General features: G+C 69.2%; 56 protein-coding genes, 1 tRNA gene and 1 riboswitch (1 of these 58 cut by a window edge). Of the genes, 30 read left to right on the top strand and 27 right to left on the bottom strand.

What is annotated here, in order from left to right:
- Window positions 1-43: 43 nt before the first annotated feature.
- The gene (locus LGR69_RS17500; protein WP_007559981.1) at window positions 44-670 is read left to right on the top strand and encodes a MarR family winged helix-turn-helix transcriptional regulator; all 627 of its coding nucleotides are present in this window, start codon (window positions 44-46) and stop codon (window positions 668-670) included.
- Between the two features lie 9 nt (window positions 671-679).
- On the opposite strand, the gene zigA is transcribed toward LGR69_RS17500, so the two are convergent.
- Window positions 680-1,897 (bottom strand): zinc metallochaperone GTPase ZigA, encoded by a 1,218-nt coding sequence (gene zigA, locus LGR69_RS17495; protein ID WP_230366817.1) that lies wholly within the window; start codon window positions 1,895-1,897, stop codon window positions 680-682.
- Window positions 1,898-2,081: 184 nt separating this feature from the next.
- Between zigA and LGR69_RS17490 the strand changes: the two genes are divergently transcribed.
- Window positions 2,082-4,223 (top strand): TonB-dependent receptor, encoded by a 2,142-nt coding sequence (locus LGR69_RS17490; protein ID WP_208601084.1) that lies wholly within the window; start codon window positions 2,082-2,084, stop codon window positions 4,221-4,223.
- 284 nt (window positions 4,224-4,507) lie between these two features.
- Window positions 4,508-5,611: an oxidoreductase gene (locus LGR69_RS17485; protein ID WP_230366816.1), complete on the top strand. Its 1,104-nt coding sequence runs from the start codon at window positions 4,508-4,510 to the stop codon at window positions 5,609-5,611.
- A gap of 540 nt (window positions 5,612-6,151) precedes the next feature.
- Here the strand turns inward: LGR69_RS17485 and glmS are convergent.
- Both glmS and panS read right to left on the bottom strand, forming a co-directional pair.
- Window positions 6,152-7,978, bottom strand: coding sequence for a glutamine--fructose-6-phosphate transaminase (isomerizing) (gene glmS / locus LGR69_RS17480; RefSeq protein WP_230366815.1), 1,827 nt, complete (start codon window positions 7,976-7,978; stop codon window positions 6,152-6,154).
- Between the two features lie 168 nt (window positions 7,979-8,146).
- On the bottom strand, window positions 8,147-9,079 hold the full coding sequence (gene panS / locus LGR69_RS17475) for a ketopantoate/pantoate/pantothenate transporter PanS (RefSeq protein ID WP_230366814.1): 933 nt from the start codon (window positions 9,077-9,079) through the stop codon (window positions 8,147-8,149).
- A gap of 450 nt (window positions 9,080-9,529) precedes the next feature.
- On the opposite strand from panS, the gene msrA reads away from it, so the two are divergent.
- A complete protein-coding gene (gene msrA / locus LGR69_RS17470) occupies window positions 9,530-10,048 on the top strand; it encodes a peptide-methionine (S)-S-oxide reductase MsrA (protein WP_230366813.1) in 519 nt (172 codons plus the stop codon).
- Window positions 10,049-10,105: 57 nt separating this feature from the next.
- Here the strand turns inward: msrA and LGR69_RS17465 are convergent, their stop codons facing one another.
- The 4 genes from LGR69_RS17465 to LGR69_RS17450 all read right to left on the bottom strand — a co-directional run bounded on the left by LGR69_RS17465 (window position 10,106) and on the right by LGR69_RS17450 (window position 11,513).
- Window positions 10,106-10,315, bottom strand: coding sequence for a hypothetical protein (locus tag LGR69_RS17465; protein WP_007557779.1), 210 nt, complete (start codon window positions 10,313-10,315; stop codon window positions 10,106-10,108).
- Window positions 10,316-10,549: 234 nt separating this feature from the next.
- The gene (locus tag LGR69_RS32220) at window positions 10,550-10,810 is read right to left on the bottom strand and encodes a hypothetical protein (RefSeq protein ID WP_370881385.1); all 261 of its coding nucleotides are present in this window, start codon (window positions 10,808-10,810) and stop codon (window positions 10,550-10,552) included.
- Window positions 10,807-11,049: a hypothetical protein gene (locus tag LGR69_RS17455; protein ID WP_230366812.1), complete on the bottom strand. Its 243-nt coding sequence runs from the start codon at window positions 11,047-11,049 to the stop codon at window positions 10,807-10,809. Before LGR69_RS17455 ends, LGR69_RS32220 begins: the two co-directional genes overlap by 4 nt.
- Window positions 11,050-11,114: 65 nt before the next feature.
- Window positions 11,115-11,513: a hypothetical protein gene (locus LGR69_RS17450; RefSeq protein WP_230366811.1), complete on the bottom strand. Its 399-nt coding sequence runs from the start codon at window positions 11,511-11,513 to the stop codon at window positions 11,115-11,117.
- Window positions 11,514-11,666: 153 nt separating this feature from the next.
- On the opposite strand from LGR69_RS17450, the gene LGR69_RS17445 reads away from it, so the two are divergent.
- Window positions 11,667-12,197, top strand: coding sequence for a DUF2721 domain-containing protein (locus tag LGR69_RS17445; protein WP_128754886.1), 531 nt, complete (start codon window positions 11,667-11,669; stop codon window positions 12,195-12,197).
- 264 nt (window positions 12,198-12,461) lie between these two features.
- Here the strand turns inward: LGR69_RS17445 and LGR69_RS17440 are convergent, their stop codons facing one another.
- The gene (locus LGR69_RS17440) at window positions 12,462-12,713 is read right to left on the bottom strand and encodes a DUF6894 family protein (protein ID WP_122161160.1); all 252 of its coding nucleotides are present in this window, start codon (window positions 12,711-12,713) and stop codon (window positions 12,462-12,464) included.
- Between the two features lie 491 nt (window positions 12,714-13,204).
- Between LGR69_RS17440 and LGR69_RS17435 the strand changes: the two genes are divergently transcribed.
- Both LGR69_RS17435 and LGR69_RS17430 read left to right on the top strand, forming a co-directional pair.
- Window positions 13,205-13,969 (top strand): Crp/Fnr family transcriptional regulator, encoded by a 765-nt coding sequence (locus LGR69_RS17435; protein ID WP_230366810.1) that lies wholly within the window; start codon window positions 13,205-13,207, stop codon window positions 13,967-13,969.
- Window positions 13,970-13,971: 2 nt separating this feature from the next.
- Window positions 13,972-14,235 (top strand): hypothetical protein, encoded by a 264-nt coding sequence (locus LGR69_RS17430; protein WP_230366809.1) that lies wholly within the window; start codon window positions 13,972-13,974, stop codon window positions 14,233-14,235.
- 277 nt (window positions 14,236-14,512) lie between these two features.
- Here LGR69_RS17430 and LGR69_RS17425 read toward each other — a convergent pair whose 3' ends face one another.
- A complete protein-coding gene (locus LGR69_RS17425; protein ID WP_230366808.1) occupies window positions 14,513-15,487 on the bottom strand; it encodes an alpha/beta fold hydrolase in 975 nt (324 codons plus the stop codon).
- A gap of 118 nt (window positions 15,488-15,605) precedes the next feature.
- Complete coding sequence (locus tag LGR69_RS17420; protein ID WP_230366807.1) at window positions 15,606-15,968, bottom strand: hypothetical protein; 363 nt, start codon at window positions 15,966-15,968, stop codon at window positions 15,606-15,608.
- 267 nt (window positions 15,969-16,235) lie between these two features.
- Here LGR69_RS17420 and LGR69_RS17415 point away from each other — a divergent pair, with 267 nt between their 5' ends.
- Both LGR69_RS17415 and LGR69_RS17410 read left to right on the top strand, forming a co-directional pair.
- Complete coding sequence (locus LGR69_RS17415; RefSeq protein ID WP_007557768.1) at window positions 16,236-17,414, top strand: zinc-dependent alcohol dehydrogenase; 1,179 nt, start codon at window positions 16,236-16,238, stop codon at window positions 17,412-17,414.
- A 372-nt stretch (window positions 17,415-17,786) separates the two neighbouring features.
- Window positions 17,787-17,931, top strand: a riboswitch (FMN riboswitch).
- 77 nt (window positions 17,932-18,008) lie between these two features.
- The gene (locus tag LGR69_RS17410) at window positions 18,009-18,443 is read left to right on the top strand and encodes a 6,7-dimethyl-8-ribityllumazine synthase (RefSeq protein WP_230366806.1); all 435 of its coding nucleotides are present in this window, start codon (window positions 18,009-18,011) and stop codon (window positions 18,441-18,443) included.
- 187 nt (window positions 18,444-18,630) lie between these two features.
- Here LGR69_RS17410 and glmU read toward each other — a convergent pair whose 3' ends face one another.
- From glmU to LGR69_RS17395, 3 genes are all read right to left on the bottom strand, one after another.
- Window positions 18,631-20,007, bottom strand: coding sequence for a bifunctional UDP-N-acetylglucosamine diphosphorylase/glucosamine-1-phosphate N-acetyltransferase GlmU (gene glmU / locus LGR69_RS17405; RefSeq protein WP_230366805.1), 1,377 nt, complete (start codon window positions 20,005-20,007; stop codon window positions 18,631-18,633).
- Window positions 20,008-20,085: 78 nt separating this feature from the next.
- Window positions 20,086-21,663: an RNA polymerase factor sigma-54 gene (rpoN, locus tag LGR69_RS17400; RefSeq protein WP_230366804.1), complete on the bottom strand. Its 1,578-nt coding sequence runs from the start codon at window positions 21,661-21,663 to the stop codon at window positions 20,086-20,088.
- A 399-nt stretch (window positions 21,664-22,062) separates the two neighbouring features.
- On the bottom strand, window positions 22,063-22,773 hold the full coding sequence (locus LGR69_RS17395; protein ID WP_091857971.1) for a Crp/Fnr family transcriptional regulator: 711 nt from the start codon (window positions 22,771-22,773) through the stop codon (window positions 22,063-22,065).
- A 355-nt stretch (window positions 22,774-23,128) separates the two neighbouring features.
- Here LGR69_RS17395 and LGR69_RS17390 point away from each other — a divergent pair, with 355 nt between their 5' ends.
- The gene (locus tag LGR69_RS17390; protein ID WP_122159268.1) at window positions 23,129-23,407 is read left to right on the top strand and encodes a DUF6894 family protein; all 279 of its coding nucleotides are present in this window, start codon (window positions 23,129-23,131) and stop codon (window positions 23,405-23,407) included.
- A 9-nt stretch (window positions 23,408-23,416) separates the two neighbouring features.
- On the opposite strand, the gene LGR69_RS17385 is transcribed toward LGR69_RS17390, so the two are convergent.
- The 4 genes from LGR69_RS17385 to LGR69_RS17370 all read right to left on the bottom strand — a co-directional run bounded on the left by LGR69_RS17385 (window position 23,417) and on the right by LGR69_RS17370 (window position 26,481).
- Complete coding sequence (locus LGR69_RS17385; RefSeq protein ID WP_230366803.1) at window positions 23,417-23,797, bottom strand: hypothetical protein; 381 nt, start codon at window positions 23,795-23,797, stop codon at window positions 23,417-23,419.
- 4 nt (window positions 23,798-23,801) lie between these two features.
- Window positions 23,802-24,032, bottom strand: coding sequence for a hypothetical protein (locus LGR69_RS17380; RefSeq protein WP_007559959.1), 231 nt, complete (start codon window positions 24,030-24,032; stop codon window positions 23,802-23,804).
- A 99-nt stretch (window positions 24,033-24,131) separates the two neighbouring features.
- Window positions 24,132-25,721 (bottom strand): OpgD/OpgG family glucan biosynthesis protein, encoded by a 1,590-nt coding sequence (locus tag LGR69_RS17375; protein ID WP_230366802.1) that lies wholly within the window; start codon window positions 25,719-25,721, stop codon window positions 24,132-24,134.
- A 94-nt stretch (window positions 25,722-25,815) separates the two neighbouring features.
- Window positions 25,816-26,481 carry an SCO family protein gene (locus LGR69_RS17370; protein WP_007559955.1) on the bottom strand — a complete coding sequence of 222 codons (666 nt, stop codon included), beginning with the start codon at window positions 26,479-26,481 and terminating at the stop codon, window positions 25,816-25,818.
- A 255-nt stretch (window positions 26,482-26,736) separates the two neighbouring features.
- Between LGR69_RS17370 and LGR69_RS17365 the strand changes: the two genes are divergently transcribed.
- Window positions 26,737-27,639 (top strand): MBL fold metallo-hydrolase, encoded by a 903-nt coding sequence (locus tag LGR69_RS17365; RefSeq protein ID WP_230366801.1) that lies wholly within the window; start codon window positions 26,737-26,739, stop codon window positions 27,637-27,639.
- A gap of 98 nt (window positions 27,640-27,737) precedes the next feature.
- Here LGR69_RS17365 and LGR69_RS17360 read toward each other — a convergent pair.
- A tRNA-Pro gene (locus LGR69_RS17360) sits at window positions 27,738-27,814 on the bottom strand.
- Window positions 27,815-27,971: 157 nt separating this feature from the next.
- Here LGR69_RS17360 and LGR69_RS17355 point away from each other — a divergent pair.
- The 9 genes from LGR69_RS17355 to LGR69_RS17315 all read left to right on the top strand — a co-directional run bounded on the left by LGR69_RS17355 (window position 27,972) and on the right by LGR69_RS17315 (window position 38,319).
- Complete coding sequence (locus LGR69_RS17355) at window positions 27,972-29,252, top strand: glycosyltransferase family 4 protein (protein ID WP_230366800.1); 1,281 nt, start codon at window positions 27,972-27,974, stop codon at window positions 29,250-29,252.
- A 107-nt stretch (window positions 29,253-29,359) separates the two neighbouring features.
- Entirely contained in the window at window positions 29,360-29,680 is a 321-nt protein-coding gene (locus LGR69_RS17350) for a rhodanese-like domain-containing protein (protein WP_230366799.1), read from the top strand.
- A 146-nt stretch (window positions 29,681-29,826) separates the two neighbouring features.
- Entirely contained in the window at window positions 29,827-30,984 is a 1,158-nt protein-coding gene (locus LGR69_RS17345) for an efflux RND transporter periplasmic adaptor subunit (RefSeq protein WP_007559945.1), read from the top strand.
- A gap of 107 nt (window positions 30,985-31,091) precedes the next feature.
- Window positions 31,092-34,289, top strand: a complete 3,198-nt coding sequence (locus LGR69_RS17340; protein ID WP_007559943.1) for an efflux RND transporter permease subunit — start codon at window positions 31,092-31,094, stop codon at window positions 34,287-34,289.
- A gap of 122 nt (window positions 34,290-34,411) precedes the next feature.
- On the top strand, window positions 34,412-34,930 hold the full coding sequence (locus LGR69_RS17335) for a hypothetical protein (protein ID WP_230366798.1): 519 nt from the start codon (window positions 34,412-34,414) through the stop codon (window positions 34,928-34,930).
- Window positions 34,931-35,015: 85 nt separating this feature from the next.
- Window positions 35,016-35,795 carry a lysophospholipid acyltransferase family protein gene (locus tag LGR69_RS17330; RefSeq protein WP_230366797.1) on the top strand — a complete coding sequence of 260 codons (780 nt, stop codon included), beginning with the start codon at window positions 35,016-35,018 and terminating at the stop codon, window positions 35,793-35,795.
- A gap of 150 nt (window positions 35,796-35,945) precedes the next feature.
- Complete coding sequence (locus tag LGR69_RS17325; RefSeq protein WP_230366796.1) at window positions 35,946-36,392, top strand: hypothetical protein; 447 nt, start codon at window positions 35,946-35,948, stop codon at window positions 36,390-36,392.
- A 142-nt stretch (window positions 36,393-36,534) separates the two neighbouring features.
- Window positions 36,535-37,641 (top strand): DUF2125 domain-containing protein, encoded by a 1,107-nt coding sequence (locus LGR69_RS17320; RefSeq protein WP_230366795.1) that lies wholly within the window; start codon window positions 36,535-36,537, stop codon window positions 37,639-37,641.
- An 18-nt stretch (window positions 37,642-37,659) separates the two neighbouring features.
- Window positions 37,660-38,319: a phosphoribosylanthranilate isomerase gene (locus tag LGR69_RS17315; RefSeq protein ID WP_230366794.1), complete on the top strand. Its 660-nt coding sequence runs from the start codon at window positions 37,660-37,662 to the stop codon at window positions 38,317-38,319.
- A 10-nt stretch (window positions 38,320-38,329) separates the two neighbouring features.
- On the opposite strand, the gene LGR69_RS17310 is transcribed toward LGR69_RS17315, so the two are convergent.
- From LGR69_RS17310 to rpsA, 5 genes are all read right to left on the bottom strand, one after another.
- Entirely contained in the window at window positions 38,330-38,698 is a 369-nt protein-coding gene (locus tag LGR69_RS17310) for a LapA family protein (protein WP_091857949.1), read from the bottom strand.
- Between the two features lie 19 nt (window positions 38,699-38,717).
- Complete coding sequence (locus tag LGR69_RS17305) at window positions 38,718-39,029, bottom strand: integration host factor subunit beta (RefSeq protein WP_007559930.1); 312 nt, start codon at window positions 39,027-39,029, stop codon at window positions 38,718-38,720.
- A 62-nt stretch (window positions 39,030-39,091) separates the two neighbouring features.
- Complete coding sequence (sppA, locus tag LGR69_RS17300) at window positions 39,092-40,054, bottom strand: signal peptide peptidase SppA (protein WP_230366793.1); 963 nt, start codon at window positions 40,052-40,054, stop codon at window positions 39,092-39,094.
- A gap of 305 nt (window positions 40,055-40,359) precedes the next feature.
- A complete protein-coding gene (locus LGR69_RS17295) occupies window positions 40,360-41,499 on the bottom strand; it encodes an FAD-dependent oxidoreductase (RefSeq protein WP_230366792.1) in 1,140 nt (379 codons plus the stop codon).
- 365 nt (window positions 41,500-41,864) lie between these two features.
- Window positions 41,865-43,577 (bottom strand): 30S ribosomal protein S1, encoded by a 1,713-nt coding sequence (rpsA, locus tag LGR69_RS17290; RefSeq protein WP_007559924.1) that lies wholly within the window; start codon window positions 43,575-43,577, stop codon window positions 41,865-41,867.
- Window positions 43,578-44,123: 546 nt separating this feature from the next.
- Between rpsA and serA the strand changes: the two genes are divergently transcribed.
- Both serA and LGR69_RS17280 read left to right on the top strand, forming a co-directional pair.
- Entirely contained in the window at window positions 44,124-45,374 is a 1,251-nt protein-coding gene (serA, locus tag LGR69_RS17285) for a phosphoglycerate dehydrogenase (RefSeq protein ID WP_039902311.1), read from the top strand.
- 136 nt (window positions 45,375-45,510) lie between these two features.
- Window positions 45,511-45,987, top strand: coding sequence for a hypothetical protein (locus LGR69_RS17280; protein WP_230366791.1), 477 nt, complete (start codon window positions 45,511-45,513; stop codon window positions 45,985-45,987).
- A 24-nt stretch (window positions 45,988-46,011) separates the two neighbouring features.
- Here the strand turns inward: LGR69_RS17280 and LGR69_RS17275 are convergent, their stop codons facing one another.
- On the bottom strand, window positions 46,012-46,293 hold the full coding sequence (locus LGR69_RS17275; protein WP_230366790.1) for a hypothetical protein: 282 nt from the start codon (window positions 46,291-46,293) through the stop codon (window positions 46,012-46,014).
- A 194-nt stretch (window positions 46,294-46,487) separates the two neighbouring features.
- Between LGR69_RS17275 and LGR69_RS17270 the strand changes: the two genes are divergently transcribed.
- The gene (locus LGR69_RS17270; protein ID WP_007559916.1) at window positions 46,488-46,703 is read left to right on the top strand and encodes a hypothetical protein; all 216 of its coding nucleotides are present in this window, start codon (window positions 46,488-46,490) and stop codon (window positions 46,701-46,703) included.
- A gap of 35 nt (window positions 46,704-46,738) precedes the next feature.
- Here the strand turns inward: LGR69_RS17270 and LGR69_RS17265 are convergent, their stop codons facing one another.
- From LGR69_RS17265 to LGR69_RS17255, 3 genes are all read right to left on the bottom strand, one after another.
- Window positions 46,739-47,071 (bottom strand): hypothetical protein, encoded by a 333-nt coding sequence (locus tag LGR69_RS17265; protein WP_230366789.1) that lies wholly within the window; start codon window positions 47,069-47,071, stop codon window positions 46,739-46,741.
- 429 nt (window positions 47,072-47,500) lie between these two features.
- The gene (locus LGR69_RS17260) at window positions 47,501-48,079 is read right to left on the bottom strand and encodes an NADPH-dependent FMN reductase (protein ID WP_230366788.1); all 579 of its coding nucleotides are present in this window, start codon (window positions 48,077-48,079) and stop codon (window positions 47,501-47,503) included.
- 167 nt (window positions 48,080-48,246) lie between these two features.
- Window positions 48,247-48,453, bottom strand: coding sequence for a hypothetical protein (locus LGR69_RS17255; protein ID WP_230366787.1), 207 nt, complete (start codon window positions 48,451-48,453; stop codon window positions 48,247-48,249).
- Window positions 48,454-48,568: 115 nt separating this feature from the next.
- Here LGR69_RS17255 and LGR69_RS17250 point away from each other — a divergent pair, with 115 nt between their 5' ends.
- The 7 genes from LGR69_RS17250 to LGR69_RS17220 all read left to right on the top strand — a co-directional run.
- Entirely contained in the window at window positions 48,569-48,922 is a 354-nt protein-coding gene (locus LGR69_RS17250) for a hypothetical protein (RefSeq protein WP_230366786.1), read from the top strand.
- 568 nt (window positions 48,923-49,490) lie between these two features.
- On the top strand, window positions 49,491-49,580 hold the full coding sequence (locus tag LGR69_RS17245) for a K(+)-transporting ATPase subunit F (protein ID WP_007559906.1): 90 nt from the start codon (window positions 49,491-49,493) through the stop codon (window positions 49,578-49,580).
- Between the two features lie 19 nt (window positions 49,581-49,599).
- Window positions 49,600-51,315: a potassium-transporting ATPase subunit KdpA gene (gene kdpA, locus LGR69_RS17240; RefSeq protein ID WP_230366785.1), complete on the top strand. Its 1,716-nt coding sequence runs from the start codon at window positions 49,600-49,602 to the stop codon at window positions 51,313-51,315.
- 1 nt (window position 51,316) lies between these two features.
- The gene (locus tag LGR69_RS17235) at window positions 51,317-51,508 is read left to right on the top strand and encodes a hypothetical protein (RefSeq protein WP_230366784.1); all 192 of its coding nucleotides are present in this window, start codon (window positions 51,317-51,319) and stop codon (window positions 51,506-51,508) included.
- Between the two features lie 50 nt (window positions 51,509-51,558).
- Entirely contained in the window at window positions 51,559-53,649 is a 2,091-nt protein-coding gene (gene kdpB, locus LGR69_RS17230; protein WP_230366783.1) for a potassium-transporting ATPase subunit KdpB, read from the top strand.
- A gap of 23 nt (window positions 53,650-53,672) precedes the next feature.
- Window positions 53,673-54,278, top strand: a complete 606-nt coding sequence (locus tag LGR69_RS17225; RefSeq protein ID WP_230366782.1) for a K(+)-transporting ATPase subunit C — start codon at window positions 53,673-53,675, stop codon at window positions 54,276-54,278.
- 9 nt (window positions 54,279-54,287) lie between these two features.
- Window positions 54,288-55,058 carry the 5' end (the start) of a sensor histidine kinase gene (locus tag LGR69_RS17220; protein WP_230366781.1) on the top strand. It continues 1,947 nt past the right edge of the window, so 771 of the gene's 2,718 nt are visible here — the first part of the coding sequence; the start codon lies at window positions 54,288-54,290; its stop codon lies beyond the right edge, outside the window.

Below are 55,058 nucleotides of genomic sequence, written 5' to 3'. Positions count from 1 at the left end.
CCGCGCCACAGGATCCCGGGCGGCCGTGTGATGGGGGTGGATCGTGCAGCTTCAGGATGGTCCGGCGGCCGCCGGCATAGATGCGGGCGCTCCGGTGGGCGACAAGCAGAAACGCGATCGTGAGATCAAGGATGCGGGCGCCTCGGAAGGGTCGTCCAAGAAGATGCGGCCGCCCGGCGTGCGCAGCGTCGGCTGGGCCCTGGTCCAGGCCGCGCGCCTGCACCGGGCCCGCACCGGCGACCGGCTGGCGAAGCTCGGCCTGTTCGCCGGGCAGGAACAGGTGGTGCAGGCGCTCGCCGCGGCCGGCACCATGACGATGGGCGACCTCGCCGCCCTCCTGCGGGTACGCCCGCCCACCGCCTCCAAGACGGTCACCCGGTTGGCGGCTCTGGGCATCGTCGAGCGCCGGGCCGAATCGGGCGACGGGCGCGTGGTCCGGGTTCAGCTCACCGAGGCCGGCCTGGCCAAGGCCGAGGCGATCGAGCGGATCCAGGAGGAGGTCGAGGCCGAGTTGCTCGACCATCTCGACAAGACCGACCGGCGTCGCCTGCGCAAGCTCCTGCGCAAGGCCGCCCGCGGCCTCGCCGAGGCGGCCGGCGCTTCCGGCCAGATCACCGAGGTCGATGCCGAGATCGAGGCCGAGGACGAGGCCGAGGCGATCGCGGTCTGAGGCGACGCGTCAGGCCGCGCGCCGCCAGGCCGGGAACGGGTCCGGCAGGTGGCGATAGGCTTCGGGGTCGAAGGCCGCATCCTCGCCGGTCTCGACCAGGCAGGCATCCAGGGCGGCGGTAAGGGCCTCCTTGTCCATGCCGGTGCCGATGAACACCAGTTCCTGGCGGCGGTCGCCCCAGACCTCGCTCCAGACCGTGTCGAGGCGCTGCCGGAACTCGGGCGCCTCCGGCCAGCGCCGACGCGGCACGGCCGACCACCAGAACCCCATCGCGGAGACCCGCGCCACGGCGCCCGCCAGCGAGAAATCCCCCACCCAGTCCGGTCGCGTCGCCAGCCAGAAATGGCCCTTGGCCCGAATCAGGCCCGGCCAGGTCGCGTTGACGAAGGCGTTGAACCGCTCCGGATCGAACGGCCGCCGGGCGCGGTAGACGAAGGACGAGATCCCGTATTCCTCCGTCTCCGGCACGTGCTCGTGGGCGCCGTAGAGCTCCTTGAACCAGAGCGGGTGGGCCTGCGCCTTCTCTTCGTCGAACAGCCCGGTATCGAGGATCGCGTCCAGCGGCGCGCGCCCGTGATCGGTCTCCAAGATGCGGGCATCGGCGTTCAGGCCGCGCACCACCGAGCGGACCAGGGCGAGGTGCTCGGCCGAGACGTCCCGGGCCTTGTTGATCACCACCACGTCGGCGAACTCGATCTGCTCCACAAGCAGGTCGACCAGGGTGCGGGTATCCTCGGCCCCGGCGGTCTCGCCGCGCTCGCGCAGGAAGGCGGCCGAGCCGTAATCCTTCAACAAGTTCATGGCGTCGACCACGGTGACCATCGTGTCGAGGCGAGCGACGTCCGAGAGCGAGCGGCCGGCCTCGTCCCGGAACGCGAAGGTCGAGGCGATCGGCAGCGGCTCGGCGATGCCGGTGCCCTCGATCAGCAGGTAGTCGAATCGCCCCGCCTCGGACAGGCGGCGGACCTCGTCGAGCAGGTCGTCCCGCAGGGTGCAGCAGATGCAGCCGTTGGTCATCTCGACCAGCGTCTCGTCGGTCCGGGACAAATCCGCGCCGCCGGCCCGCACGAGGTCGGCGTCGATGTTCACCTCGCTCATGTCGTTGACGATCACGGCGACCCGGCGGCCGTCGCGGTTGTTCAGGACATGATTGAGCAGGGTCGTCTTGCCGGCCCCGAGGAAGCCGGAGAGGACGGTGACGGGAAGGCGAAGGTCAGGCTGTGTCATGCCCCGAGAAAAACGTTATAACGTTACAAAGTCAACGTTGCGGCGAGCGACGCGCGGGCGGCGCTCAGACCGAGTGTTGTAACAATGTAACGTTTCCGGGCGAACGCGACGGCGTGCGTGATCGGCGCTTGCTTCCGTTCCTCGCGGAGCGTGAATGAAACGATATAACACTGTGTGAGTCTCGATGACCCCGACCTTCCGCCACGCCGTCCTGGCCGGCACGATCCTGTCGGCGCCCCTCTCCGCCGGCCTGTTCGCCGCTCCGGCGCAGGCGCAGAAGGCCGTCGCCCTCGACGAGATCAGCGTCACCAGCCCCAGCCCGATCCAGGCCACCAAGCCCGTCGCGGCGCCCGCGGCACCGCTGCAGACCGGCATCCTGCCGGTGGCGACAAACACGTTCTCGCCCGTCACCGTGGTGACGCAGGACCAGATCGCCCGCGACCAGCCCCGGACCCTGGGCGACGCCCTGTTCGACCGGCCGGGCATCTCGTCCACCACCTACGCGCCAGGCGCGGCCTCGCGGCCAATCATCCGCGGCCTCGACAATGCCCGGGTGCGCATCCAGGAGAACGGCATCGTCAACGGCGGCGTCTCGGATCTCGGCGAGGACCACGCCGTCCCGGTGAACCCGCTGGTCGCCGACCGGATCGAGGTGATCCGCGGCCCCGCGACCCTGCGCTACGGCTCCGGCGCCATCGGCGGCGTGGTCTCGGCCGACAACAACCGCGTGCCGACCTTCATCCCGGCGAACGGCGTGCAGGGGCAGGTCACCACCGGCTTCTCCAGCGTCGATAACGGCCGGCTCGGCGCCGCGACCGTGGATGCCGGCGGCGACGGCATCGCGGTCCATGCCGACGGGTTCAGGACCGCCAACGACAGCTACGCGATCCCCGGGGGGATCCAGCGCAACTCCTACAACGAGTCGCAGGGCGGCGCGGTCGGCATCTCGGCGATCGGCGACCGCGGCTTCGTCGGCATCTCGTTCAGCCATTACGACGCGATCTACGCGATCCCGGGCGGCACCGCCGAGCAGGACCGCACCCGCCTCACACCGAACCAGGACCGGGTCCTGTCGCGGGGCGAGTACCGGCCGCTCGACGGACCGTTCGAGGTGATCCGCTACTGGGCGGGCTACTCGGTCTACCGCCACAACGAGGTCGGGATCGGCGAGGACGGGATCGAGGGCGTCCAGGCGATCTTCAAGAACCGCGAGGCGGAGGGGCGCCTGGAGCTCCAGCACGTCCCGGTCGAGACCCCGTTCGGCGTGCTGACCGGCGCGCTCGGCTTCCAGTCGGACCGAAGGGTGATCAACACCCAGCTCGAATCGTTCCTGCCCAAGACCGAGTCCCGGGCCAACGCGGTCTACCTGTTCGAGGAGCTGGAGCTGCGCCCCGGCACGCGGCTTCAGGCGGCCGGGCGCTACGAGGTCGACCGGCTGTCCAGCACGGCGGCGCAATTCCCGACGGATTTCACCCCGGTCGACGGGCTCGACCCGCTCCAATACGCCCGGACCCGGCGCTTCGCCCCGAAGAGCGCCAGCATCGGCGCCCTCCAGGACCTGCCCTTCGGCTTCGTGGCGAGCCTCAACGGCTCCTATGTCGAGCGCGGACCCACCGGCTACGAGCTGTTCTCGCAGGGGCCGCACGACGCCACCGCGACCTTCGAGATCGGCAATCCGGACCTCAAGAAGGAGCGCGCCCGCACGGTGGAGGCCAGCATCCGCCGGGCCGAGGGCCCGCTGCGCCTCGACGCCACCGGCTACTACACGCGCTATACCGGCTTCATCTACCGCAACTTCACCGGGCTGGCCTGCGACGACGATTTCGCCTCCTGCGGCAGCGGCACCGAGAACCGGCAGGTCGTCTACCAGCAGCAGAACGCCACCTTCTACGGCGCCGAGATCATCGGCCAGTACGACGTCCTGCCGGTGGGCAACGGCTTTGCCGGCATCGAGGCGCAGTTCGACTTCGTGCGCGCCCAGTTCGACAACGGCACCAACGTGCCGCGCATCCCGCCCTACCGGCTCGGCGGCGGCGTCTACCTGCGGGCGGACGGTTGGTTCGCCCGGGTGAACCTGCTCCACGCCTTCGACCACCAGGCGACCGCCCTGTTCGAGACGCCCACCCCGGGCTACGACGACCTGCGCGCCGAGCTGAGCTACACGAAGCTGGTCGATCCGACGGTCTACGGGGCGAGCGCGATCACCCTCGGGGTGCAGGGCCGCAACCTGCTCGACGCCGACATCCGCAACTCGACCTCGTTCAAGAAGGACGAGATCCTGTTGCCGGGACGGAACGTGCGGTTGTTCCTGACGGCGCGGTTCTAGGGACGGGCCTGGGCAGCGGGCGCACCGGACACCCGTCTCACGCGACGGCCGGTGCGCCGCTCCGTCATTGCGAGCGCGGCGAAGCAACCCAGGGCAGCGCGCGATCCCCGAAGGTGGCGCATCACTGGGTCACTTCGCTGCGCTCGTGATGACGGTGGGGCATGAGCTGGTGGCGGCCTCCGATTGAACGGCCGGACGATGCTCCATGCTTCGGAGGCGGTGAACCCGGGCGGTCGCGCGGCTATCATCGCGCCGTCCCGATGGCCGGGCCGGACGAGACCTGAATGGCGAGCGCACCTGCACCGATCCGAGTCGGCCTGATCGGCTACGGCTATGCCGGCAAAACCTTTCACGCCCCCCTGATCCGGGCTGTTCCGGCGCTCGACCTCCGGGTGGTCGGCTCGCGCGACCCGGCCAAGGTCCGGGCCGACCTGCCCGGTATGACCGTCATCGCCGAGCCCGCCGCGGTCGCGGCGTCGGACGACGTCGACCTCGTGGTGATCGCATCGCCGAACGACACCCACGCGCCCCTGGCCCGGCTGGCGCTGCAAGCCGGCAAGCACGTGGTCGTCGACAAGCCCTTCACCCTCGACCTCGCCGAGGCGCGGGACCTGGTTGCGCTGGCACGGCACCGGGACCGGATGCTGTCCGTGTTCCACAACCGGCGCTGGGACAGCGACTATCTCACCGTCCGGGCGGCCATCGCGGAGGGTCGCGTCGGCAAGGTCCGGCACATCGAGTCGCATTTCGACCGGTTCCGCCCGCTGGTCCGCGACCGCTGGCGGGAAGGGGCCGGCCCTGGCGGCGGCATCTGGTACGATCTCGGGCCCCATGTCGTGGATCAGGCGCTCCAGCTGTTCGGCCTGCCCGACCGGATCACCGCGAACCTGGCGCGGCTGCGCCAGGGCGCCTTGTCCGACGACTGGGCCCATGTCGTGCTCGACTATCCGGACCTGCGCGTTGTCCTGCAGGCCAGCATGCTGGTCGCCGGCGGATCGCCCCGCTTCCTCGTCCACGGCGAGGCCGGCAGCCTCGTCAAGCAGCGCCTCGACATCCAGGAGCAGCAACTCCTGGCCGGCCTCGCTCCGGGGGCGCCGGGTTGGGGGGAGGATCCGGACGGGATCGCCATCCATGACGGCACCGGCGCCGTGACGCACGCGCCTGCCGTTGCCGGGGATCAGCGGCACTACTACGCGGGCGTCGCCCGGCAAGTCGCGCAAGGCGCCATCGACCACACCGTCGCCCTCGAGGCGCTTCAGGTGATGGCCTGCATCGAGGCGGCGCTGATCTCGGCGCGGACGGGAACGTCCGTGGTGCCGCCGCTCACGCCGGAGGAGCGGGATCTGTCGGGGCTCGCGGAAGACGGCGCGGCTTCGCCCCACGCGTGAAATCGACGGGCGCAGCCAACCTTAAGACGATAGCTTCATCCGACCCAATGAGCCGCGCCGGGTCGGTGCCGCTGGCCCCTATCGTCGATCCACGATGTCGGGCTGTCAGCGGCCCGCACGCCTACGGCGCGGTAGCGGTCTTCACGCTGTCGTGCCGGTTTGCCTCGGTCAGGCGGAGGCCGTCGGTTCGGCAAGCCCACTCTGACGGGCGGACCGCTGGCAGTGGTCATGACGGACGCAGAAGTCGCGCGATCTGCGTCTCAAGATCATCTGAACCGAGCGGCCGGGCCATACCGACCCATCCGTACCCGCTCTGTCAGATACGCTCGCTCCCGCGGGCAGTGATAGCCTCGATTGTCACGCGTCCATGTCTAGCCGTATCGGCCATGCCATGACGCCTCGGTGAACCGCCGAATGCGCCACGGCACCGCGCTCGTTGGAAGCCCGAAGCGCGGTGCCTGCTGGATCCTCTCACCCGGCCGTCTTGTTCCGCGCGTCGTTCATCTGCCGGGGCGACGGATTCCCTGATCGCCCGTGCGGCTACTCCACGGTGACCGACTTGGCGAGGTTCCGGGGCTGGTCGACGTCTTTCCCCATGAACACCGCGGTGTGGTAGGCCACCAGCTGGATCGGCACCGCGTACACGATCGGTGCCACCGTGGCGTCGAGGTCCGGCATGGTCACCGTGGCCATGGTGTCGAGGCCGTGCTCGGCCGCGCCCTTGGCGTCGCCGATCAGCACGATGCGCCCGCCGCGCGCGGCGACCTCCTGCATGTTCGAGACCGTCTTCTCGAACACCGCGTCGTGGGGCGCGATCACGATCACCGGCACGCTCTCGTCGATCAGCGCGATCGGCCCGTGCTTCAGCTCGCCCGCGGCGTAGCCCTCGGCGTGGATGTAGCTGATCTCCTTCAGCTTCAGCGCGCCCTCCAGCGCCATCGGGTAGCTGGTGCCGCGGCCGAGATAGAGCACGTCGCGCGCCTTCGCGACGTCCCGGGCGAGAAGCTCGATCTCCGGTTCGCGGGTCAGCGCCTCCGCCATCAGGCCCGGGGCCTTGATCAGCGCGTCGACCAGCCGGCGCTCGCCGGCGGCGTCGAGGGTGCCGCGGGCGCGGCCGGCCGCGATGGCCAGGCACAGCAGCACGGTGAGCTGGCACGAGAACGCCTTGGTCGAGGCTACGCCGATCTCGGGGCCGGCGAGCGTCGGCATCACCACGGAGGATTCCCGCGCGATGGTCGAGGTCGGCACGTTGACCACGCACAGCGTGTGCTGACCCTGAGACTTGGCGTAGCGGAGCGAGGCCAGGGTGTCGGCGGTCTCGCCCGATTGCGAGATCACCAGCGTCAGCCCGTCCCTCTCCAGCGGCGCCTCCCGGTAGCGGGCCTCGGAGGCGACGTCGATCTCCACCGGCAGGCGCGCGACCTGCTCGAACCAGTAGCGGGCCACCAGCCCGGCATAGAAGGCCGTGCCGCAGGCGGTGATGTAGACGCGGCTGAGCTTGGCGAAGTCGAAGGGCAAAGCCTCCGGAAGCATCACCCGGCCGTTGGCCATGTCGACGTAATGGGCGAGCGTGCGGCCCACCACCTCGGGCTGCTCGTGGATCTCCTTCGCCATGAAGTGGCGGTACTCGCCCTTGTCGATCCGGTAGGCCTGCGTGGCGATCTTCTGGCGCGGGCGCTCGACCCGGGCGCCGGATTGGTCGCGGATCTCGGCGCCGTCGCGGGTCAGGATCGCCCAGTCGCCCTCGTCGAGATAGGTGATCGCGTCGGTGAAGGGCGCGAGCGCCAGGGCGTCTGAGCCGAGATAGGTCTCGCCCTGGCCGAACCCGACCGCGAGCGGCGCGCCGTGGCGGGCGCCGATCAGCAGGTTCTCCTCGCCGGAGAAGATGAAGCCCAGCGCGAAGGCGCCGCGCAGCCGCGGCAGGGCGGCGGCGACCGCATCGACCGGGCTCATCTGCCGGTCCATGTTGCGGCTGACCAGCTGGGCGACGACCTCGGTGTCGGTCTCGGTCTCGAAGACGACGCCGTCGGCCTCGAGCTCGTGCTTCAATTCGCGAAAATTCTCGATGATGCCGTTATGGACGACGGCGAGCCGCTTGGTGGCGTGCGGGTGGGCGTTGGTCTCGTTGGGCCGGCCATGGGTCGCCCAGCGGGTGTGGCCGATGCCGATCGTGCCGGTGAGCGGCTCGCGCTCCAGCCTCTCCTCGAGGTTGACCAGCTTGCCCGAGGCGCGGCGGCGCGCCAGCTGCCCATGCTCCAGGGTGGCGATGCCGGCGGAATCGTAGCCGCGGTATTCGAGCCGCCGCAGGGCCTCGATCACCTGCCCCGCCACCGCGTCGCGCCCGACGATGCCGACGATGCCGCACATGGAAGTGTCTCTCGTTTTGACGCCCGGGTGGCCGCGCGCGGACCGGCCGCGCAAGGTCCGGGCCGTTCGCTCACCGCCGAGCCAAGCGGGACGTGTACCGGATCAGGGCCGCACAGGGCCAGCCCCGGCGACAGGGCTGTGGCCGCGGGGGGCGCCGCCGCGGTTGCCCTATCGCGGCGCGGTCCCGCGCGCGGCGACGGCCCGGTTCCGGCCCGACCAGTGGCCGGCCAGGATTGAGCCCGATAGGTTGTGCCATACGGAGAAGACCGCCCCCGGCAGGGCGGCCAGCGGTGAGAAATAGAGCTTGCCCAGCGCCGCCGCGAGGCCGGAATTCTGCATGCCGACTTCCAGCGCCAGGGTCCGGCAGGTGCTCTCATCGAAGCCGAGCAGGCGCCCGCTCCAGTAGCCGCAGACCAGGCCGGCGCCGTTGTGCAGCGCTACCGCCAGCAGCACGAGGGGCCCGACCGCGGCGATGCTCGCCCGGCTTCCGGCCACCACGGCGCCGATGATCAGCAGGATGGCGGCCATCGACACGATGGGCAGCGCGCGCTCGAAGCGCCCGACCAGACGCGGCGCGAGCCGGTTGAGCGCCAGCCCCACGGCCACGGGCGCGGCCACGATCTCCACAAGGCTGGCCAGGAGCCCCGCCACATCCACCGGCACGGCGGCGTCGACGTAGAAGCGCACCAGGAGCGGTGTCGCCACGAGGCCCACCAGCGTCGAGGCGACGGCGACCGTCACCGACAGGGCGACATCGCCGCCGGCGATGTAGACCATCAGGGTGGAGCTCGTGCCGCTGGCGACGCTGCCGACCAGCACCATGCCGGTCGTGAGCTCCGTGCCCATACCGAGGGCGTGGGCGATGGCCCAGGCGGCGGCGGGCATCACGAGGTAATGGACCACGACGCCGGTCGCGACCGGCGCGGGCCGGGCCAGGATCCGGCCGAAATCCGCGGGCGTCAGCGTCACCCCGAGGGCGAACATGATCACGGCCAGCAGCACGGCGACGTGCGGGAGTATCGGGAGGAACATGTCCGGCGCGACGTAGGCGGTGGCCGCGGCCAGGACGGCGCAGACGGGAAACACGCGGTTGAGCAGCATCGTGCGGGTCGATGTCCGGAAAGGCGGCCGTGTCCCAGCTGCGTGGAGGCGCGTCAAGCGTGGGCTTGCCCGCGGGCGTCGCTATCGGATCTGAGCTGCCGCGGTGGTTTTCGTGGTGCAATAAAATCCACGGCATGCTTGCGGTACACGCGGGCGACTGTTCGCGTCGCGGCCATAGGACGGACGCTGACAGTCAGCTTTGGGTGGATGTCCGCCGGTCGGTTTTGCGGCGGCAATGCGTGGAAGCGGACGATGTCTTTGACCCCCCTCACGGCCCACAGCGGACGCCTATCAGCCATTCAAGGGTGGAGGCCCGGCTACAAGGGTATCGATCAGACCGGTGAGTAAGGAGGTCCGGACGCGGGCTTCACGGGGGCGGGGTACAGGGTCGCGGGGCAAGTGCCCACGGAATCCCTATCTAGGAGCATGGCGGAGCCTACGGAGGACAACATGGCGAGCGAGAGAGCGGTGCTGGCAGGCGGCTGTTTCTGGGGCATGCAGGACCTGATCCGGCGTCAGGACGGTGTCCTGTCGACCCGTGTCGGCTACACCGGTGGCGATGTGCCGAACGCCACCTACCGCAACCACGGCACCCATGCTGAAGCGATCGAGATCGTCTACGACCCGGCCAGGACGAGCTTCCGGCGCATGCTGGAATTCTTCTTTCAGATCCACGACCCGACGACGCCGAACCGTCAAGGCAACGACCGCGGGCCGAGCTACCGTTCGGCGATCTACTACATCGACGACGACCAGCGTCGGGTTGCGGAGGATACCATCGCCGACGTCGACGCGTCCGGCCTGTGGCCCGGGAAGGTCGTGACCGAGGTGGCGCCCGCCGGACCGTTCTGGGAGGCCGAGCCCGAGCACCAGGATTACCTGGAGCGGCGGCCAGACGGGTACACCTGCCACTTCGTCAGACCGAACTGGATCCTTCCCGTACGGTCTGCGGCCACGCAGAACGCCTGATCGCGGCTAGAGGCGTTGGTGCTCCCGAGCGCCAACGCCTCGCCGATGGGGCCGCGATTATCGTAAAGTGGCGGATTCCCCGTCCTTCAGGCGTCGTTCCTCACCATCGGGGCCGCCCTGCGCGACATGGTCGTTCAGGCGGCCCAAGTGCTCGAAGACGTGTTCGAAGGCTGCGACGGCAGCCGTCTCGAAGGCGCCATCGCCCTTGCCTTGGGCGTCCTTGAGGGCGCCCAGCAGGGCGCGGTGCTTCTCAGTATCGGTAGACATGCGCTTCTCCCGGCCGGCGACCGTACCGACTCGGTGAGCCAAGCTCCTTCATCGGTGCCGGTTCCTGCGGAGCGCCTCACGCTCCGACCGCAGGGCGCCGTTCACCACCGGTCATGCCAAGAGCGGGTCCTGACCGAACAGCCCGTGCCGACAACGCTCGACCCCGGCATCAAGCCTTTGATCGTCGCGACATAACCTCTGGCGGCAAGACCGCGTCCCTCCACCCCGGCAAACCTAGGCGGAGCCGTTGCCGCCCGTCGCGCCGTGGACCTCGCCGGTGACGTAGCGCACCTCTCGGCTTGCCAGGAAAACGTAGACCGGGGCGAGCCCCAGCGGCTGGCCAAAGCGGCCAAGCGACACTTCAGCCTTTAGCGTGTCGACCGCGGCCTGAATCTGACTGCCGAAGTGGCAGGCGGCCGATGCCGACCTCGTCGATGCGTCGAACGCCTCAAGCAGGTCCGACGACGCCCGACGATCAGTATTCCGCTCCGTCAAAGAGCGCGCAGGCCTCGCGCCGCGACGTCTGTTGACGCGCCGCGGCGTTTAGGGCGGCTGGATCGCACTGGGCGCTGCGCGGAGTTCTGTATTGCGCTTCCGATTCCTTGCACTTCCTGTCGCCGACTTGCCGTCCAGGCGTAGTTCATCGCCACCGTCAGCAGCATGGCATTCTGGGCGATCCTTGCGTTCAACCGAAACGCCTCCTCGGCCAGCCGAGCGACCTCGTCGTAGAGCATTTTGGTCTCCGATCTGGGTTAGGCACCGCAGGCTGCCCCGAAATCCAATCGGCTCACAGGTGTGCCTAGGAGAACGCACAATCCTGCGGCCCGACCGCCGTTCGGTCACCGAGGACACTGCGGCCAGACGCGATGATTTGTACGGTCTGCCGGCGATCACAGGCGGTCCGCGCCAGGACCTCTAAATCGCGCAGGTAGGAGATCAGCAATTCGTGCGGAATTTCATCTGTGTTAAGGGCGTCACCAACCTTGGATGACACGGTGCGCTCAAGCTCAGTCCAGAAAGTGGGGGAAAGTTCCGCTTGGTGATTCATGGCTGCCGCTCGATCCGAATGTGCCGAACTCCTTTTGGACTCTCCTGGCCCGGCAACTCCATCCAATGTTAGATTTTGTTCGTTTTGAAGAATGATTTTACTGCTCGCCAGCGCGCCGAGTTCACCGCCGGGATCAAGACCGGCCGCCATAGGCCAGGTTCTGCAGCGTGCGGATACGGAGATTCACGTGGGGTTCTGATCGAACATTACCCCGTGTCCGCGATTGAACTCAGATAGTTTGGAGAGCGCCCCACGCTTTCCGCGGTCTCAGGCCGCCGCAAGGCATGGGAGCAGCTGAACCCTATGAACTTGGATCTCGCAAATGTGCTGAAGGTGATTGGGCCGGCAGCGTCGCTCATTTTCGCGGCCTGGATTTTCGTAGGCTTCCTTCAAACCAGATACGATGCCGCCGTAGAACGCTACCGAGACATAATCGAAACATATAGAACGTCCGATCTATCTGGGAGCAGAAAATCCAACATGATAGATCAGATCGTGCACTATAAGCGTCGCTGCGAGCTGATGAGCAGGGCAACAGGATGTGGATTGGTGTCCGCAATTCTACTGATATTTACCTTGATATCCGGCGGTATCGCTTTATCTTTCCCGGAGGTGGAATCCCTGAAATTTTTAAGTGCCGGATCCGCATTGCTCGGCTTGCTGCTCGTTATTGCGGGCACCATCATCGTGATGTTCGAAGGAAGGATAATTTATCGGCAGATACATACCGAGTTGCTCGACCTACCGGACCTTGCAGAGAGCATAGGAGAGGAAGCCGGCGCCGTAACCGATCCGAAGAGGCACGCGCATAATACGGAGCGAGGTCGGTCGTGAGGCCGCTGCTCTGGCACTCACGAGCTTTGGGAGCGGCCCGCCAGTCGGGTTAATGGGGGCTCGAGCATGCTGGAAGTCATCCCCGGCCCCCGTTTGTGCCGCCGCGCCTCTGATGGGGGTGGGCCGCAGGCTTGCTCGGCACGAGGTCCAGGACCGGCGCAGGTACGGGAACGAGGCACCGCTACGCCCGACCCCGCCATCTGATCGCATTCCGGGGCGTGGGGTTAGCCGGGCTGAGGCCGTCGTCCGGCCCTCAAGAGGGCGCTACGTACCCGCACGCGGAATGTGCCACGTGCCCATTAAGTCGAGCGAGGCGGAGTAAACCACCGCTCCGCCCTCGTTCCGGACACGCACTGCGAAGGTATGACGATCGCGGTCTGGGATCTTGTTGCGTGCCATATCCGGAAGGGCATCAAGTGCCTCAATACGGGCTGCGTCAACGCTCGGTAATTCGAAACCTTCCTCATCCTGAAAGCGGAAATCCCCGTCATCGGTATCGAAGAAAAAATGCGGCATTGTATGTCCAGTCTTCACGCAGGCGGGAGCATTCGCATCTCTCTGCCGTTAACGCCCAGATATTCGTCGACGGTATATTCTTTTACGCTAACGCACAGAACGGAAAACTATCATACGTCATTCATAAGTTCGAATGACGGATAGAACAATGTCAAACGACGGCGAAATCTTAAATATCAAACTTATCAGAGATGTTTTGCATTCCGGCCCTAAAGTTAAGTATGGCCTGATCAGATCACATGCGCACTGATCGAGGGCCGCATCACGCCTTCACCCGTCGAACCTCGTCGTACGAGCCGATCCGCCTTCATTCAAATGCTGAAGCTCCATCCGGCGGATGCTCTGCATCTGCGCTTCGCTCCGTCCGAAAGCGAACAGTTGTAAAGCCGCGGTCACCTGCCTGCTGCAGACCGCGAATATCCATCATATGACAAAGTTTTTATCGAAAGCTGGACGTAAGGACGCAGGCCCCCCTTCGCTGCCGTGGTCCGATGCAAGATGCGCTGATCCGCAAGCTTGAGAGCTTCGAGGAACTGACGAGCGCCGACCGGGAGGCGTTGCGCGGGTTCGCTTCGCGGGTTCGGCAGGTGGGGGCTCGAACGGACCTGATCCGAGAGAACGACGTCCCCGGCAATGTCCATCTCATCCTCAGCGGCTATGCCTGTCGCTACAAGGTCCTGGCGGACGGCCAGCGCCAGATCATGGCCTACTTCGTGCCCGGGGATTTCTGCGACCTCAACGTGTTTATCCTTGACCAGATGGACCACAATATCGGCACGGTCTCAGCCTGTCAGGTCGTAGAGATCCCACGACAAGCCATCGAGGAGATCACGGCGCGCCACCCGCGGGTGATGCGGGCTTTGATGTGGTGCGCTCTCGTGGATGAGGCCGTGCTGCGGGAGTGGCTCGTCAACCTCGGCAGCCGTCCGGCCGATCAGCGCATCGCGCATCTGTTCTGCGAGTTGCTGCTGCGCCTGGAAGCGGTGGGGCACGTCAACGACAACAGCTATCTGTTCCCGTTCACCCAGACCGATATTGCTGACACGATGGGCCTGTCGGACGTTCACGTGAACCGAACGATCAAGGAGTTGCGCCGGCTCGATCTCATCACGCTGAAGAGCCGAGTCCTCACAGTCTTGGACGTCGAGCAGCTCAAGACGTATTGCGGGTTCAATCCCAATTACCTCCATATCAGGAACACGCGTTGGAGCGGCCGCCGGCAGGTGCCTTGGTTGAGCAGCGCTCTGGGAGGGTAGAGGTGGCTGGCCAGGACAACGTCGAGACCCTGGTCGTGCTCCAGCCCATCTCGGTCGACACGGCGAGCCCGGACCAGGTCGGCATGCTGGTGATCGCCAACGGGCTGCTCGTGGCGGTTCTGGTCCGTCTCGACGCACCGGAGCATGCGCGCTGCGGGAGCTGGTTCCTGGAGGTTGGATTGGGCCGTCTCGCGGGAGCGCGCGCACCCACGTTCGACACGCTTGAGGACGCCACGCGCTGGATGCGACAACGCCTGAAGCGCTAGTTTACGCCGAACGCCGTGTAGCCATCGAAGGACCGCCTCGGGAATACGCGAGCGGTTGCCATGCTGCTGGAAAGTAACGCCGTGAAATTGGCAGCGCCGCAACAAGACCGGACAGTTTCCTCACTGATGAGGACCCGAGACGTCACTATAGTATCTAAGCTCGGTCCCGCGTCAGCGTGTCTCAAACGGGTGCTGCCGCCTCTGGGAGCCGTGCGCTTGCGCCTGCAACGCAAGGCCCGGGCCGCGACGCGCTCCGGCACCGGTCGAGGCCCGGATCTCAGGCGACCGCCCGAATGGCAGGCTCCGACGCGCGCGCCACGGCCGCGATCACCTGATCGGGCGCGAGGTGGTGGATCATGTGGCCCATGCCGGGGACGACCATGAACGTGCTGCCGGGCAGCTCCCGGTGGAGCCGCTGCGATTGCCGGCCAACATCGGCGATCTGATCGTCCCCGCCCGTGATGATCACGACGGGGATCCTTAGGTCCCGGTAATGGTGCTGAAGCTCCGCGGCGGCCGGCGTCATCGTGGCGGCATCCTCCGCCGAGGCACGCAGCTGCAGCGGGCGCAGCATCATGTCCTTCGGGAAGGCGTGATCGAAGCGCTCCGAGACGGCTGCCGGCGCGAACATCCCCTTGATCAGGGCGGGCAGCATCAGGCGCCCGGCCAACGGCGACACCGTGTAGCGCATCAGGTCGCCAATCCCGGGGATCGCCACCGGAGCGGTGAGGATCACGTCGGCGCGCAGTGTGGGATAGTAGTAGCCCGAGGCCAGGACGAGGCTGCGCACCAGGTGCGGGGCCTGCAGCGCCAGGGCGACCGCCACCAGCGTGCCCCAGGAATGGCCGAGCACGACGGCTCGCGACACGTCGAGCCGCTCCAACGCCTTCTCGAACAGGGTGGCGTGGGCGCGGGGCGTCCAGAGGCCCCGGGGCCGATCGCTGTAGCCGTAGCCGGGCCGGTCGAAGATGATGACGCGGTGGCGCTTGGCGAGATCGTCGACGATGCCGCTCACCAGGAAATCCTGGATCAGGGTACCGTTGCCGTGGATCAGGACCAGCGGTTCCCCGTGACCGCGCTCGATGTAATGCAGGCGCAGCCCATCGATAGTCATGAACTGGCCGATCGGCGGGGTGCGCCGCTCCGCCTTGCGGGTCGCCGCCAGCGCGTAGAGGGCCGAGGCGCCCAGGGCCGCGACCGAACCTACCAGGGTCGGGACGAGCCAGGGGCGGGAGGGAGAACGACGCGTCATGATCTGATCCTGAAAGGTAAGGCCGTGCTCCTGATCAACCGGATCAATCCGAAGCGATGCCGTCCGGGCGGAGAGCGCGACGGCTGACGCGTCGCGCAGCGTGTTGTGGGACGCGGTTCTACGGCAGCGCGCCGATCATGCCCTTGGCTTCGGTCATCGTGTGCTCGCAGGCGCGCTGCTGACCGGCGCGATCCTCGTCCACCGCCCGGCCGATGAGCCGCCGCGCGTCGGAGATGTGGGCCGCCGTCGAGATCATGTGCGCGTCGCTCGGCGCGCCGGCCGGCGCCTGCGCCAGGGCCTTCGGCGACTTGCTGCTGCGGATCGTGTGGCCGTCCTGAAGGCCGGCCACGTGGATGGCGCCGGCGCTGTCGAGGCGGCGTTCGATCGTCCCGATCTGCTCGGCGCAGGAACTGGCCCGGACCGGCAGCTGCGAGAGACCGAGCAAGAGGACGGAGGCCCCGAGGGCGAGTGTGAGACGCATAGGCGATCCTTGAGGTGCGGGGTTCGGGCTCGCGCGGCGAGCCAGGCCGGCGATGGCGCGGCCTGAACCGAAAACGGGATGCAGCCGCGATGATCGAACGGCCGCAGAAATATTGCACTGCAATAGAGAAACACTGGGCCGCCCCGATCGATCCGTTCGGAGAGGGAAAATATTTAGCGGGTCTCCAGCGCGTAATTCCCCGGGATCATTTGGCCGAAAGCGCCGGTTAGATCTATCGACGCCTAAAAATCGATGGAGATGTTTTGAATGAAAGCGCTCACCTGGCAGAGCCGCGGCACGATCACCTGCGAGACCGTGCCCGATCCGACGATCGAGCACGGGCGGGACGTGATCATCAAGGTCACCGCCTGCGCGATCTGCGGCTCGGATCTGCACCTGATGGGCGGGTTCATGCCGACTATGGAATGCGGTGACATCCTCGGCCACGAGACCATGGGCGAGGTCATCGAGGTCGGGCGCGACAATCACAAGCTCAAGGTCGGCGACCGCATCGTGGTGCCGTTCACGATCTGCTGCGGCGAGTGCCGGCAGTGCAAATGGGGCAATTGGAGTTGCTGCGAGCGGACCAATCCGAACGGCAAGCTGCAGGCCCAGACCTACGGCTACCCGCTCGCCGGCCTGTTCGGCTTCTCGCACATCACCGGCGGTTTCGCCGGCGGCCAGGCCGAGTATCTGCGCGTGCCCTACGCGGATGTCGGCCCCATCGTGGTACCCGAGGGGCTCAGCGACGAGCAGGTCCTATTCCTCAGCGACATCTTCCCCACCGCCTACCAGGCAGCCGAGCATTGCGACATCGGCCCGGAGGATACGGTCGCGATCTGGGGGTGCGGGCCGGTGGGCGTGCTTGCCGTGAAGTGCTGCTATCTCCTGGGTGCCAAGCGCGTCATCGCCATCGACAGCGTGCCTGAGCGGTTGGCGCTCGCCCGCGAGGCCGGCGCGGAGACCATCGATCTCGGGCATCAGAACGTGCAGGACACGCTCATGGAGATGACCCACGGCCTGGGCCCCGACTCGGTGATCGAGGCGGTCGGCATGGAGTCCCACGGGGCCGACACCACGCTCCAGAAGGTCTCCTCGGCGATCATGGAGCACACGGTGAGCCTGGAGCGGCCGTTCGCGCTCAACCAGGCGATCCTGGCCTGCCGCCCCGGCGGCAACGTCTCGATGCCCGGCGTCTTCGCCGGCCCCGTCGGACCGGTGGCGCTCGGCATCCTCATGAACAAGGGCCTGACCCTGAAGACCGGCCAGACCCACATGGTCCGGTACATGAAGCCGCTCCTGGAGCACATCCAGAACGGCGACATCGACCCGTCCTTCATCATCAGCCACCGCTCCACCAACCTGGAGGAAGGGCCGGCGCTCTACGACGCGTTCCGGGACAAGACCGACAACTGCACGAAGGTCGTGTTCAAGCCGCACGGCTGATCGCGAGCGCGGCGGCATCAGCCGCCGCGTTTGCGGTGACGACCTCACCCCGGCGATGTTCGGAGGCACCGAGTCTCGCGATTGCGCCACACCAGCAATCGCACGCCGATCCCCGGCGCCACGATGCCGAAGTTGCTTGCCGAAACACAGCTCCGGCATGTCTGCTTCGGCGCCATGACGTCTCCCACGTGGCCAACCGGCTTTCGGCCAGTCTCAGTCATCAGCCGCGGCTTGCGTGAGTGTCTCGGACAAGTGGATATCTGCCTGTGCGCTTTGGGGCGGCGATACATAGAAGCGGACATCGTCGCCGAGCCCGCTCACGACCCATTGCGGACGGCTCTTGTCTCACCCTGATCCCGTTCGCTATCGTGCCCGCGTTCTCAGGGCGGGGTGAAACTCCCCACCGGCGGTATGCGGCTTCGGCCGCGAGCCCGCGAGCGCCCTCCGCGAGGAGGGGTCAGCAGATCAGGTGCGATGCCTGAGCCGACGGTCACAGTCCGGATGAAAGAGAACGTGTCCGCCGTCCGCGCATCCGTGCGCGGCGCGTGACCGTGATCGCCTTGGGTGACGTGTCTGTCGCGAAAGGAGATCACGGTGACACTCGCCCGCTTCGCTTTCATCAAAGCCGCTTGGCATGCCGACGTTGTCGAACAAGCGCTCAAGGGCTTCCTAGAAGTCGTTCCCGCCGATCAGGTCGACGTGTTCGACGTGCCCGGCGCATTCGAGATGCCACTGTTGGCCCGCGATCTGGCTGCTACCGGCCGTTATGCTGCTGTTGCAGCAGCGGCCCTCGTGGTGGACGGGGGCATCTACCGTCACGAGTTCGTCGCGCAGGCCGTGATCGATGGCTTGATGCGCGCGGGCTTGGACAGCGGCGTGCCGGTGCTGTCAGTGTCCCTTACCCCGCATCACTACCGCGAGGGAGCGCACCATAGCGACATCTACCGGGCGCACTTCGTCACGAAGGGGCGAGAGGCGGCAGAGGCGGCCCTGATGATCGTGCAGACCCGCGAACGCCTCGCCGCCTGACGCCGATCACGACGAATGCCCTGCGCTCCGCCGGAGGGCAGCTTTCCACCCTCAGCCGAAGCTGCCGGACGACCGACTAACGGCCGCTTTCGGGAAGAGCTGACGGCGGACCCGACGACCGGGTTGGGTCGAGGTCGGCCATCGCACACCCAAGCCGAGATCGGCAGCAGACCTCGGCCAGCGCGCCTCAACGCCCCCCGCGCAACGCCTTCTCGGCGAGCAGCGCCGCTCGCTTTAGCTTCGCCCAGCCCGGCTTCACCGCCTGCCGGCCGCGGGCGACCGCCATGGCGTCTGCCGGCACGTCGTCGGTGATGACCGAGCCGGAGGCCACATAGGCCCCCTCCCCCACGGTCACCGGCGCCACCAGCGCCGAGTTCGAGCCGATGAAGGCGCCGGCACCGATATTGGTCCGGTGCTTGAGCACGCCGTCGTAATTGCAGGTGATCGTTCCGGCGCCGATATTGGCCTTCGCCCCGATCTCCGCGTCCCCGAGATAGGTCAGATGCGCGGCCTTGGCGCCCGGCCCCATATGGGCGTTCTTGAGTTCGACGAAATTGCCGAGTTCGGCGCCCGTCTCGAGGACGGCATGACCGCGCAGCCGCACGAACGGCCCGATGCGCACGCGCGCCTCCAGCACGGTGTCGGTCAGATGGGCGAAGGCCCGCACCGTGCAGCCGTCCGCGACCCGCACGCCCGGCCCGAACACGACGTGCGGCTCCACCACGACGTCGCGTCCCAGGATCGTGTCGTGGCTCAGGAACACCGTCTCGGGGGCGACGAGCGTGGCGCCGCCCAGCATGGCGCTGTGGCGCAGCCGGGCCTGGATCGCGGCCTCGGCGATTGCGAGCTGGACCCGGTCGTTGACGCCCTGCGCCTCCGCCTCGTCCACGGGCACGACCGTGACTGACAGCCCCTCGGCGACGGCGAGCGCCACCGCGTCGGGCAGGTAATACTCGCCGGCGGCATTGTCGTTGCCGATGCGCCCGAGCAGCGTCAGGGCGTGTTGCCCCGACAGGGCCATCAGGCCGGCATTGCACAGGGTCACGGCCCGCTCTTCCTGGCTCGCGTCCTTCTCCTCGCGGATCGCCAGGACACGGCTGCCCTCGGTGAGCACCCGGCCGTAGCCGGTCGGATTTGGGCTCTCGAAGGCGAGGACCGCCACCGCCGCGCCGTCAGCGAGCGGCGCGCGGAGTCGCAAAAAGGTCTCGGCGCTGATCAGCGGCGTGTCGCCGAAGGCGATGACCACGTCGTCGTCGGGCGTCTCAAGCACCGCCCGGGCGGCCAGCACGGCGTGGGCGGTACCCAGGCGCTCGGCCTGCGGGAACACCTGCGCGCCGGGCGCCTCCCGGGCGATCTCGGCGGCGACGTCCTCGCGGCCGGGCTCGGCGACCACGGCGATCCGGCCGGCGCCCGCCGCCTGCACGGCGGCGAGCACGTGGCCCAGCATGGTCCGCGCGGCGATCCGGTGCAGCACCTTCGGCAGGTCCGAGCGCATCCGCGTGCCCTTCCCGGCCGCGAGCACGATGGCGGTGAGGCTGCGCGGGGGCGTAGCGGGAGGAGTCATTGCGGGTCCAGGCATCGTGATTCGGCGCGCGACCGATGGGCCGGACGCCGCCGCGACGCAAGACCGTCCCGCCGGATCTCAGCGCAGGGCCAGCGCCCCGTGATGGGCGGAGCCGTGGGCGTAATGCTCGCGGCGGCGCTCGATCGAGCTCGGGATGCGCAGGGATTCCCGGTACTTGGCCACGGTCCGGCGGGCGATGTCGACGCCCTCGCTGCGCAGCTTCTGCACCAGCGCGTCGTCCGACAGCACGTCGTCCGGCGTCTCGCCGTCCACGAGCTGCTTGATCCGGTGGCGCACGGCTTCCGACGAATGGGCCGCCATGCCGGCCGCGCCCGGAATCGCCGCGGTGAAGAAGTACTTCATCTCCAGGGTGCCGCGGCTGGTGCCGATCGCCTTGTTGGAGGTGACCCGGGACACGGTCGATTCGTGCATGCCGATCGCCTCGGCCACGGTCTTGAGGTTGAGCGGGCGCAGATGCGTGACGCCGTGGACGAAGAACCCGTCCTGCTGGCGCACGATCTCGGTGGCGACCTTCAGGATCGTGCGGGCGCGCTGCTCCAGGGAGCGGGTCAGCCAATTGGCATTCTGCAGCGCCTCCGACAGGAACGCCTTGTCGCCGTCGGCCGAGGCGCCGCGCACGACGCGGGCATAGTAGCTCTGGTTGACCAGGACCCGGGGCAGTGCCTCGCCGTTGAGCTCCACCAGCCAGGACCCGTCCGGGGCCGCGCGCACGAACACGTCCGGAATCAGCACCTCGACGGCGCTCGAGCCGAAGGCGCGGCCGGGCTTGGGATCGAGCCGCCGGATCTCGCCCAGCATCTCGACGAGATCCTCGTCGTCGACCCCGCAGAGGCGGCGCAGGGCGCCGAAATCGCGCTTGGCCACGAGGTCGAGGCGCGAGACCAGGGCCTGCATGGCCGGATCGAACCGGTCGCGCTCGCGCAGCTGGATCGCCAGGCATTCGGCGAGGTCCCGGGCCGCGATCCCCGGCGGGTCGAAGCTCTGGACCAGGGTCAGCACCCGGGCCACGGTGGCCGGATCGGCGCCGAGGCGCTCGGCCACACCCTCCACCGTCTCGCGCAGGTAGCCGGCCTCGTCGACCGCGTCGATCAGGAAGCCACCGATCAGCCGGTCGGACGGGTTGCGGGTCGCGAGATCGAGCTGGCTCGCCAGGTGATCGCGCAGGGAGATCTCGGCCGTCAGGGCGGCCTCGAAATCGGGCGCGTCGGAGTCGAAGCTGCCGCCGCTGCTGCCGTAGGGGGGCGGCGTCAGCGAGAGCATGTCGCCGCCGGAGGCCTCTTGCGCGTGGATGGGGGCGTCGTCCGGGAAGACGTTGTCGAGCCGGGTGTCGAAATCGGCCTCGATCTCGCCGCGGCTGGGATTGAGTTCGGTGGGCTGCCACGAATCGGGGTCGGCGGCGTCGAAATCGCCACCCGAGGCCGCTTCGTCGGACGGGCCGCTCGCCTCGGCGGATTCGGCGGGCCCCGATCCCTCGGATTCGGCCCGTTCCAGCAGCGGATTACGCTCCAGCTCGGCCTCGACATAGGCGGCGAGATCGAGGTGCGACAATTGCAGGAGTTTGATCGCTTGCAGGAGCTGCGGCGTCATCACCAGGGCCTGGCCCTGACGCACTTCCAGCCGTTGCACCAAACTCATGCGAGGCCCCGATGCCCTTTCAGCGTGATCGACCAGCCGAGCTGCGCTGCTCGCGGCATGGTTATTGCTTGTCGTGCGAGATCACCTGTAACCCGATCGCCAGCGCGCGTCAAAGATCGTCGGTGCCGAACGGGGCCGGGAAAGGCCGAAGGGCGTGGATCCGTTGTGCGCGCGCCACAGCCGGCCTGCCGCCCAGTTTCAGGGCGAGGCTTTAACGAAGCGCTCTTTGTGCATCGTCAGGCTTGCGCGGATCCCGCGGGACCGCGATCGGCCTCACGCGTCGCTCCTTCGGAGCACAGCCCGGCCTGTCGGCTTGGCCGAATGGGGATCGTGTGCCCGCCGGGGCAGCGGTCGCTCAGGCGCCGGGCCAAGCTCGACCGGATCGCGACGGCCGGCGCGTCAGCCCTGCGCGAGGAGCCGCTCGTACTCGGCCTCGGCCGGCCCGTAGGCGTCCCCGGCCAGGTCTTCCAGCTTGTCGCGATCGGTCACGATGATTCGCCCGCGGCGGGCCTTGATCATGCCCGAGCCCTCGAGAACGTGCGTCGCGGTCGTGACCCCCGGACGCCGGACGCCGAGCATCATCGCCAGGAACTCGTGCGTGAGGATCAGCTCGTCCTTCTGCAGCCGGTCGTGGGTCATCAGGATCCACCGGGCGAGCCGCGCCTCGATGGTGAGGTCCGTGTTGGCGTAAACGGTGTGGCCGACCTGGACGATCAGGCTCTGGACGTATCGCCCGAGCAGGCTGCGCAGCGGTGCGCTCTCGTCGAGCGCCGCCTGCAGGACCGCGGCCGGGAGCCGCAGGGCCACCAGGTCGGATTGGACCAGGGCGGTGTGCGGCGTCCGGTCGGCCCCCAGCACGAGCGGGGCGCCGCACATCCCCTCGTAGCCGATGACCCCGATCTCGATCCGGCCCTCGACCGTGTCGGCAACCAGCGACACGATGCCTTCCTCGATGAAATGCGCATGGGTGATCGGCTGAAGCGGCAGGATCAGCAGCTCACGCAGCGGCACCGACACGGTTTCCAGCGCGGGCGCGAGACGGGCGAAATCCTCGGGTGGCATGAGACGGAGCAGACGATTGCGGACGCCATCCTGCTTCGGTCGATCCAAGGCTCCGCTCCAAAGTCGGTGCTAGAGCGCGGCCAGTCTCTCGGTTCCCGGCGCTGAAGCTTGTCTGATCTCGAAGGACTCGAGGTAAACGGCCGCCGCCCGACCACAAGCGAAATTGAGCTTGTCCGGGGGCTATGTACGCTTTCAGACGATGATGCGCCGACGCGTCGAGTCTGTTTCAATTAACCCGCGGGAACAGACTCGGTTTCCCGGTTGAACGCTTTCCCGTCACCCCGACGATGGTCAAACGACTTCCGATCGCGCATGGCGACCGCGCGGCACGCCTTGACCCAGGTTAACGACAATAATGATCCGGGCGGGCTAATTGTAGGCTTGGTTCCGGGGGCGGTGTGCCGTGCGCTATTTCACCGACTTCATCACCGGAACGGCCTTGTCCCGCGACGAGGAGGGCCTCGAATTCTGCGGGCGGCGGGAAGCCTGCCGGTCCGCAGCGGAAGCGCTGGTGGAAGTCGCCAACGACACGCTTCGGGCGACGCAGACATCGCCCGTGGGGTCCGATCTGGCCGACCTGCACTTGGAGGCGCAGGTCCGGAACGAGGCCGGCACGGTGGTCTTCCGGGCTCAGCTCACCCTCGCCTTGGACTGGCCGGACACGCGCGTCGGCCAAGGCTGATCCGGCGCATCACCAGCCGCAATTCGGGATCGGCGGCTGCGGCTTGGCCAGGGCCGCCTTCTCGATCGGCACGACCGGACCCCAGGCGTATTTCTGCGCGTGCGGCGTCACGTTGGCGAACACGCAGCCGAGCTGGAAATGGCTGGCGCCCATTTCGCCCGAGAAGCCCATGCAATCCAGGAAGGTCCAGGTCTTCGGGACCGGGATCATCGAGCGCCAGCGGGGCATCGCCACCGGCGAGCAGACCTTGACCGCCCCGGTGCCGTCATCGGCGTTGAGGGCGCTGTCCGGCGTCTGCGCCCCGGCCGGTGCCGCCGCGAGGCCCACGAGGAAAAGGACGATCGGGATCGCGCGCTGCGCTGCCGATCGAAGCGTCTCGGGTGCGTTCATCGGGTCAGTGCATCGTCCGCCACAGGGTCGCGAGGATCGCGAAGCCGATCACGTTGTACAGGATCGCCCAGATCCAGACCCCCATCACGGCCTTGCTCGGCTGGCGGGGCCGCTGGCGGCCGAGGCGCAGGCGGTGCCGGTCCTCGGGCGTCGGCCAGATCGCGCTCCGCGGGGCCTTCAGCAGACGGGTCAGGGCCTCGGGCAGGTTGAGGCCGGGCGGCGGTTCGCCGTTCATGACGGCCTCGGATGCGGCGGGACGGCGCGACGCCGCCCGGGATCACCCTTCTACAGAGGGCCGCGCCGGCCCGGCAATGCGGCGGAGCGGCCTTTCGGCCTACAGCACCGTGCCGGGCGCCTGCGGATAATACTGGTAGGCCCAGGTCTCCGAGAGCAGCCGGTCGCCGTTCTTGAGCTGCAGCCGCATCTCGACCGGCTCGGGACCTTCGGCGAAAACCTTCAGGAACACCCGCCAGGGGCTCGGCTTGCCGTAGGGCGCCCAGGTGGCCCCGACCTCCTCGGCAGAGCCGCGCGACAGCGTCAGCGCCACCGTGGCCTGTTCCGGGTTGAGACCCGCCAGGGCCGCGCCCTCGAATTCCAGGACGAACTGGCGCACGAGGTTCGCCCGGCCCGCACGCCTGTCCGCCTCGGAGAGCCAGGAGGCTTTGGTCGCCCGGGTCGCGACGCAGCGGGCCAGATCGGTGGCGACCGGCTCGGTCACCGGCCAGTGCAGGCGGTAGGCGAAGCTGCGCTCCGACCCCGCGCCCGGCGGGTCGGCCGGCACCCACATGGCGCCGATATTGTCGTCGGTTTCCTGGTGGGTCGGGATCTCGACGAGCTGCACGCTGCCGGCTCCCCAATCGCCCTGCAGCTCGACCCAGATATGCGGGCGGTTCTCCTCGAAGCCGTCGTCGATGTAGTTGTCGAAGGACCGGTCGCGCTGGAGCAGGCCGAACCCCTTCGGCGAGCGGTCCGCGAAGGCGCTGACGCTGAGCCGCGGCGGGTTGTTGAGCGGCCGCCAGATCAGCTCGCCGGCGCCGGTCCGCATCAGCAGCCCGTCGGAATCGTGCACCTCGGGCCGCCAGTCGCTGGCGAGGAACCGGCTCATTCCCTCGGAATACCACAGCATCGAGGTCAGCGGCGCGACGCCGAACCGCTCGACCGGCTTGCGGATGTAGAGCGTGCAGGCGACGTCGATCACCACATGCGGCTCCTTCCGGGCGGTGAACCGGTAGGCGCCGGTGAGGCTCTGGCCTTCCAGCAGCGCCAGAATGGTGACCGCCCCGTCCGCGGCCGGGGAAACGTAGAAGCGGGTGAAGACCGGGAATTCCTCCGTCTTGCCCGGTCCCGGCGCCGTGTCGATGGCGATGCCCCGGGCCGAGGCGCCGTACTGCGCCCCGTCGCCGGCCGCACGGAAATAGGAGGCCCCGAGGAAGGCCAGCCAGTCGCCGTCGGCGCCGGGCTGGTCGGCCGGGACCTTCTGGAAGCGGACACCGGCAAAACCGGCGCCGTCGGGCAGGTCCTTGCCGGGATTTCCGGGCGGGTAGGCGAAGAGGTCGCGTGAATACAGGACCTCGCGCGCCTGGCCGCCTTCGAGCGCATAGATCTTCACCGGATGCCGGAAGAAGTTGCCCAGGTGGAAGAACGTGACCGGGTACGGGCTTTCCGGGAATAAAGCGTGCCCCGGAGGATAGCGGATCTCCTGGAGCGGCCCGTAGGTCAGCGCGTCCAGCGTCGGCGAGGCCGGTGCCTCCGGGGGCGGCGCGTAGGGCCGGTCGCGCAGGCTGCGGGCCAGCGTCTTCAGCCGGTCGAAATCCATCGGCTCGGGTGCGGCCAGGCGCGGGCCGCCGGATGCGGCCAGGGCGGGGCGCGCGAGGGGCGAGAGGGCCAGCAGGCCCAAAGCTGTCAGGGCGCGTCGCGTGATCAAGCTCGAACCTCCGGGAATCGCCGGTCTGACGACCTGCCCCGCCCTCTAGTCACGCTGGAATGACCGCGCAATTTACCGCGGCGCCGGCTGAGGTTCAGCTTCGCGGGCCGCAGGCGTTGGTGGGGCCGTTGGTCTCCCACAGCGCGGCGCCGCCCCCGGGGGCGCATTGCCCCGGCAGCGCCAGGGTGATCAGCTTGGAGAGGGTACGGTCCTCGTCCTCGCCGTAGCCGATCTCGCCGACCATCCGGCCGGTCTTGTCGAACAGCCCAACGGTGGCGGAATGCTCCATCGTGTAGTCGCCGCCCTGGACCGGCACGCGCTTGTAGGCGACGTGGTAGGCGTCGGCCATGCGGGCGACCTGCTCGGGCGTCCCGACGAAGCTGCGGATCCGCGGATCGAACGCGGCCAGGTAGTCCCGCAGGCTCTCGGGCGTATCGCGCTCCGGGTCGAGGGTGACGAACACGACGTTGAGTCGGTCGGCGTCGCGGCCCATCCGGCCGAGCGCCGCCGACAGGGTCGCGAGCGTCGTCGGGCAGACCTCGGGGCAATGGGTGAAGCCGAAGAACAGGGCGGTGGGCTTGCCGAGCAGGTCGGCCTGGCTGACCGGCTTGCCGTCGAGATCCGCCATGGCGAAGCTGCCGCCGACCCGGCGGGGGTGGCTGAACTGGGAACCCTGCTGCAGGACGATCGCCCCCGTGCCGGTGGCGACCAGGGTGACGAGGGTGGCGGACGCGATGAGGGCGAGCGGGCTCGGTGCCATGCTGGGACCTGCGGCGGGGGCGTCGATGGGTTCCATATGGGGTTGGAATCGCCGCGCGCGATCCCGCTGCGGCGAGCCGGCCCCGCGGCGTTCCGGGAACCCGCTTCTACGACCCCGGTTTGCGTGACACCAGCGGCCGAAGCATCCAACGCCAGAGCGGTCGAATCCGCGGCGGGACAACATCGCGGCCGCAACGACCCGAGCAGCTCTGCCGAGACCGGCCTGCTCGGGCAACCCGCATGGGAGCAGCCCCGCATGGCCCAGCAGATTCCCGTCGACCCGAAGGCCCGCGCCGACGATCCGGCCCGCGATGCCGAGCGGGACGATTCCACCCACGCGATCACCGGCGACGTCGCCTATCGGCGGCTCGTGCTGGTCAACACCGTGTTCGTCGGCGCCCCCGGAGCCGGCGACCGCGGCTGGGTCCTCGTCGATGCCGGCGTGATGGGCGCCAAGGGCGCGATCAAGGCGGCGGCCGAAGCGCGGTTCGGCGCGGGCGCACGGCCCGCCGCGATCGTGCTGACCCACGGCCATTTCGACCATGTCGGCGTGCTCGAGGATCTTGCCGAAGAGTGGGATGTCCCGGTCTTCGCGCACGCCCTGGAGCGGCCCTATCTCGACGGCAGCGCCTCTTACCCCGCCCCCGATCCGAGCGTCGGCGGCGGATTGCTCGGGCGCCTGTCGCCGCTCTTCCCGACGAAACCGGTCGACGTGTCCGGGCGCCTGCAGGATCTGCCCGGGGACGGATCCGTGCCGCCGATGCCGGGCTGGCGCTGGATTCACACGCCGGGCCATGCGCCGGGCCATGTCTCGTTCTGGCGCGAGGCCGACCGCACCCTGATCGTCGGCGACGCCTTTGTCACCACGGCGCAGGAATCGGCCTACGCGGTGGCGGTCCAGGAGCCCGAACTGCACGGGCCGCCGATGTATCTCACGATCGATTGGGGCGCCGCGCGCCATTCGGTCCAGGCGCTCGCCGGCCTCGAACCCGAGCGCGTCATCACCGGCCACGGCCGCCCGCTCCAGGGCCCCGAAATGCGCAGGGCGCTCCATGCCCTCGCCGAGCAGTTCGATGAGGTCGCGGTGCCGGAGCACGGGCGCTACGTGGAAGCGCCGCTGAGCGCGGCCGACGGCTCAGCCTACGCGCCGCCGGATTGAACCGGCGCACGAAATCCCTCAGCGAGGCCGGGGCACGATGGCGATCGAATTGGGGCTGGTCGATCGGGCCGGCGCCAACGCGCAGTCCCTAAAAAATATGGTCGGAGTGGCCGGACTTGAACCGACGACCCCCTGTCCCCCAGACAGGTGCGCTACCGGGCTGCGCTACACTCCGACGCCACGTGGGCCCGGCGCTCTTAGCCGTCGCGCCCGGCCCGCGCAAGCCCTCAGCGACGGATCGGCGGCGCTGGCCCTCTCCGGCCCGGCCGGGTACGGGGAGCGCCAGCCGCCCCGCCCATCGCGGAAACGCCCCCGCCACGCCAACGAGGACCATGACCGACCGACCGATCGCCTTCGATCTCACGCGCCTCGTCACGCGGTTGCGCCATGCCAGCCCGTCAGGGATCGACCGGGTCGATCTCGCCTATGCGCGCCACTTCCTCGGCCGGCCCGGGCCGGGCGTGGGCGTGGTCTCGACGGCGTATGGGCCGCGGGTGCTGGACCGCGCGCTTGCCCTCGCCATCGTCGAGGCGGTGGCGGCGGGCTGGGTCGAGGATCGGGACGCGCTCTCGGATCCGGTCTATCGCGGGCTTGCGGCGCGCCTGGGCGCCCCGGCGGCGGCGGCCCCAGCGGCGCCGGCGCCACGGAATGGCGGATCGCAGCGCCGCCGGATCCAGGCCCGGACCGCAGCCGACATCGCCTTGCGCGGGCGCTCGCTCGCGGCCCTGCCCCGGGATGCCCTCTACCTGCACACCTCGCATCTGCGCCTCGACAATCCCGGGCGGTTCGACTGGCTCTACGACCGGCGGGACGTGCGCGCGGCGTTCTTCGTCCACGACCTCATCCCGATCACGCATCCCGAATACGGGCGTGCCGGCGAGGCCGACCGCCACCGGATCCGGATGCGCACGGTGGGTCGGCACGCCGCCGCGATCCTGGTCAACTCGGCCGATACCGGCGTGCGCACCCTCGATCACCTGGCGGCCGAAGGGTTCGGCCGGCCGCCGGTGGCGGTGGGCCATCTCGGCGTCGAGACAGCTTTCGACCGCTCGGGCCCCCGGCTCCAGCCGGACCGCCCGACCTTCCTGGTCTGCGGCACGATCGAATCGCGCAAGAATCACCTGCTGCTGTTCCAGCTCTGGCGGCGTCTGGCCGAGCGGCACGGGGCGGCGACGCCCCGCCTGGTCGTGGTGGGGCGCCGGGGCTGGGAGGCCGAGAGCGCCATCGACATGCTCGAGCGCTGCCCCGGCGTGCGCGCCCACACGATCGAGGTCACCGGCCTCTCGACCCACGGCCTCGCGGCGCTGACCCGCAGCTGCACGGCCCTGTTGATGCCGTCGTTCACGGAAGGCTACGGCATCCCGATCGTCGAGGCGGCGGCCTGCGGCCTGCCCGTGGTGGCCTCGGACATCCCGGTCCACCGGGAGATCGCCGGCGGCGTCGCCCATTTCTGCGACCCGCTGGACGGGCCTGGCTGGGAGCAGGCGATCGAAGCCCTCGCCCGACCGAACGCGCCGCTCCGGACCGAACTCGCCGGCCGCCTCGACGGCTACGTGCCGCCGAGCTGGAACGGCCATTTTGCGGCCATCGGTCCGACCCTCGCGGCGATCTGACGGGTCCGCGCGGAACGCCGTGAGTTGCGCCGGTCGGGCCTGACGAATAAGGGAAAGCGTCAGTCCATAGGGCCGGCCTTCGGCTGGGCGGAACGGAGAGCCTGTCGATGCAGGTGGTCGACCTCGATCGCGAGACGGTCAAGCGTGGGTTGAACGATGGCACGATGCTGATCATCGACGTGCGCGAGGACCACGAATACGAGGCCGGGCACATCCCCGGCGCCGTCTCCCATCCGCTCTCCACGTTCGATCCGCAGGCCGTCGCGGCCCTGATCGCCGCCGATGGCCGCCGCCCGATCCTGTCCTGCGGGTCGGGAATCCGCTCGGTCCACGCGTTGATGGCCGCCCAGAAAGCGGGCCTCGACATCTCCGAGCACTACAAGGGCGGCTTCAAGGATTGGTACGCCGCGGGCGAAGCAATCGAGTAGCGGAATAAAACAATCCGCCCTCACGGGGCCGTGATGTGCGCTCTCGCACAATAAGCACTGGGGCGCGCGGGTTACGGCGCGCCCACCAAGGATTTATCGTCAAGCTCGGTTCGACCGACGGGTCGGCCAACGGACAGCAGGACCCGATGCGCAGCCGGCTTTCCAGCCTCTTCCCCGTGCTCTCCGGTCTCGCTGCCGGCTTCCTGGTCGCGGGCCCCCTGGCACCGATCGCTCACGCCCAGGCACCCGGCGGCCCGCCGCCGAAGGTGACGGTGGCCAAGCCGGTGGTCCGCGAGATCGTCGAGCAGGACCAGTATACCGGTCGCTTCGAGGCGATCGAGAACGTCGAGGTCCGGGCCCGGGTCACCGGATACCTGGAGAAGATCAACTTCATCGACGGCCAGAACGTGAAGAAGGGCGACCTTCTGTTCGTGATCGACCGCCGTCCCTACAAGGCGGCGCTGGAGCAGGCCCAGGCCGCCCTCGCCTCGGCCAAGGCCCGGCAATCCTTCTCGCAGACCGACCTCGAGCGCGCCCAGACCCTGTCCCGGAGCGGCAACATCTCCGAGCAGGTCACGGACCAGCGCCGGCAGGCCTCGCTGACCGCCCAGGCCGACGTCGACAGCGCCCAGGCGGCGCTGAACAACGCGCAGCTCAACTACGATTTCAGCGAGGTGAAGGCCCCGGTGAACGGCCGGATCAGCCGGCGGCTCGTCACCGAGGGCAACATCGTCAGCGCCGACCAGACGATGCTGACCACGATCGTGTCGCTGGACCCGATCTGGTTCAGCTTCACCGTCGATGAGAAGTCGTTCCTGAAATACCAGAACAGCCTCGGCATCGGCATGGGCCAGACCCAGCAGGGTAAGGGCGTGCCGATCATGATCTCGCTGTCCGGCGAGGCGAAGCCGACCCGCAAGGGCACCCTCGACTTCGTCGACAACCGCGTCGACAACGCCACCGGCACGATCCTGCTGCGCGCCACGGTCCCGAACGCCGATCAGTTCATCAAGCCCGGCCTGTTCGGCATCGTCGCGATGCCGGCCACCAAGCCGTTCCAGGGCGTGCTGATCCCCGACGAGGCGGTCGCCGCCAACCAGGACAAGCGCGTCGTCTACGTGGTCGGGCCCGACAACGTCATCCAGCAGAAGGACGTGGTGCTCGGTCCGAAGGTGGACGGCTACCGGGTGATCCGCAGCGGCCTGAAGGGCGACGAGACCCTGGTGGTCAACGGCGTCGCCCGCATCCGTCCGGGGGCCAAGGTCACCCCGGAGACGATCGAGCTGCCCCCGAGCAAGACGTGAGCCTGACCGGCTCGACACGATTGCATTCGCGCACGCCGTGCCGCGTGCGCCGCTTCGACGACGCAGGGCCCCGACCGGGTGACCGGCGGGCCTCAGAGGTTTGACCGATGCGTTTCGCCCATTTCTTCGTCGACAGGCCGATCTTCGCGTCGGTCACGTCGATCATCTTCCTGATCCTCGGCTTCGTCGCCTACGAGAGCCTGCCGGTCTCGCAATATCCCGAGATCGTGCCGCCGACCGTGACCGTGCGCGCCTCCTATCCGGGCGCCAATGCCGAGACCGTGGCCGCCACGATCGCGACGCCGATCGAGCAGGAGGTCAACGGCGTCGACAACATGCTCTACATGACGTCGTTGTCGACCAACGACGGCAACATGCTGCTGACCGTGACCTTCAAGGTCGGCACCAACCTCGATATCGCCAACGTGCTGGTGCAGAACCGGCTCTCGGTCGCCCAGCCGCGCCTGCCGCCGGACGTGCGCAACCTCGGCGTGACCGTGCGCAAGGCCTCGCCCGACCTCATGCTGGTCGTGCACCTGCTCTCGCCGAACAAGACCTACGACCAGAACTACCTGGCCAACTACATCTACCTGAACATCCGCGACGAGCTGCTGCGCCTCGACGGCGTCGGCGACATCACGGTGTTCGGCGGTAACGAATATGCCGAGCGGATCTGGGTCGATCCGAACAAGCTCGCCGCCTACGGCCTTTCGGTTACCGACGTCACCACCGCCCTGCAGGAGCAGAACGTCCAGGTGGCCGCCGGCCAGCTCAACGGTCCGCCCGCGGCCAAGGGCGAGGCGTTCCAGCTGGTCGTCCAGTCGCAGGCCCGCTTCAAGACGCCGGAACAGTTCGCCGAGGTGATCATCAAGGCCCAGGACGGGCGCCTCGTCCGGGTCAAGGACATCGCCCGCGTCGAGATGGGCCAGAAGGACTACACGACCAACTCCTACCTCAACGACACGCCGGCGGTGGGCATCGGCGCGTTCCAACGGCCCGGCACCAACGCCCTCGAGGCGGCGACCTCGGTCAAGCAGGTGATGGAGGTCGTCAAGAAGAACTTCCCGCCGGACGTCGAGTACCGCATCGCCTACAACCCGACCGAGTTCATCGAGGAATCGATCCAGGAGGTCTACAAGACCCTGTTCGAGGCGGTCGGCCTCGTGGTCATCGTGGTGCTGGTGTTCCTGCAGAGCTGGCGCACCGCCCTGATCCCGGTGATCGCGATTCCCGTGTCGTTGATCGGTACCTTCGCGGCGATGGCGGCCTTCGGGTTCTCGCTCAACAACCTGACCCTGTTCGGGCTGGTGCTCGCCATCGGCATCGTGGTCGACGACGCGATCGTGGTGGTGGAGAACGTCGAGCGCAACATGGCCGAGGGGCTCTCCCCGGGCGACGCTGCGCACAAGACCATGGACGAGGTCGGCGGCGCGGTCATCGCCATCGCCCTCGTGCTCGCGGCGGTGTTCGTGCCGACCGCGTTCATCCCGGGCATCTCGGGCCAGTTCTACAAGCAGTTCGCGCTCACGATCGCGGCCTCGACCCTGATCTCCGCGTTCAACTCGCTGACCCTGTCGCCGGCCCTGTGTAAGCTGCTGCTCGTGCCGCACCACGCGCGCAAGGAGCCGAAGTTCTTCCTGACCCGGTTCGTGAACTGGCTCGCCAACGGCTTCAACCGCGCCTTCGACGCCACGTCGAACTTCTACGGGCGGACGATCCGGGTCCTGACCGGCGGGTTCGTCGGACTGGGCGCGATGCTGCTGGTCTACGCGGCGGTGATCGCCGGCACCCTGCACCTCGCCCAGACGACGCCCACGGGCTTCATCCCGGACCAGGACCAGGGCTACCTGATCGGCGTCGTGCAGCTCCCCTCGGGCTCCTCGCTCGACCGGACCACCGAGGTGATGCTGCGCGCCGCCAAGCAGGCGCGGACCGTGCACGGCATCGCCAACGCCGTCATCATCGCGGGCTTCGACGGTGCGACCTTCACCAACACCACCAATGCCGGCGTGATGTTCCTGACGCTCACCGGGGCCAAGGAGCGGGCCGGCGAAGGGCGCAGCGCCGCGGTGCTCACCGGCGAGGTGCTCAAGGCGACCTCCGACATCCAGGAAGCCCGGGTGATCGTGATCCCGCCGCCGCCCGTCCGCGGTCTCGGCAACGGCGGCGGCTTCAAGCTGCAGATCGAGAGCCGCCAATCCTCGGAGATCGGTCCGCTCATGGCCGCCGCCGGCGAGGTGATCGCCCAGGCGAACCAGAGCGCCGACGTGCAGCGCGTGTTCACGACCTTCGACAACGCGACGCCGCAGCTCTTCCTCGACATCGACCGCACCATCGCGCGGATGCTGAACGTGCCGCTCGCCAACGTGTTCTCGTCGGTCCAGGCGGATCTCGGCGGCACCTACGTGAACGACTTCAACACGTTGGGCCGCATCTACCAGGTGCGCCTGCAGGGCGACGCCGCGTTCCGGTCGTCGATCCAGGACATCTCGCAGATCAAGGTGCGCTCCTCCACGGGCGCGCTGGTGCCGATGGGCACGCTGGCCTCGGTGCGCGACGTCACCGGGCCGCAGATCGTGCAGCGGTTCAACCTGTACTACTCGGTGCCGGTCCAGGGCGTGGCCAAGCCGGGCGTCTCGACCGGTCAGGCGCTCACCGCCATGGAGGAGATCGCCAAGAAGGCGCTCCCCGAGGGCTACTCCTACGACTGGACCGAGATCGCCTACCAGCAGAAGGCCGCGAGCGGCACCGCCGGCGCCGTCTTCGCCCTCGGCGTGCTCCTGGTCTTCCTCGTTCTGGCCGCCCAGTACGAATCGTGGGCCCTGCCGATGGCGATCCTGCTGGTGGTGCCCACCGGCGTGCTCGCGGCTCTGGCCGGGGTGCAGTTCCGGGGGCAGGACAACAACATCCTGACCCAGATCGGTCTGATCGTGCTGATCGGCTTGGCTGCCAAGAACGCGATCCTGATCGTCGAGTTCGCGCACGACATCGAGCAGCGTGAGCACCGGGGCCCGGTGGAGGCGGCGGTGGAAGCCTGCCGGCTGCGCCTGCGCCCGATCCTGATGACCGCCTTCGCGTTCATCCTCGGCACCCTGCCGCTGGTGATCGCCACCGGCCCCGGCGCCGAGATGCGCCAGGCCCTGGGCACCGCGGTGTTCTTCGGGATGATCGGCGCGACCTTCTTCGGCCTGTTCCTCACCCCGGTCTTCTACGTGGTGATCCGCCACTTCTCGCTCTGGCTCGGCCGCCTGCGCGGCAAGCCGTCCCACGGCGACCATGGCGGGGCGGCCCCCGCCCACGGTTGAGGCGAGACGTCGTTCCGCCGGCAGCTTGACGATCGCAGGATCTCAGAGCCGCGCCCGACCCTGACCGGTCGGGCGCGGCTTCGTTTTGCGAAGGCGTGGGGTCTTCGGTGTAGAAGCCTGTCATGCACGTCCTCGGCCGCCTGCTCCTCGGAGCCTTCGCCCTCCTGCTCGCCGTCCCGGCCGGCGCCGCGATCCTGGTTCTGGCGCTGCTCGTCGACCCCACGGCCAATGCCTGGCTCACGGGCGGGGCGCTCGCCGGCGTGGACATGGCGCTGTCCGACCTCTCCGCCGGACTCCCGCCGGAAGGGTTGCTCCTTCTGGTCGCCGGCCTCGCGCAGGCGTTGTTCGTCCTGCTGTTCGTGCCCCCCGCCCTGGTCGGTTTCGCCGGCGAGATCTTCGCGCGCCGCGGTTACCTCTGGTACGGCGCCGGGGGCGGCCTGCTGACCGCCGCCCTGCCCTGGCTGGCGCGGGGCGCGGTGCGTCCGCAGACGACCGGCACCGCGCCGGGGCTTCTCGCCGCGGAAGCGCGCCTGACGCTGATCCTGTTCGTCGTCGGCGCCAGTGCCGGCCTGATCTACTGGATGGTCGCCGGGCGCAGCGCCGGCTTCTCGCGTGCGGAGCCACATGCCTGTGGCGCATGAGCGGTTCGGTCCGGTGTCGGACCGTCCGCGCTTGGCCGCGGGCGCCTCTGCGCGCTAGAGGAGGACCGCCACGAAGCGGATTCCGATGCTCGCCCTGCGCTCCCTCGCCTTCAACGTCTGCTTCTACGCCATGACGACGCTGCTGGCGTTCGGCGGCCTGCCGACGCTGGTCTCCCGCCGCGCGGTGTTGCGGCTGGCCCGGCTCTGGGGCCGCCTGACCCTGTGGCTGCTGCGCGTGGTCGCCGGCATGCAGGTCGAGTTCCGCGGCCTCGAGAACATTCCGAACGGCCCGCTGCTGGTGGCGGCCAAGCATCAATCGGCCCTGGAGACCCTGGCGCTCTGCACGGTGTTCCCGGAATTCGCCTACATCCTGAAGCGCGAGCTGCTGCTGATCCCGCTGATCGGCTGGTACCTGTCCCGCAGCGGTATGGTGGCGATCGACCGGTCCAAGGGCGCCCGGGCGATGAGCCTGATGAACGCGGCCGCGGCCGACGCCATCCGGGAGGGGCGCCAGCTCATCATCTTCCCGGAGGGGACGCGCCGGGCCGTGGGGGCGCCGCCCGCCTACAAGCAGGGCCTGTCGCATCTCTACATGGCCCTCAAGGTGCCCTGCCTGCCGGTGGCCCTGAACACCGGGCAGTTCTGGGCGCGCAACAGCCTCATCCGCCGGCCCGGCAAGGCTGTGATCCAGTTCCTGGAGCCGATCCCCCCGGGCATGGGCCGCCAGGAATTCCAGGCGCTGGCCCAAGAGCGGCTCGAGCTGGCGTCCAACGCCCTGCTGGAGGGCGGCCCGAAGGGGTTTGCCGCCGAGGCCGATTCGGCGCCGGCCGCCGAAGCTCCGGCCGGAGCCGCGCAACGCCGCTGATCGTTCCGGCCGGCCGCGGGCCGAATTTCGCCAGCCACGCCATGACGATGGCCCCTGCGGACGCTTGTGGATAACCCGGGCGATCACCACATTCCTCCTCAGGAACGTTGTGCTTGACGCCTGTGGATATCGCGCGGTAGGTTGGAACAAATGGCGAACAGAAGAGCCCTGTCCTGGTCGGCCGCGCTTCGCGACCTGAAGGACGATCGCACGCGGAGACAGGATGTGCGTGAAGAACGCCTCAAGACCACCGCTGGCCTGCGCGGCACGCCGGCCCTCCCGCTCTCGGCCTGGCGCGGGCGCTCGGGCCGGCGCTACGTGGTCGGGGTCCATCCGGCCGGCGCCTTCGATCTCGACGAGATGGCGGAAGCCGTGGTGATCGCCGTGCGGCGCGACGATACCGGCATTGCCGAGATGGTCTCGGTGGCGACCTCGAACGAGAGCCCGCGCGACCATCTCCGGCGGACCTGGCTCGACCGGGTGCGCACGCGGGGCGCCACGGAGCTGCACGTGCATCGCCTGGCCGATGACGAGTCCGAGCGGACGGCGATCGTCAACGACCTGCAGCTCGACACGATCGAGCCGGCGCAAGTCTGAGCCGAAAAACCGGTTCCGTCGGGCGGATCGGTCCGCCCGCCGGTCGACCGATCCCGGCGCCGCCCCAGTTTTGCCCCGTGCATGGCCTCAAGGCGGGGCCGGCAGCCCCGTGATCCGGGGCGGATGACGGGGAGCGGGATGCATGGTTCAGGATCGGACGCAGCCGGGTCTTGATGCGCGGGCCTCACGGGCGCAGACCGCGCGACGGTTCCGGCTCGGTCTGTTCCTGCCCTATATCCTGCTCGCGCTGATCGCGGTCACCTGGTCGGCCGGCTGGTTCTGGCTCCGGGGCCGGGCGGCGACGGAGATCGATGGCTGGATCGCCCGGGAGGCGGCAGCCGGGCGTAGCTGGACCTGCGCCGACCGGTCGCTCACCGGCTATCCGTTCCGGATCGAGCTGCGCTGCAGCGCCGTCACCCTGGAGCGGTCCGATGGTCGGTTCCGCCTCGGCCCGTCCACCGCGGTGGCGCAGGTCTACCAGCCGCGCCTGGTGCTGTTCGAGAGCGCCGGGCCGTTCCACGTCGAGCAGGGCGCGCTGACCGGCGACGCCGCCTGGAGCAAGCTCCAGGGCAGCGTCCACGGCGCGTCGGACGGGTTCACCCGCGCCTCCCTGGTGGTGGACGGCCCGAACGTCACCGTCACCGGCGCCGATCCGGGGCCGATCGCGGTCACCGGCCAGCATCTGGAGCTGCACGCGCGGCCGACTCCCGGCCGTTACGAATCCGAGGGCGCCGTCGATGTCAGCCTGCGCCTGGCCCAGGCCGTCGTCCCGCAGCTCGACGCGCTCACCGGCAACCCCGCGCCCGGTGACCTGTCCCTGGACGCGACGCTCACCCAGGCCACCGTCCTGCGGACCGGGCCGGTGCCGCGGGAGCTGGAGCGCTGGCGGCAGGCCGGCGGAACCCTCGACCTGACCGGGTTGTCCCTGGCCAAGGGCGCCCAGCGCATCCAGGCGAAGGGCGCGCTCGCCCTGGACGATGCCCATCGTCCGGTCGGGCAGCTCGACCTGCGGGCGGCCGGAATGGATGCCCTGATCGGCAGCGTGGTCGGCCAGCGCTTCGGCTCGGACAAGGGCGCTCTGGTCGGCCAGCTCGTCGGCGGCCTGCTGGGTCTGGGTCGGCAACCCGAGCCGGAGGCGTCGGCGGATGCGGCCCCGCTCAAGCCCCTGCCGCCGCTGAAGCTCATCAACGGGCGCCTGGTGTTCAGCGGGTTCCCGATCCCGAACGTCTACCTGCCGGTCCTGTACTAGATCGGCTATACCGCTGCGATGTCCGCCCCGCTCCCACCGGCCCGCGTCAAGATCTGCGGGCTCAGCACGCCCGAGACCGTCGAAGCCGCTCTGGCGGCCGGCGCTGATTGGATCGGGCTCGTCCACTTCCCGCGAAGTCCGCGCCACGTAGCCTTCGACCAGGCGTCGCACTTGTCGGCGCAGGCCCGGGGGCGCGCCGAACGCGTGGTCCTCCTGGTCGATCCGGACGACGCGGTGGTGCGGGCGGCGATCGAGGCGGTCGATCCCGACCTGATCCAGCTCCACGGGCGCGAAAGCCCGGAGCGGGTCGCGGCGATCCGCGCGCTCGCCGGCCGGCCGGTGATGAAAGCGATCGGTGTGGCCGCCCGGGCCGACCTCACGGCGATCCCAGCCTATGCCGGGGTGGCGGACCGGATCCTGCTGGATGCCAAGCCGCCGGCCGGGGCCGCGCTCCCCGGCGGCAACGGCCACCGGTTCGAGTGGTCGATCCTGGACGGCGCCGACTTGCCGGCGGGCACGATGCTGTCCGGGGGGCTCGATGCCGGCAATGTCGGCGAGGCTCTATCCCGGACGGGGCTCGGAGCCGTGGATGTGTCCTCGGGCGTCGAAACGGCGCCCGGCGTCAAGGATCCGGAGAGGATCGCGGCTTTCGTGGCCGCGGTCCGGGCGGCACGCTGACAGGCGCGGCTCAGCGCGGCGCGGGCAGCGCGGTCCGGTTGGTGTTGGGGACCGTGTAGGGGCCCTGCGTCTCGCTCTCCGGGGCGTAGGCGCGGAGCCGGTTCGCCTCGCGCTCGTAGCGGGTCGCCTCGCGGCGGTGGTAGCGCACATTCGCCCGGGTCTTGCCCTGGCCGAGCCAGGTGAAGACGCCGCCGACCACGATGCCCAGGGCCACCGCGCCGAACAGGATCGCGTAGAGCGGCAGGTTCACGCTGAACACCGGGGCGTCGGCGTTGAACGGGTCGAAGGAGAGCGGCACCGGCGCCCGGTTGGCGACCGCCAGCAGGATCACCAGGGCGGCGATCGGGAGCAGCACCAGGCTCTTCAGGAAACGGATCATCGCGCTCACAGACCTCTTCCTACTCGGCAGCCGACGCGCTCTCGCCGATGCCCGCGGCGTTGAGGCGCTGACGCATCTCCTTCCCGGTCTTGAACACGGGAATCGCCTTCTCGGACACGGCAACGGCCGCGCCGGTGCGCGGGTTGCGTCCCTTCCGCGCTTCTCGGCGCTTGACCGAGAAGGCGCCGAAGCCGCGCAGCTCGACCCGGTCGCCCCGGGCCAGCGCATCCGAGATGGTGTCGAGGATCGCGTTGACCAGGATCTCGACGTCGCGCTGGTAGAGATGCGGGTTCTGCTCGGCGATCTTGAGGACGAGCTCCGACTTGATCATGGCGTCTGGTCTTCTCGGGGAATCGGGGCGGGCTTCCGGGCTGCCGTCTCGGTCGGGGGCGCTCAGGGCTCCGGGCGCCACAGGACGAGGAGGCCCCCGCCGGCCGTCTCAGCCTGGGTGCCGACGGCCCGCAGACGCCCGGCGAGCCCGTCGAAGCCCAGCAGGTCCGCGCCGATGCCGGCGGCCGACCACAGGGAGAAGTCGCTCTCCTTGCTCGGCTTCCAGTCCTTGATCGGCAGGTCCTTCGGGACGCCCCGGTCCTTCTCGAGCCAGGCTACCGCCTGGCGTTCGCCGCCCAGCTCGTCCACCAGCTTCAGGGGCACGCTCTGGCGGCCGCTGAACACCCGCCCGTCCGACACGACGGCGAGCTGGCCGGGATCCATGCCACGGCGCTCGGCGACGAGGCCCTTGAACCATGCGTAGGTGTCGCCGACCACGGCGGCCAGGGCCGCGCGCGCCTCCGGGGTGGTCGGGGTGAAGCCCGACGGTTCGGCCTTGAGCGGCGAGGATTTGACCGACTCGACCTTGACCCCGACCTTGTCGAGCAGCCCCGACAGGTCCGGATACTGGAACAGCACGCCGATCGAGCCGACCAGGCTGGTCTCCCGGGCGACGATATGGTCGGCCGCGATGGCGGTGATGTAGGCGCCTGAGGCCGCGGTGCCGTCCACGAAGGCGACCAGCGGCTTCTTGGCAGCGAGCGCGCGCAGGTTGCGGAAGATTTCCTCCGACCCGGTGGTGGCGCCGCCCGGCGAGTTGATCGAGACGATCACGCCCTTCACGGCGTCCGACTCGCCGACCCGCTTCATCAGCTTGGCGGTCGATTCGCTGCCGGCGATGAAGCCCGAGACCGAGATGCGGGCGATCTGCGGGCGCACCGCGAAGGCGCCGTCAGGGCCGGTCCGGACCCGGTAGCCCAGGGCGCCCACCGCGACGATCAGGCCGCCGATCCCGAGCACCCGCCACAGGGACAATCTGCGGCGCAGGCGCCGGCGGTCGATCAGCAGTTCGGCGTCGGCTGCCATGCGTACGCTTCCCCTCGCCTCCCCGGATCGACCCCGAGCTGGGGTGCGGGGGCGAGGCCCCGCGCCGGGCAAGTCCTTGGTTTCCTTTGCGTCGCGCGGCCGGAGCCGTACGACGCCGGTGTTCTAGAGCATTTTCCGCGGGCCTGGATATGGGCCGCGCGAAGAAAATGCGGTGCCCCCGGGCAGACCCTCAAGCCGGGCTGTCCGCGGGCAGCCCGCGGGGTGGCGATCCGGTCCGGTTGGCGGGCACAGGTCTCTCGATGGATCTCTTGCCTGGCGCGCATGCGCTGCGTGAGAGCGACCCGTCAGGGACGCTTACGCCCCCCGCCCTTGAACAGGGCGACGACGCTGTGGGGCGCCCCATCCCCGAAGAACCGCGCCAGATTCTCCGCAGCGGCGATGGCGAATTCGGTGCTGCGGGGAAACAGATCGCCCTCATACCGGCTGAGTGCGGCCTCCACGCTGTCGGGCGCGGCGATGAGCGCCCGGGCGAGGTCCGCGCCGTCGTACAGGGCGAGGTTCGCCCCCGCGCCCGAGAACGGCGACATGAGATGCGCGGCGTCGCCGAGAAGCGTGACGCCGGGGACGCGCGCCCAGCGATGGTCGGTCGGCAGCGCGTGGATGAGCCGCAGGATCGGGGCCGTGTCGCTATGGCCGACCAGGGCGGCGAGCTGCGGCGCCCATCCTGCGAAGGGCCCGGCGATGCGGGCGAGACTCTCGGGCGCATCCGGGATGCCCATGGCCGCGAACCATTCCGCCGGCTGCCGCAAGGCCGCGTAGATGTGCAGCGTCCCGTCGGCATAGCGGTGGGCGAGAATGCCCCGTCCCGGCGCGAGCGCCAACAGCGTGCCGCTGCCGATCGCGTCGGCGCTGTCCCGGTATCGCGCGGCCCCGGCGAGCAGGGACGTCTCGACGAACGCGATGCCGCTATAGGCTGGACGTGCCTTCGACAGGCGGGGGCGCACCGTCGACCAGGCGCCATCGGCGCCCACGAGCAGATCGGACGTGACGGTCGCACCATCCGCGAAGGTGACGGTGTGCCGTCCACGCGCGCCGGGCGCGACGGAAACGACCTTGTGACCCCATCGGATCGTTCCGGGCGGCAGCGCGGCGATCAGCATCCGCCGAAGGTCGCCGCGACCGATCTCGGGACGATGGCCCAGAGGGCTGCCGGGCTTGTCGAGCAGGACGGCGCCGTCCTTGTCGACGATGCGCTTCGCATCCTCTCCGGGGCGGACGCGGGCGAGGAAACTCTCAAACAGCCCGGCGGCCTTCAGCGCGGCCTGGCCGGTGTCCTCATGAAGGTCGAGCAGGCCGCCCTGGGCCCGCGCCTCGGCGGACGGTTCGGCTTCGTAGATCGTAGCCGCGACGCCGTGGAGATGGAGGATACGGGCCAGCACGAGGCCGCCGAGGCCCGCGCCGATAATGGCAATCGCCTGTCGCATGGGTGCGCTCCTGCGACCGCAGGTTCACAGCGCCGGGGGCGTTGCTGGCTGCGGCGCCCGACAGTGTCGGGCTGCTCTTTCGGAGACGCTGGCCGAGCGGGATGACTTCCGCGCTCGGCCTGTGCGCGACGACCCGGAACCGGCGCCGTTTTTCGCGACGGTCATGAGAGTACCGCGCCGTCCCGGGTCGGACAACCGGCCTCGGTCCGACCGAGGCCGGCCCCCGCCCGCACCGGCCCGGTGATGCGTCCCGCTTCGACACGGCACAAAAAGAAAGGCCCGCGCGGGACGGGTGTCCCGCGCGGGCCTTGGAACTGATCCGAGGTTGCCGCCCGGACAGGCCGGGCGGCGAGAACCATCTGGGCTCACTCGTCGTCGGTGCGGGCCTTCTTGAAGGCCGCGCCGAGGATGTCGCCGAGCGAGGCGCCGGAATCGGCGGAGCCGAACTGAGCCATCGCCTCCTTCTCCTCGGCCACTTCCAGGGCCTTGATCGAGACCTGGACGCGGTGGGCCTTGCGGTCGAACTGCACGACCCGGGCATCGAACTTCTCGCCGGCGGCGAAACGCTCGGGGCGCTGGTCGCCGCGGTCGCGAGCGAGTTCGGCGCGACGGACGAAGGTGGTCATGTCGGTGTCGACGATCTTCACCTCGACGCCCGAATCCTTCACCTCGACGACTTCGCAGGTGACGATCTGACCCTTCTTGATCTCGCCGGCCTCGGCGAAGGGGTCACCGCCGAGCTGCTTCACGCCCAGCGAGATCCGCTCCTTCTCGACGTCGACGTCGAGAACCTGGGCGCGGACCATGTCGCCCTTCTTGAACTCCTCGATGACCTGCTCGCCGGGACGGTTCCAGTCGAGATCCGACAGGTGAACCATGCCGTCGACGTCGCCCTCGAGGCCGATGAACAGGCCGAACTCGGTCTTGTTCTTGACCTCGCCCTCGACCTCGGAACCGACCGGGTGCTTCTCGGAGAAGGCCTCCCAGGGGTTCTGCAGGGTCTGCTTGAGGCCCAGCGAGATGCGGCGCTTGACCGGATCGACTTCCAGGATCTGAACCTCGACCTCCTGGGAGGTGGAGACGATCTTGCCCGGATGGACGTTCTTCTTGGTCCAGCTCATCTCGGAGACGTGGATCAGGCCCTCGATCCCCGGCTCCAGCTCCACGAAGGCGCCGTAATCGGTGATGTTGGTCACGCGGCCCTTGAGCTTGGCGCCCTCCGGGTAGCGGGCGGCGATGCCCTCCCACGGATCGGCGAGCAGCTGCTTGATGCCGAGCGAGATGCGGTGCGTCTCGTGGTTGATCTTGATGATCTTGACCTTGACCGTCTGGCCGATGGTCACGACCTCGGACGGATGGTTCACGCGGCGCCACGCCATATCGGTGACGTGCAGCAGACCGTCGATGCCGCCGAGATCGACGAAGGCGCCGTACTCGGTGATGTTCTTGACGACGCCGTCGATGACCTGACCCTCTTCGAGGTTGGCCACCAGCTCCGAGCGCTGCTCGGCGCGGCTCTCCTCGAGCACGGTCCGGCGCGACACGACGATGTTGCCGCGGCGGCGATCCATCTTGAGGATCTGGAACGGCTGCGGGGTGCCGAGCAGCGGGGTGACGTCGCGGACCGGGCGGATGTCGACCTGCGAGCGCGGCAGGAACGCCACGGCGCCGTCGAGGTCGACGGTGTACCCGCCCTTGACCTGGTTGAAGATCGTGCCGGTGACGCGGTCGTTATTCTCGAACGACTTCTCGAGCTTGACCCAGCTCTCCTCGCGGCGCGCCTTGTCGCGCGAGATGACGGCTTCGCCGAGCGCGTTCTCGATCCGGTCGACGTAGACCTCGACCTCGTCGCCGACCTTAAGCTCGCCTTCCCGGCCGGGGCCGGTGAATTCCTTGAGCGCGACACGGCCTTCCGTCTTGGCGCCGATGTCGATGACGGCCACGTCCTTCTCGATCGCGACGACGCGACCCTTGACGACGGACCCTTCGGTGATCTCGTGTTCGAGGAAGCTCTCCTCGAGGAGGGCGGCGAAATCATCGCGGCTCGGGCCACGCCCCAGAGCGGTACCTGCGGACATTCTCTCTCCTGAACGGCCCCCGGCGGGGGCCCGTTGCGTCGGCGGCTCGCGTTGCACGCACCCCCGGTTCGCCGCGGCCGCTCCCGTAAACCTTCGGGGGAGAGGCGGCCGGTCCCGCGGGATCCGGCTTGCCGACGCGTCGATACGGATGACGAGGGCGATCCAGCCGGCGACTCGGCGGCGCACAGAATCTTGAGCGCGCGCGAAGCGGAATCCGGGAGGACGCGCGCTCCATACCGCATCGGCTTAACGACTTCAACCGAGCGGGTTTCTCGGCTTCAGGTGCCTGCCGCGACGGCCGTGACGACGGAGCCGCCGGCGCGCGAAGGCCGCTCGGGCCGCCCGCGCCCGGCCCTCCCGCGCGGCCTCGAACGGCGACCGGGCGTGCAGCCCTGCCGTGATCGGCGCCATGTTGCGTCGCACAGGGCAGGCTCGTATCGCTGGCCCCGAGACAGACCCGCGGGACGGCCCGGCATTGCCGCGCGCGACCGTCCCGCCGCCGGACGAACGATCCCCATGACTTCCGAGCCCATGACTTCAGAGCCCATGACCCTCGACAAGCTCTCCCTGCCCAAGGACAAGATCCGGGTTCTGCTGCTCGAAGGCATCAACGACAGCGCCGTCGCGCTGATGCAGGCCGCCGGCTATACGAACCTGACCCGGTTGCCGAAGGCCCTCGACCGCGAGGCGCTGCACGAGGCGCTGCAGGGTGTGCACATGCTCGGCATCCGCTCGCGCACCCAGCTCGACGCGGCGGCCTTCGAGGCGGCGGACCGGCTCCTGGCGGTGGGCTGCTTCTCGGTCGGCACCAACCAGGTCGAGCTCGAGGCGGCGCGCCATCGCGGCATCCCGGTGTTCAACGCGCCGTTCTCCAACACCCGCTCGGTGGCGGAGCTGACCATCGGCGAGATCGTGATGCTGCTGCGCCGGATCGTGCCGCGCTCGGTCGGCGCCCATGCCGGCCGCTGGGACAAGTCGGCGACGGGCTCCCTGGAGGTCCGCGGCAAGACCCTCGGCATCGTCGGCTACGGCAATATCGGCACGCAGCTCTCGACGCTGGCCGAGGCGATGGGCATGCGCGTGCTGTTCTACGACCACACCGACAAGCTGCGCCACGGCAACACCGAGCCGACCAAGACCCTGCACGACCTGCTGGCCCAGTGCGACGTGATCTCGCTGCACGTGCCCGAGACCGACGCCACCGCCAACATGATCGGCGAGGCCGAGATCCGCGCCATGAAGCCCGGCGCGTTCCTGATCAACAACGCCCGCGGTACGGTGGTCGACCTCGACGCCCTCGCGGCGGCCCTGCGCGACGGCCACCTCAAGGGCGCGGCCGTGGACGTCTTCCCGGTGGAGCCCGGCTCCAACGCGGAAGCCTTCGTGAGCCCGCTCCAGGGCATCGAGAACGTGATCCTCACGCCCCATATCGGCGGCTCGACCGAAGAGGCCCAGGAGCGCATCGGCGCCGAGGTCGCCCGCAAGCTGGTCGATTATTCCGATATCGGCTCGACGGTGGGCGCCGTGAACTTCCCGCAGGTCCAGCTGCCGGCCCGGCCGACGGGCACGCGCTTCATCCACGTCCAGCGCAACCTGCCGGGCATGCTCGGGCGCCTGAACGACGTGTTCTCCCGCGGCCACGTCAACATCGCCGCGCAGTACTACCAGACCGACGGCGAGGTCGGGTACGTGGTGCTGGAGACCGACGCCACCGACGCCGATGCCGAGGCGCTGCTCGCCGAGATCCGCGCGATCCCGGGCACGATCCGGGCGCGCCTGCTCTACGAGCGCCGCTGAACCGGAGCGATTTCGCCGCCGCCGCATCGAACGCGGGCCCTGTTGCCGCGTTCGCCTTGCGCGGCGGGCTCGGGCGCTGTTCAAGTCGTGCCCGGCCGCGTTGCTGATGGATCGGCCGGCCGGCGGAGGATGTGCGGTGACGAAGCGTATTGGATGCGGATTGGCCGGCCTCGTGCTCGGTCTGGCCGGGACGATCTCGGTCGTCTCCGATGCGTCCGCCGATTGCCTGCGCCGGATCTACAACCGCTCGACCTACGTGCTGGTCGCCCGCCAGGATGGCGGCCCGCCCGTCACCCTTCTGCCGAGCCGGTCCCTGCCGGTGCGGCTGTCGCGGCCCGGGCAGATCGACATCTCGGCCTATTGCGGCCGCCCGGAATTCGGGGCCGCCCCGGTCACCCAAGCGAGCTTCGATTACGAGGCCGTGCTGGACCGCTGCTTCGTCCGGTTCGGGAGCGACGAATTCTTCGCCTCGCAGATCGGCCGCGGCTTCTTCGGCACGCAGGAGACGGCGCCGTTCACGGTCAACAACCCGCGCCAGGGCGATATCGTCCTCGGCCCGTCCGCCCTCCCCGCCTGCCCGGTGCCGGGTGCGGTGCTTAGCCGGCGCGGCTGAGGGTCAGCGCCCCGTCGCGACGCGCTAGAGATAGTGCCGGAAGACGACCCGCCGGTCCTCGGCGGCGCCGGGCGGCGGCGAGATCGGCGTCAGGAAGGGGCTGGCGAGCCGCAGCGCGATCAGGCTGATGGCCGTGAGCACCGGGGCGACGTATCGAAACGGGCGAGCGAGCATGGGCGCCTCCGTCGCGACCTTGCCGATCCAGGCGGTGACCTGAATGCAGCCCTGACGCGTGACCGGAGCATCGCATCGCGGGGCGCGATCGGACGTGCCGAAGCGCACATGCGTCACGTTCAGCCGGCTCATCAGGCGCGGGGCGTCGCAATCCGCACGCGCCGGCCGGCCCGATCATCCGCGGTGACGCCGCTCCGATTGCGTCCGCGGCCTCGCTGGCGCCTGCCGCGTCACGCTCCTATGGTGACCCTGTGCGGGAGTTTCGCTGCGCGTGCCGCGACGGAGCTTCCCTTCGCCGAACCAACAGCGTGAACGAGGACGCGCGTATGCTGACCCAGACTGGCAACACGATCCTGCGGGGGGATCTCGGCGTCGAGGAGACCATCGAGTCCGACAACATCGTCCGGTGGGACGGCGAACGGCTCTACGTCGAGCAGGACGTGTTCCACAACGGCCAGCTCGTCCACCGCAAGTACCGGCGCACCGTGTCCGAGCCCGTGGCCCACGCGCTCTGGGCGATCATCAACCGCGCCAAGCAGTGATGCACCGCCGGTAAGGCCCCGGCGCCGCGCAGGCGTCAGGCGGCCACCGCGTTCAGGGGCGCGGTGGCCGAGAGCCGCTCGGCCGGCAGTGCGTCCAGCCGGGCATGGGCATTGTCGAAGGCGCTCCGGAGCGTCGCGCTGGCATCTTCCACCGCGACCAGCACCGCCAGCTTCTGGGAGGTGGCGCGATCCGCGATGCTGCGGGCGGCCGAGAGCAGCGATTGCTCCAGGCTCTGGAACTCGGCCGCGGCCTCCTTGCCGGTCTCACGGGTGGCCGCCGCCAGCCGCTCGAGCGCCGCCTCGAGGGCATGACGCAGGACAAGCGTGCGCACGCGCTCCTGAAGGAGCGCCCTCTCGTCGAGTTTCATCGGAATCCGTCCGCGATGGGGAACGCCGGGAAGATCTCACACTTCCGCGGTCCGTGCAGCCACCTTTTTGCAACAGCGCAATACAGCTTTCCAATCGAGCCCGTGATCCGTCGGAATATCGATCGTTACATCCTCAAGATTTGTTCTGGAGTTTAACTGTCGATCTCAAAGACAAGGCCGCTTCTCGGCTCTGTTTTTGTGCTTTCAATTTGGTTCTGGCGACGTCGGTGGACGTTTGGGGCGCCGGATTTAAATGGTCATCGGATATTCGTCGCCCGGCGCCTGGCACCGCTGTCGATCGGTTCGCATCGCGCCTGCCGTGGAACCATCGCCCACGGCGGGCGATCTCGGAGCGATGCCCGTTGCGGGATCGCTGCGCGGGGCACGACAAGACGGTCGCGTATGGACCGGATCTACGGCATGCGCCCTTCAGTACGGCGTCCCGGCCTTGCGCCGCTCGCCGAGAGCCTCGGCATACCACGCGAGCTCGTCGAGAAACTTGGAGGCTGCCGTCTCGATCCAGGCATCTGTGGGCGTTCCGTCCTCCGCAAGGGCCTTTTGAAGGCGCGGGATCGGCAGGAGCGACGGGATGCTGGGCATGCCGAGTTCGGCCAGCATCGCCCGGAGCGGCATCGCGGCGCGGACACCGCCGAACTGGCCGGCGGAGTAGCAGCAGATCGCCGACGGCCGCCAGTAATACTCCTCCAAGAAGTGGTCGAGGGTGTTCGACAGGGCCGGGGGAACGCCGTGATTGTACTCCGCCGAGACCACCAGGAAGGCATCCGCGCCCCGGTAGAGCGTGGCGAGCCGCTTCAGCGGCTCCGGGGCGGTACCGGCCGGGTATTCCTTGTACATGCGGTCGAGGAGCGGAAGGCCCAGCTCGGCGGGATCGACCAGCGGGGCGACGTGCCCGCGCGCTTCGAGCCGGGCGATCAGGAACCGGGCCGCCCGGATGCCGATACGGTCCGAGCGGACGCTGCCGAGGATGACCGGTACGGTGAGGGACATGGCAATCTCCGATCCGCGAATTCGCCCCTGACTTACAGCATCGCGCGGGCTGTGGCGCCGGGGATCATCATCCGACGTTTCGGCGGCGCATGGTTACCTTGTGAAAACCGATCGACCACGTTCCGCGCGGCGGTTCGGTCATCGCCCTGACGCCGTGATCCGGCCGATCAGGCCTTGGACGAGGTCGAGAGGGCGGAAGCCGCCAGCCCGACCGGTCCGGCGGTGGTGTAGGCGGCGATCGCCTTCGTGACCTGCTGCAGCAGCGCCTGCAGGCCGTCCTCGATGCCGCTGAGCGGGTTCGCGTCGCCGCCCGAGGGGCCGGTGGCCTTGGCAGCCGCCGTGCTGTCGTTCCCGGAGGGGGTGGAACCGGTCACGTCCGGGCTCGCGGAGCCGGCGGGACGGGCGTGGGGCCCCCGATGGTGATGGATAGGCGCGGGATTCCCCGAATCCTGGCCGTCCGCCGAACTGGCGTCGGACGCCGATCCATCGGTGACGCTCGTCGACGATGTGGGCGGTGCCAGGCCACCCTGCGCGTTGATCTGGCTGAAGTCGGATTGCACCTGCAGCAGCGACGCCATCAGGTCGTTCGAGAGCGCGGGACCGGACGCCGTGCTGCCGGAGGCCGTCGCGGCCCCCGTGGCATTCGATGCGACCGTCGCCTGGCTGGCGACCGCGAAGGGGTTTCCGTCCGTCTGCTGCGCCGACGTCGCCCGCGTCTGCCGCAGAGCGCTGAGCAAGTCCCGCTGGAGGCTGCTGCTCGTGACCGAACCGACCGACATGAAACGCCCTCGCGAAGTTCCTGTGCGAGAGCAGGCACGGCGCGTTCCAGAATTTTCCCTGTGATTTCAAAGGGCGGAGAAGGGATCACGCCGGCAGGATCGACCGCGCGGCAGATTTTGCCGGCGTCGGGGCGGTGTCTTGCGTCGGGGCGGTGTCTTGGCCCAGGCTGAGAGCTAAGGGCGCACGCCGTGCCCTGCTGACACTGGCGAACACGCAAGCTGCCGAACGCGGTCGGGGCGCCTCGCGTGAGGGCTGACGCATTCACATCCCGACTTAAGCAGGCCGCGACGAGCCCCTTCTCCCGTGCGGGAGAGGGGACCCGTGCCGCGTCCGGGGATGCGTGAAACCGCCCCCCGGCAGGAACGCGCGCCCGGTCCGGGCACGGCTCCGCCCCGCCGATCCTGATGCGATCCTTATAAGATCGCCCTCCCCTCCGTCTCGAACCCTAACGCGGTTCCCGCCCACAATCCGGGTCGGCCGGGATCGGTCGCGGCACGGCCGCGGGTCGTCCGGCGAACCGACACGGACCCATCATGCCCGATCTCATCGTCATCGCCGCGGGGCTGGCCTTCTTCGCCCTGAGCGAGGGCTACGCCCTGCTCTGCGACCGCTTCTGAGGAGACAGGCCGCCATGAGCCTCGACCTCACCCTCGGCGCCCTCACGACCCTCGGGCTGCTCGGCTACCTCACCTACGCCCTCGTCCGCCCCGAGCGGTTCTGAGCGTTACGGACGGACCCCCATGACCCTCAACGGCTGGATGCAGATCGCACTGTATTGCGCGGTCGTCTTGGCGCTCGTGAAGCCCCTCGGGCTCTACATGACGCGCGTCTTCAACGGCGAGCGCACGCCGCTCTCGCCGATCCTGGCCCCGGTGGAGCGGGCCTTCTACCGCGTCGCCGGCATCGATGCCCGCCAGGAGCAGCACTGGCTCGCCTATGTCGGCGGGGTGATCCTGTTCCACCTGCTCGGCTTCGCGCTGCTCTACGCGATCCTGCGGCTCCAGGCGCTCCTGCCGCTGAACCCGGCCGATCAGGCCGCCGTGGCGCCGGACCTCGCCTTCAACACGGCGACGAGCTTCGTCACCAACACCAACTGGCAATCCTACGGGGGCGAGACCACGCTCTCGTACCTCGCCCAGATGCTGGGGCTGACCCACCAGAACTTCCTGTCGGCCGCCACCGGCATCGCCGTGGCGGTGGCGCTGATCCGCGGCTTCGCCCGGGCCTCCTCCGGCACGATCGGCTCCTTCTGGGTCGATGTCACCCGGGCCACCCTCTACCTGCTGGTGCCGCTCTGCATCCCCTACGCGCTGTTCCTGGTCTGGCAGGGCGTGCCGCAGACGCTCGGCGCCTCGATCGACGCGACCACGCTGGAAGGCGCCAAGCAGACGATCGCGATCGGCCCGGTGGCGAGCCAGGTGGCGATCAAGATGCTCGGCACCAACGGCGGCGGTTTCTTCAACGCCAACGCCGCGCACCCGTTCGAGAACCCGACCGCGCTGTCGAACTTCGTCCAGATGGTCTCGATCTTCGCGATCGGTGCGGCCCTCACCAACGTGTTCGGCCGCATGGTCGGGGACGAGCGCCAGGGCTGGGCGATCCTCGGCGCCATGGGATTCCTGTTCCTGGCGGGCGTCCTCGTCACCTACTGGGCCGAGGCGCAGGGCGGCTCCGTGCTCAACGGCCTCGGATTCGCCGGCGGCAACTTCGAGGGCAAGGAGGTCCGCTTCGGGATCGTGGCCTCGGCCCTGTTCGCCGTGGTCACGACGGCGGCCTCCTGCGGTGCCGTCAACGCCATGCACGACAGCTTCACGGCGCTCGGCGGCATGATCCCGCTGATCAACATGCAGCTCGGCGAGGTCGTCATCGGCGGCGTCGGCGCCGGCCTCTACGGCATGCTGGTCTTCGTGATCGTGGCGATCTTCGTGGCCGGCCTGATGGTCGGGCGCACCCCCGAATATCTCGGCAAGAAGATCGAGGCGCGGGAGGTGAAGATGGCGATGCTCGGCATCCTGTGCCTGCCGCTGATGATGCTGGGCGGCACCGCCCTCGCCACCGTGCTGCCGGCGGGGCTGGCCGGTCCGGCCAATGCCGGGCCGCACGGCTTCACCGAGATCCTCTATGCCTACACCTCGGCGGCGGCCAATAACGGCTCGGCCTTCGGCGGGCTCACGGCCAACACCCTGTTCTACAACAGCACGCTCGGCCTCGCGATGCTGGTCGGCCGGTTCTTCGTGAAGATCCCGGTTCTGGCGATCGCGGGTTCGCTCGCCGCCAAGAAGACGCTCCCGGCCTCGGCCGGCACCTTCCCGACCCATGGCGGCCTGTTCATCGGGCTGCTCGTCGGGGTGATCCTGATCGTCGGCGGCCTGACCTTCTTCCCGTCCCTGGCCCTGGGCCCGGTGGTCGAGCACCTCGCCGGTTCGGCCGGCCAAACCTTCGCGACGGGCGGCTGAGATGCGGCGCACCCTCCCGACCCGGCGCATGCCGCGCCACCACCTGATGCTGCACCGGGCTCCGCCTGCGCGGCATCGGGCCGGCGCGCCGCCGCGGACCTCCGACCTCGTGCTGGCGCTGCTCGGCGTCCTGCTGCTCGCGGCCCTGGCGCTGATGGCGGCCCACGCGCTCACCGCCGGCACCGCCCCCTGACATCCCGAGGCGCGCTTGCGCCTCCCCGCCCCTCTCCGGACACCCGATCCATGTCCCGCAAGACCGCATCCCTGTTCAGCCCCGCCCTGGTCGGGCCGGCGCTCCTCGGCTCCGTGAAGAAGCTCGACCCGCGCGCCATGATCCGCAACCCGGTCATGTTCGTGGTCGAGGTCGTGGCCGCGCTCACCACCGTGCTGTTCCTCCGCGATGTCGCCACCGGCGCCGGCGACCTGCTGTTCTCCGGCCAGATCATCCTGTGGCTGTGGTTCACCCTGGTCTTCGCCAATTTCGCCGAGGCCCTGGCCGAGGGCCGCGGCAAGGCCCAGGCCGACAGCCTGCGCCGCACCCGCACCGAGATGATGGCCAAGCGTCTCACCGGCCCGGGCGATCACTACGAGACCGTCCCGGGCACCAGCCTCAAGGTCGGCGACGTCGTGCTGGTCGAGGCCGGCGAGCTGATCCCGTCCGACGGCGAGGTCATCCAGGGCGTCGCCTCGGTCAACGAGGCGGCGATCACCGGCGAATCCGCCCCCGTCATCCGGGAATCCGGCGGCGACCGCTCGGCGGTGACCGGGGGCACGCAGGTGCTCTCCGACCAGATCCGGGTGCGGATCACCGCGGCGGCGGGCTCGACCTTCGTCGACCGGATGATCGCCCTGGTCGAAGGCGCGTCGCGCCAGAAGACCCCGAACGAGATCGCGCTCAACATCCTGCTCGCCGGCCTGACCATCGTGTTCGTGTTCGCGGTGGCCTCGATCCCGAGCTTTGCCGCCTATGCCGGCGGCGCGATCCCGCTGATCGTGCTGGTCGCCCTGTTCGTCACCCTGATCCCGACCACAATCGGCGCGCTGCTCTCGGCCATCGGCATCGCCGGCATGGACCGGCTGGTGCGCTTCAATGTCCTCGCCCTGTCGGGCCGGGCGGTCGAGGCGGCCGGCGACGTCGACACGCTGCTCCTGGACAAGACCGGCACGATCACGCTGGGCAACCGCCAGGCCACCGAGTTCCGGCCGATCGCCGGCGTGACCGCGGCGGATCTCGCCGACGCGGCTCAGCTCGCCTCGCTCGCCGACGAGACCCCGGAGGGCCGCTCGATTGTGGTGCTGGCCAAGGAGACCTACGGCATCCGCGCCCGGGACATGGCCGGCCTCAATGCCAGCTTCGTGCCCTTCACCGCCCAGTCGCGCATGAGCGGCGTCGATCTCGACGGCGTCTCCATCCGCAAGGGCGCGGTCGAGGCGGTGATCGCCTCGGTCTCGGCGCAGCCCATGGCGAGCCGGGGTTCGAACGCCGCCCTGGCCTATCAGCCGGAAGCGGAGCCCGAATCCGTCGCCGAGATCCGCGCCATCGCCGAAGAGATCGCCAAGGCCGGCGGCACGCCCCTGGCGGTGGCCCGCGACGGCCGGCTGCTCGGTGTCGTCTATCTGAAGGACATCGTGAAGGGCGGCATCCGCGAGCGCTTCGCGGAGCTGCGCCGGATGGGCATCCGCACGGTCATGATCACCGGCGACAACCCGATGACCGCCGCCGCCATCGCCGCCGAGGCCGGCGTCGACGATTTCCTCGCCCAGGCCACCCCGGAGGACAAGCTGGCGCTGATCCGCGCCGAGCAGGCCCAGGGCAAGCTGGTGGCCATGTGCGGCGACGGCACCAACGACGCCCCGGCGCTGGCGCAGGCCGATGTCGGCGTCGCCATGAACACCGGCACGGTGGCGGCCCGTGAGGCCGGCAACATGGTCGACCTCGACAGCGACCCGACCAAGCTCATCGAGATCGTCGGCATCGGCAAGCAATTGCTGATGACCCGGGGGGCGCTGACCACCTTCTCCATCGCCAACGACGTCGCGAAGTACTTCGCGATCATCCCGGCCATGTTCCTGGGTCTCTACCCGCAGCTCCAGGCGCTCAACGTCATGGGCCTCGCCTCGCCCCAGAGCGCGATCCTGTCGGCGATCATCTTCAACGCCCTGATCATCGTGGCGTTGATCCCCCTCGCCCTGCGGGGCGTGACCTATCGGGCGGTCGGCGCCGCCGCGCTGCTGCGCCGGAACCTGCTGATCTACGGGCTCGGCGGCGTCCTGGTGCCGTTCGCGGCCATCAAGGCCATCGACCTCGCCGTCACCGCCCTGCACCTCGCCTGAACCCGTTCGCCGGAAGACCCGCCATGCTCACGCAGCTTCGCCCCGCCCTGGTCCTGCTCACGATGCTGACCGCGATCACCGGCCTCGCCTACCCGCTGGCCGTCACCGGCCTCGCCGGCCTCATCTTCCCGGCGCGCGCCGCCGGCAGCCTGATCGCGCGCGACGGTCACGTCGTCGGCTCGAGCCTGATCGGCCAGAGCTTTGCCGGGGCCACCTACTTCCACGGCCGCCCCTCGGCCACGAGCGCCGCGGATCCCGCCGATCCGACCAAGACCGTGCCGGCCCCCTACAACGCGTCCAATTCGTCGGGCTCCAATCTCGGCCCGACGAGTGCCGCGCTGGCCGAGCGGGTCAAGGGCGACCGCGACGCGCTGGCCGCCGAGAATCCCGCCCAGCCGGTCCCGGTGGACCTCGTCACCGCCAGCGGCTCGGGCCTCGACCCGGACATCTCCCCGGAGGCCGCCCTGTTCCAGGTCCCTCGGGTCGCCAAGGCCCGCAACCTGCTCGAGGAGCGCCTGCGCCAGCTCGTCGCCGCGCAGACCGAGGGGCGCACGCTGGGACTGCTCGGCGAGCCCCGGGTGAACGTGCTAGCCCTCAACCTCGCCCTGGACGGCCTGGCCCCGCGCTGAAGGGAAAGCATGCCCGAGACCGGCCGTGATCCGGACCGCCCCTCCCCCGACGCGCTGCTCGAAGCCGCGCGCCGGGAGGCCCGCATCCGCGGCCGGCTGAAGGTGTTCCTGGGGGCCGCCCCCGGGGTCGGCAAGACCTACGAGATGCTGACCATCGCCCGCGCCAAGCGGGAGGCCGGCATCGACGTGGTGGTGGGCATCGTCGAGACCCATGGCAGGGCCGAGACCGAGGCCCTGCTCGACGGCTTCTCAGTCCTCCCGCGCCGCGCCGTGCCCTATCACGGCTCGAAACTCGACGAGATGGACCTCGACGCCCTGCTGGCCCGCCGGCCGGCCCTGGCGCTGGTCGACGAGCTCGCCCACACCAACGCGCCCGGCTCGCGCCACCCGAAGCGCTATCAGGATGTCGAGGAGCTGCTCGACGCCGGCATCGACGTCTACACGACGCTCAACATCCAGCATGTCGAGAGCCTCAACGACGTGGTGGCGCAGATCACCCGCATCCGCGTCCGCGAGACCGTTCCGGACGGCATTCTGGACCGGGCCGACGATATCGAGGTGGTCGACCTCAACCCGGACGACCTGATCCAGCGTCTGAAGGACGGCAAGGTCTACGTCCCGACCAACGCCGAGCGCGCGCTGAAGCACTACTTCTCCCGGGGCAACCTGACGGCCCTGCGCGAGCTCGCTCTGCGCCGGACCGCCGACCGGGTTGACGACGAACTGCTCAGCCACATGCAGGCCAACGCCATCGCGGGGCCTTGGAGCGCCGGCGAGCGG

The sequence above is a fragment of the Methylobacterium brachiatum genome (assembly GCF_020523825.1).
GTDB classification, from domain to species: Bacteria; Pseudomonadota; Alphaproteobacteria; order Rhizobiales; family Beijerinckiaceae; genus Methylobacterium; species Methylobacterium brachiatum.
This window is presented reverse-complemented; position numbering and strand designations above follow the sequence as displayed.

Bases quoted from the DNA above. Each gene is read 5' to 3' on its own strand.
- zigA (WP_230366817.1), bottom strand. From the start codon at position 1,897: ATGACACAGCCTGACCTTCGCCTTCCCGTCACCGTCCTCTCCGGCTTC.
- LGR69_RS17490 (WP_208601084.1), top strand. From the start codon at position 2,082: ATGACCCCGACCTTCCGCCACGCCGTCCTGGCCGGCACGATCCTGTCG.
- LGR69_RS17485 (WP_230366816.1), top strand. From the start codon at position 4,508: ATGGCGAGCGCACCTGCACCGATCCGAGTCGGCCTGATCGGCTACGGC.
- glmS (WP_230366815.1), bottom strand. From the start codon at position 7,978: ATGTGCGGCATCGTCGGCATCGTCGGGCGCGACGCGGTGGCGGGGCAG.
- panS (WP_230366814.1), bottom strand. From the start codon at position 9,079: ATGCTGCTCAACCGCGTGTTTCCCGTCTGCGCCGTCCTGGCCGCGGCC.
- msrA (WP_230366813.1), top strand. From the start codon at position 9,530: ATGGCGAGCGAGAGAGCGGTGCTGGCAGGCGGCTGTTTCTGGGGCATG.
- LGR69_RS17465 (WP_007557779.1), bottom strand. From the start codon at position 10,315: ATGTCTACCGATACTGAGAAGCACCGCGCCCTGCTGGGCGCCCTCAAG.
- LGR69_RS17455 (WP_230366812.1), bottom strand. From the start codon at position 11,049: ATGCTCTACGACGAGGTCGCTCGGCTGGCCGAGGAGGCGTTTCGGTTG.
- LGR69_RS17450 (WP_230366811.1), bottom strand. From the start codon at position 11,513: ATGGCGGCCGGTCTTGATCCCGGCGGTGAACTCGGCGCGCTGGCGAGC.
- LGR69_RS17445 (WP_128754886.1), top strand. From the start codon at position 11,667: ATGAACTTGGATCTCGCAAATGTGCTGAAGGTGATTGGGCCGGCAGCG.
- LGR69_RS17440 (WP_122161160.1), bottom strand. From the start codon at position 12,713: ATGCCGCATTTTTTCTTCGATACCGATGACGGGGATTTCCGCTTTCAG.
- LGR69_RS17435 (WP_230366810.1), top strand. From the start codon at position 13,205: ATGCAAGATGCGCTGATCCGCAAGCTTGAGAGCTTCGAGGAACTGACG.
- LGR69_RS17425 (WP_230366808.1), bottom strand. From the start codon at position 15,487: ATGACGCGTCGTTCTCCCTCCCGCCCCTGGCTCGTCCCGACCCTGGTA.
- LGR69_RS17420 (WP_230366807.1), bottom strand. From the start codon at position 15,968: ATGCGTCTCACACTCGCCCTCGGGGCCTCCGTCCTCTTGCTCGGTCTC.
- LGR69_RS17415 (WP_007557768.1), top strand. From the start codon at position 16,236: ATGAAAGCGCTCACCTGGCAGAGCCGCGGCACGATCACCTGCGAGACC.
- glmU (WP_230366805.1), bottom strand. From the start codon at position 20,007: ATGACTCCTCCCGCTACGCCCCCGCGCAGCCTCACCGCCATCGTGCTC.
- rpoN (WP_230366804.1), bottom strand. From the start codon at position 21,663: ATGAGTTTGGTGCAACGGCTGGAAGTGCGTCAGGGCCAGGCCCTGGTG.
- LGR69_RS17385 (WP_230366803.1), bottom strand. From the start codon at position 23,797: ATGAACGCACCCGAGACGCTTCGATCGGCAGCGCAGCGCGCGATCCCG.
- LGR69_RS17380 (WP_007559959.1), bottom strand. From the start codon at position 24,032: ATGAACGGCGAACCGCCGCCCGGCCTCAACCTGCCCGAGGCCCTGACC.
- LGR69_RS17370 (WP_007559955.1), bottom strand. From the start codon at position 26,481: ATGGCACCGAGCCCGCTCGCCCTCATCGCGTCCGCCACCCTCGTCACC.
- LGR69_RS17365 (WP_230366801.1), top strand. From the start codon at position 26,737: ATGGCCCAGCAGATTCCCGTCGACCCGAAGGCCCGCGCCGACGATCCG.
- LGR69_RS17355 (WP_230366800.1), top strand. From the start codon at position 27,972: ATGACCGACCGACCGATCGCCTTCGATCTCACGCGCCTCGTCACGCGG.
- LGR69_RS17350 (WP_230366799.1), top strand. From the start codon at position 29,360: ATGCAGGTGGTCGACCTCGATCGCGAGACGGTCAAGCGTGGGTTGAAC.
- LGR69_RS17345 (WP_007559945.1), top strand. From the start codon at position 29,827: ATGCGCAGCCGGCTTTCCAGCCTCTTCCCCGTGCTCTCCGGTCTCGCT.
- LGR69_RS17340 (WP_007559943.1), top strand. From the start codon at position 31,092: ATGCGTTTCGCCCATTTCTTCGTCGACAGGCCGATCTTCGCGTCGGTC.
- LGR69_RS17335 (WP_230366798.1), top strand. From the start codon at position 34,412: ATGCACGTCCTCGGCCGCCTGCTCCTCGGAGCCTTCGCCCTCCTGCTC.
- LGR69_RS17330 (WP_230366797.1), top strand. From the start codon at position 35,016: ATGCTCGCCCTGCGCTCCCTCGCCTTCAACGTCTGCTTCTACGCCATG.
- LGR69_RS17325 (WP_230366796.1), top strand. From the start codon at position 35,946: ATGGCGAACAGAAGAGCCCTGTCCTGGTCGGCCGCGCTTCGCGACCTG.
- LGR69_RS17320 (WP_230366795.1), top strand. From the start codon at position 36,535: ATGGTTCAGGATCGGACGCAGCCGGGTCTTGATGCGCGGGCCTCACGG.
- LGR69_RS17315 (WP_230366794.1), top strand. From the start codon at position 37,660: ATGTCCGCCCCGCTCCCACCGGCCCGCGTCAAGATCTGCGGGCTCAGC.
- LGR69_RS17310 (WP_091857949.1), bottom strand. From the start codon at position 38,698: ATGATCCGTTTCCTGAAGAGCCTGGTGCTGCTCCCGATCGCCGCCCTG.
- LGR69_RS17305 (WP_007559930.1), bottom strand. From the start codon at position 39,029: ATGATCAAGTCGGAGCTCGTCCTCAAGATCGCCGAGCAGAACCCGCAT.
- sppA (WP_230366793.1), bottom strand. From the start codon at position 40,054: ATGGCAGCCGACGCCGAACTGCTGATCGACCGCCGGCGCCTGCGCCGC.
- LGR69_RS17295 (WP_230366792.1), bottom strand. From the start codon at position 41,499: ATGCGACAGGCGATTGCCATTATCGGCGCGGGCCTCGGCGGCCTCGTG.
- rpsA (WP_007559924.1), bottom strand. From the start codon at position 43,577: ATGTCCGCAGGTACCGCTCTGGGGCGTGGCCCGAGCCGCGATGATTTC.
- serA (WP_039902311.1), top strand. From the start codon at position 44,124: ATGACCCTCGACAAGCTCTCCCTGCCCAAGGACAAGATCCGGGTTCTG.
- LGR69_RS17275 (WP_230366790.1), bottom strand. From the start codon at position 46,293: ATGAGCCGGCTGAACGTGACGCATGTGCGCTTCGGCACGTCCGATCGC.
- LGR69_RS17270 (WP_007559916.1), top strand. From the start codon at position 46,488: ATGCTGACCCAGACTGGCAACACGATCCTGCGGGGGGATCTCGGCGTC.
- LGR69_RS17265 (WP_230366789.1), bottom strand. From the start codon at position 47,071: ATGAAACTCGACGAGAGGGCGCTCCTTCAGGAGCGCGTGCGCACGCTT.
- LGR69_RS17260 (WP_230366788.1), bottom strand. From the start codon at position 48,079: ATGTCCCTCACCGTACCGGTCATCCTCGGCAGCGTCCGCTCGGACCGT.
- LGR69_RS17245 (WP_007559906.1), top strand. From the start codon at position 49,491: ATGAGCCTCGACCTCACCCTCGGCGCCCTCACGACCCTCGGGCTGCTC.
- kdpA (WP_230366785.1), top strand. From the start codon at position 49,600: ATGACCCTCAACGGCTGGATGCAGATCGCACTGTATTGCGCGGTCGTC.
- LGR69_RS17235 (WP_230366784.1), top strand. From the start codon at position 51,317: ATGCGGCGCACCCTCCCGACCCGGCGCATGCCGCGCCACCACCTGATG.
- kdpB (WP_230366783.1), top strand. From the start codon at position 51,559: ATGTCCCGCAAGACCGCATCCCTGTTCAGCCCCGCCCTGGTCGGGCCG.
- LGR69_RS17225 (WP_230366782.1), top strand. From the start codon at position 53,673: ATGCTCACGCAGCTTCGCCCCGCCCTGGTCCTGCTCACGATGCTGACC.